The organism is Rhodopseudomonas sp. BAL398, from assembly GCF_033001325.1.
GTDB lineage: Bacteria > Pseudomonadota > Alphaproteobacteria > Rhizobiales > Xanthobacteraceae > JARJEH01.
Map to the genome: position 1 here is coordinate 2,438,003 of NZ_CP133111.1, position 56,805 is coordinate 2,494,807.

General features: G+C 64.7%; 56 protein-coding genes (1 of these 56 running past the window's edge). 29 read left to right on the plus strand and 27 right to left on the minus strand.

Going from position 1 to position 56,805, the window contains the following annotated elements; translation table 11 throughout:
• Positions 1–97 precede the first annotated feature (97 nt).
• The 5 genes from RBJ75_RS11635 (at position 98) to RBJ75_RS11655 (ending at position 5,924) form a co-directional block, all read left to right on the plus strand.
• Entirely contained in the window at positions 98–1,696 is a 1,599-nt protein-coding gene (locus tag RBJ75_RS11635; protein WP_044415745.1) for an ABC transporter substrate-binding protein, read from the plus strand.
• Between the two features lie 228 nt (positions 1,697–1,924).
• The gene (locus RBJ75_RS11640) at positions 1,925–2,905 is read left to right on the plus strand and encodes an ABC transporter permease (RefSeq protein WP_044415743.1); all 981 of its coding nucleotides are present in this window, start codon (positions 1,925–1,927) and stop codon (positions 2,903–2,905) included.
• A 13-nt stretch (positions 2,906–2,918) separates the two neighbouring features.
• Entirely contained in the window at positions 2,919–3,890 is a 972-nt protein-coding gene (locus tag RBJ75_RS11645) for an ABC transporter permease (RefSeq protein ID WP_044415741.1), read from the plus strand.
• Between the two features lie 25 nt (positions 3,891–3,915).
• Entirely contained in the window at positions 3,916–4,902 is a 987-nt protein-coding gene (locus RBJ75_RS11650; protein ID WP_044415739.1) for an ABC transporter ATP-binding protein, read from the plus strand.
• A 35-nt stretch (positions 4,903–4,937) separates the two neighbouring features.
• The gene (locus RBJ75_RS11655) at positions 4,938–5,924 is read left to right on the plus strand and encodes an ABC transporter ATP-binding protein (protein ID WP_411194522.1); all 987 of its coding nucleotides are present in this window, start codon (positions 4,938–4,940) and stop codon (positions 5,922–5,924) included.
• Between the two features lie 274 nt (positions 5,925–6,198).
• Here RBJ75_RS11655 and RBJ75_RS11660 read toward each other — a convergent pair whose 3' ends face one another.
• From RBJ75_RS11660 to RBJ75_RS11670, 3 genes are all read right to left on the minus strand, one after another.
• Positions 6,199–9,303, minus strand: coding sequence for a MexW/MexI family multidrug efflux RND transporter permease subunit (locus RBJ75_RS11660; protein ID WP_044418058.1), 3,105 nt, complete (start codon positions 9,301–9,303; stop codon positions 6,199–6,201).
• A 160-nt stretch (positions 9,304–9,463) separates the two neighbouring features.
• Positions 9,464–10,657, minus strand: a complete 1,194-nt coding sequence (locus RBJ75_RS11665) for an efflux RND transporter periplasmic adaptor subunit (RefSeq protein ID WP_044418060.1) — start codon at positions 10,655–10,657, stop codon at positions 9,464–9,466.
• Between the two features lies 1 nt (position 10,658).
• Positions 10,659–11,360 (minus strand): TetR/AcrR family transcriptional regulator, encoded by a 702-nt coding sequence (locus RBJ75_RS11670; protein WP_276156342.1) that lies wholly within the window; start codon positions 11,358–11,360, stop codon positions 10,659–10,661.
• Positions 11,361–11,436: 76 nt separating this feature from the next.
• On the opposite strand from RBJ75_RS11670, the gene RBJ75_RS11675 reads away from it, so the two are divergent.
• Complete coding sequence (locus RBJ75_RS11675; protein ID WP_411194504.1) at positions 11,437–12,846, plus strand: cytochrome P450; 1,410 nt, start codon at positions 11,437–11,439, stop codon at positions 12,844–12,846.
• 33 nt (positions 12,847–12,879) lie between these two features.
• On the opposite strand, the gene RBJ75_RS11680 is transcribed toward RBJ75_RS11675, so the two are convergent.
• The 3 genes from RBJ75_RS11680 to RBJ75_RS11690 all read right to left on the minus strand — a co-directional run bounded on the left by RBJ75_RS11680 (position 12,880) and on the right by RBJ75_RS11690 (position 16,333).
• On the minus strand, positions 12,880–13,611 hold the full coding sequence (locus tag RBJ75_RS11680; protein WP_080901129.1) for a DUF3800 domain-containing protein: 732 nt from the start codon (positions 13,609–13,611) through the stop codon (positions 12,880–12,882).
• Between the two features lie 272 nt (positions 13,612–13,883).
• Positions 13,884–14,729, minus strand: coding sequence for a VOC family protein (locus tag RBJ75_RS11685; protein ID WP_044414526.1), 846 nt, complete (start codon positions 14,727–14,729; stop codon positions 13,884–13,886).
• Positions 14,730–15,073: 344 nt separating this feature from the next.
• Positions 15,074–16,333: a Glu/Leu/Phe/Val family dehydrogenase gene (locus RBJ75_RS11690; RefSeq protein WP_044407018.1), complete on the minus strand. Its 1,260-nt coding sequence runs from the start codon at positions 16,331–16,333 to the stop codon at positions 15,074–15,076.
• A gap of 179 nt (positions 16,334–16,512) precedes the next feature.
• Between RBJ75_RS11690 and RBJ75_RS11695 the strand changes: the two genes are divergently transcribed.
• Complete coding sequence (locus RBJ75_RS11695) at positions 16,513–17,406, plus strand: sugar kinase (protein WP_044407015.1); 894 nt, start codon at positions 16,513–16,515, stop codon at positions 17,404–17,406.
• A 38-nt stretch (positions 17,407–17,444) separates the two neighbouring features.
• On the opposite strand, the gene RBJ75_RS11700 is transcribed toward RBJ75_RS11695, so the two are convergent.
• The 3 genes from RBJ75_RS11700 to RBJ75_RS11710 form a co-directional block, all read right to left on the minus strand.
• Positions 17,445–18,665, minus strand: coding sequence for an NAD(P)/FAD-dependent oxidoreductase (locus RBJ75_RS11700; protein ID WP_080900906.1), 1,221 nt, complete (start codon positions 18,663–18,665; stop codon positions 17,445–17,447).
• A 137-nt stretch (positions 18,666–18,802) separates the two neighbouring features.
• Positions 18,803–20,299, minus strand: a complete 1,497-nt coding sequence (locus RBJ75_RS11705) for a glycosyltransferase family 39 protein (protein ID WP_044407009.1) — start codon at positions 20,297–20,299, stop codon at positions 18,803–18,805.
• 5 nt (positions 20,300–20,304) lie between these two features.
• Positions 20,305–21,438 carry a glycosyltransferase gene (locus RBJ75_RS11710; RefSeq protein ID WP_044407006.1) on the minus strand — a complete coding sequence of 378 codons (1,134 nt, stop codon included), beginning with the start codon at positions 21,436–21,438 and terminating at the stop codon, positions 20,305–20,307.
• Between the two features lie 256 nt (positions 21,439–21,694).
• On the opposite strand from RBJ75_RS11710, the gene RBJ75_RS11715 reads away from it, so the two are divergent.
• The 3 genes from RBJ75_RS11715 (at position 21,695) to bcsS (ending at position 23,700) form a co-directional block, all read left to right on the plus strand.
• Entirely contained in the window at positions 21,695–22,498 is an 804-nt protein-coding gene (locus tag RBJ75_RS11715; protein WP_044407003.1) for a DUF72 domain-containing protein, read from the plus strand.
• Between the two features lie 94 nt (positions 22,499–22,592).
• Positions 22,593–22,850: a hypothetical protein gene (locus RBJ75_RS11720; RefSeq protein WP_044407000.1), complete on the plus strand. Its 258-nt coding sequence runs from the start codon at positions 22,593–22,595 to the stop codon at positions 22,848–22,850.
• Positions 22,851–22,977: 127 nt separating this feature from the next.
• Positions 22,978–23,700: a cellulose biosynthesis protein BcsS gene (gene bcsS / locus RBJ75_RS11725; RefSeq protein ID WP_044406997.1), complete on the plus strand. Its 723-nt coding sequence runs from the start codon at positions 22,978–22,980 to the stop codon at positions 23,698–23,700.
• 203 nt (positions 23,701–23,903) lie between these two features.
• Here bcsS and RBJ75_RS11730 read toward each other — a convergent pair whose 3' ends face one another.
• The 6 genes from RBJ75_RS11730 to RBJ75_RS11755 form a co-directional block, all read right to left on the minus strand.
• On the minus strand, positions 23,904–25,076 hold the full coding sequence (locus RBJ75_RS11730; RefSeq protein WP_044408225.1) for an ABC transporter permease: 1,173 nt from the start codon (positions 25,074–25,076) through the stop codon (positions 23,904–23,906).
• Positions 25,073–26,005 (minus strand): ABC transporter ATP-binding protein, encoded by a 933-nt coding sequence (locus RBJ75_RS11735; RefSeq protein WP_044408228.1) that lies wholly within the window; start codon positions 26,003–26,005, stop codon positions 25,073–25,075. The genes RBJ75_RS11730 and RBJ75_RS11735 overlap by 4 nt, the downstream gene beginning before the upstream one ends.
• Positions 26,002–26,787, minus strand: coding sequence for an HlyD family secretion protein (locus RBJ75_RS11740; RefSeq protein ID WP_044408231.1), 786 nt, complete (start codon positions 26,785–26,787; stop codon positions 26,002–26,004). Before RBJ75_RS11740 ends, RBJ75_RS11735 begins: the two co-directional genes overlap by 4 nt.
• Positions 26,784–27,491 carry a TetR/AcrR family transcriptional regulator gene (locus tag RBJ75_RS11745; RefSeq protein ID WP_080900943.1) on the minus strand — a complete coding sequence of 236 codons (708 nt, stop codon included), beginning with the start codon at positions 27,489–27,491 and terminating at the stop codon, positions 26,784–26,786. The genes RBJ75_RS11740 and RBJ75_RS11745 overlap by 4 nt, the downstream gene beginning before the upstream one ends.
• A 51-nt stretch (positions 27,492–27,542) precedes the next feature.
• The gene (locus RBJ75_RS11750; protein WP_276156344.1) at positions 27,543–28,703 is read right to left on the minus strand and encodes a sensor domain-containing diguanylate cyclase; all 1,161 of its coding nucleotides are present in this window, start codon (positions 28,701–28,703) and stop codon (positions 27,543–27,545) included.
• Between the two features lie 354 nt (positions 28,704–29,057).
• Positions 29,058–29,396, minus strand: coding sequence for a DUF4189 domain-containing protein (locus tag RBJ75_RS11755; protein WP_044416000.1), 339 nt, complete (start codon positions 29,394–29,396; stop codon positions 29,058–29,060).
• A gap of 219 nt (positions 29,397–29,615) precedes the next feature.
• Between RBJ75_RS11755 and RBJ75_RS11760 the strand changes: the two genes are divergently transcribed.
• Positions 29,616–30,116, plus strand: coding sequence for an avidin/streptavidin family protein (locus tag RBJ75_RS11760; protein WP_152647833.1), 501 nt, complete (start codon positions 29,616–29,618; stop codon positions 30,114–30,116).
• A 41-nt stretch (positions 30,117–30,157) separates the two neighbouring features.
• Here RBJ75_RS11760 and RBJ75_RS11765 read toward each other — a convergent pair whose 3' ends face one another.
• The 9 genes from RBJ75_RS11765 to RBJ75_RS11805 all read right to left on the minus strand — a co-directional run bounded on the left by RBJ75_RS11765 (position 30,158) and on the right by RBJ75_RS11805 (position 37,804).
• The gene (locus RBJ75_RS11765) at positions 30,158–31,759 is read right to left on the minus strand and encodes a molybdopterin-binding/glycosyltransferase family 2 protein (protein ID WP_317529012.1); all 1,602 of its coding nucleotides are present in this window, start codon (positions 31,757–31,759) and stop codon (positions 30,158–30,160) included.
• Positions 31,756–32,448, minus strand: a complete 693-nt coding sequence (locus RBJ75_RS11770) for an XdhC family protein (protein ID WP_044419229.1) — start codon at positions 32,446–32,448, stop codon at positions 31,756–31,758. The genes RBJ75_RS11765 and RBJ75_RS11770 overlap by 4 nt, the downstream gene beginning before the upstream one ends.
• Entirely contained in the window at positions 32,445–32,771 is a 327-nt protein-coding gene (locus RBJ75_RS11775; RefSeq protein WP_276156346.1) for an XdhC family protein, read from the minus strand. Before RBJ75_RS11775 ends, RBJ75_RS11770 begins: the two co-directional genes overlap by 4 nt.
• 36 nt (positions 32,772–32,807) lie before the next feature.
• On the minus strand, positions 32,808–34,010 hold the full coding sequence (locus tag RBJ75_RS11780) for a vWA domain-containing protein (protein ID WP_044418641.1): 1,203 nt from the start codon (positions 34,008–34,010) through the stop codon (positions 32,808–32,810).
• A 203-nt stretch (positions 34,011–34,213) separates the two neighbouring features.
• A complete protein-coding gene (locus RBJ75_RS11785) occupies positions 34,214–35,116 on the minus strand; it encodes an AAA family ATPase (RefSeq protein WP_044418130.1) in 903 nt (300 codons plus the stop codon).
• Positions 35,117–35,135: 19 nt separating this feature from the next.
• Positions 35,136–35,942: an FAD binding domain-containing protein gene (locus RBJ75_RS11790; protein WP_044418128.1), complete on the minus strand. Its 807-nt coding sequence runs from the start codon at positions 35,940–35,942 to the stop codon at positions 35,136–35,138.
• Positions 35,943–35,989: 47 nt separating this feature from the next.
• Complete coding sequence (locus RBJ75_RS11795; RefSeq protein WP_276156833.1) at positions 35,990–36,475, minus strand: (2Fe-2S)-binding protein; 486 nt, start codon at positions 36,473–36,475, stop codon at positions 35,990–35,992.
• Between the two features lie 144 nt (positions 36,476–36,619).
• Positions 36,620–37,093, minus strand: coding sequence for an SRPBCC family protein (locus RBJ75_RS11800; RefSeq protein ID WP_044405443.1), 474 nt, complete (start codon positions 37,091–37,093; stop codon positions 36,620–36,622).
• A 156-nt stretch (positions 37,094–37,249) separates the two neighbouring features.
• Positions 37,250–37,804, minus strand: a complete 555-nt coding sequence (locus RBJ75_RS11805; protein ID WP_044405445.1) for a hypothetical protein — start codon at positions 37,802–37,804, stop codon at positions 37,250–37,252.
• Between the two features lie 133 nt (positions 37,805–37,937).
• Between RBJ75_RS11805 and RBJ75_RS11810 the strand changes: the two genes are divergently transcribed.
• The 6 genes from RBJ75_RS11810 to RBJ75_RS11835 all read left to right on the plus strand — a co-directional run bounded on the left by RBJ75_RS11810 (position 37,938) and on the right by RBJ75_RS11835 (position 43,555).
• Positions 37,938–38,252 (plus strand): hypothetical protein, encoded by a 315-nt coding sequence (locus tag RBJ75_RS11810; RefSeq protein WP_152647577.1) that lies wholly within the window; start codon positions 37,938–37,940, stop codon positions 38,250–38,252.
• Between the two features lie 36 nt (positions 38,253–38,288).
• On the plus strand, positions 38,289–39,206 hold the full coding sequence (locus tag RBJ75_RS11815) for an ABC transporter permease subunit (RefSeq protein WP_044405447.1): 918 nt from the start codon (positions 38,289–38,291) through the stop codon (positions 39,204–39,206).
• A 6-nt stretch (positions 39,207–39,212) separates the two neighbouring features.
• Positions 39,213–40,547, plus strand: a complete 1,335-nt coding sequence (gene livM, locus RBJ75_RS11820; protein WP_044405450.1) for a high-affinity branched-chain amino acid ABC transporter permease LivM — start codon at positions 39,213–39,215, stop codon at positions 40,545–40,547.
• Positions 40,544–41,380, plus strand: a complete 837-nt coding sequence (locus RBJ75_RS11825; protein WP_044405453.1) for an ABC transporter ATP-binding protein — start codon at positions 40,544–40,546, stop codon at positions 41,378–41,380. Before livM ends, RBJ75_RS11825 begins: the two co-directional genes overlap by 4 nt.
• Complete coding sequence (locus tag RBJ75_RS11830) at positions 41,377–42,111, plus strand: ABC transporter ATP-binding protein (RefSeq protein WP_044405456.1); 735 nt, start codon at positions 41,377–41,379, stop codon at positions 42,109–42,111. Before RBJ75_RS11825 ends, RBJ75_RS11830 begins: the two co-directional genes overlap by 4 nt.
• A 337-nt stretch (positions 42,112–42,448) precedes the next feature.
• Positions 42,449–43,555, plus strand: coding sequence for a branched-chain amino acid ABC transporter substrate-binding protein (locus RBJ75_RS11835; RefSeq protein WP_044405459.1), 1,107 nt, complete (start codon positions 42,449–42,451; stop codon positions 43,553–43,555).
• 316 nt (positions 43,556–43,871) lie between these two features.
• On the opposite strand, the gene RBJ75_RS11840 is transcribed toward RBJ75_RS11835, so the two are convergent.
• On the minus strand, positions 43,872–44,606 hold the full coding sequence (locus RBJ75_RS11840; RefSeq protein WP_044405462.1) for a cytochrome c biogenesis CcdA family protein: 735 nt from the start codon (positions 44,604–44,606) through the stop codon (positions 43,872–43,874).
• 130 nt (positions 44,607–44,736) lie between these two features.
• Between RBJ75_RS11840 and RBJ75_RS11845 the strand changes: the two genes are divergently transcribed.
• Entirely contained in the window at positions 44,737–45,723 is a 987-nt protein-coding gene (locus tag RBJ75_RS11845) for a P1 family peptidase (protein WP_044405465.1), read from the plus strand.
• A gap of 147 nt (positions 45,724–45,870) precedes the next feature.
• On the opposite strand, the gene RBJ75_RS11850 is transcribed toward RBJ75_RS11845, so the two are convergent.
• Positions 45,871–46,629: an EF-hand domain-containing protein gene (locus RBJ75_RS11850; RefSeq protein ID WP_044405468.1), complete on the minus strand. Its 759-nt coding sequence runs from the start codon at positions 46,627–46,629 to the stop codon at positions 45,871–45,873.
• Between the two features lie 253 nt (positions 46,630–46,882).
• Between RBJ75_RS11850 and rpe the strand changes: the two genes are divergently transcribed.
• The 3 genes from rpe to RBJ75_RS11865 all read left to right on the plus strand — a co-directional run bounded on the left by rpe (position 46,883) and on the right by RBJ75_RS11865 (position 50,863).
• Complete coding sequence (rpe, locus tag RBJ75_RS11855; protein ID WP_276156834.1) at positions 46,883–47,581, plus strand: ribulose-phosphate 3-epimerase; 699 nt, start codon at positions 46,883–46,885, stop codon at positions 47,579–47,581.
• Between the two features lie 110 nt (positions 47,582–47,691).
• Positions 47,692–48,903, plus strand: coding sequence for an HNH endonuclease (locus RBJ75_RS11860; RefSeq protein ID WP_160297933.1), 1,212 nt, complete (start codon positions 47,692–47,694; stop codon positions 48,901–48,903).
• Between the two features lie 1,009 nt (positions 48,904–49,912).
• The gene (locus RBJ75_RS11865; protein WP_317528511.1) at positions 49,913–50,863 is read left to right on the plus strand and encodes an IS110 family transposase; all 951 of its coding nucleotides are present in this window, start codon (positions 49,913–49,915) and stop codon (positions 50,861–50,863) included.
• Between the two features lie 55 nt (positions 50,864–50,918).
• On the opposite strand, the gene RBJ75_RS11870 is transcribed toward RBJ75_RS11865, so the two are convergent.
• Positions 50,919–51,107: a hypothetical protein gene (locus RBJ75_RS11870; RefSeq protein ID WP_044406106.1), complete on the minus strand. Its 189-nt coding sequence runs from the start codon at positions 51,105–51,107 to the stop codon at positions 50,919–50,921.
• Between the two features lie 258 nt (positions 51,108–51,365).
• On the opposite strand from RBJ75_RS11870, the gene RBJ75_RS11875 reads away from it, so the two are divergent.
• From RBJ75_RS11875 to RBJ75_RS11910, 8 genes are all read left to right on the plus strand, one after another.
• Positions 51,366–51,863: a hypothetical protein gene (locus RBJ75_RS11875; RefSeq protein WP_052628820.1), complete on the plus strand. Its 498-nt coding sequence runs from the start codon at positions 51,366–51,368 to the stop codon at positions 51,861–51,863.
• A gap of 87 nt (positions 51,864–51,950) precedes the next feature.
• Positions 51,951–53,258: an adenylosuccinate lyase gene (gene purB / locus RBJ75_RS11880; protein ID WP_044406112.1), complete on the plus strand. Its 1,308-nt coding sequence runs from the start codon at positions 51,951–51,953 to the stop codon at positions 53,256–53,258.
• 239 nt (positions 53,259–53,497) lie between these two features.
• Positions 53,498–53,839, plus strand: coding sequence for a DUF1778 domain-containing protein (locus RBJ75_RS11885; RefSeq protein ID WP_044410392.1), 342 nt, complete (start codon positions 53,498–53,500; stop codon positions 53,837–53,839).
• A complete protein-coding gene (locus tag RBJ75_RS11890; protein ID WP_044410390.1) occupies positions 53,824–54,363 on the plus strand; it encodes a GNAT family N-acetyltransferase in 540 nt (179 codons plus the stop codon). The genes RBJ75_RS11885 and RBJ75_RS11890 overlap by 16 nt, the downstream gene beginning before the upstream one ends.
• Entirely contained in the window at positions 54,360–54,911 is a 552-nt protein-coding gene (locus RBJ75_RS11895; RefSeq protein WP_411194505.1) for an MOSC domain-containing protein, read from the plus strand. The genes RBJ75_RS11890 and RBJ75_RS11895 overlap by 4 nt, the downstream gene beginning before the upstream one ends.
• Positions 54,912–55,169: 258 nt before the next feature.
• Entirely contained in the window at positions 55,170–55,955 is a 786-nt protein-coding gene (murI, locus tag RBJ75_RS11900) for a glutamate racemase (RefSeq protein WP_411194506.1), read from the plus strand.
• Positions 55,956–56,098: 143 nt separating this feature from the next.
• Entirely contained in the window at positions 56,099–56,548 is a 450-nt protein-coding gene (locus tag RBJ75_RS11905; protein ID WP_317529016.1) for a YybH family protein, read from the plus strand.
• A gap of 162 nt (positions 56,549–56,710) precedes the next feature.
• Positions 56,711–56,805, plus strand: partial view of an acyltransferase gene (locus RBJ75_RS11910; protein WP_044410381.1) — the start only. The gene runs 682 nt beyond the window's last position; only the first 95 of its 777 coding nucleotides appear in the window; the start codon lies at positions 56,711–56,713; the stop codon falls past the right edge of the window.

Consider the following 56,805-nt stretch of genomic DNA (forward strand, 5'->3'; position numbering starts at 1 on the left):
TGCAGCCTGCGCAAATTTCCTTGCGTGACCGTCAAACTGCGTCAACAATACCGACAGGTTACGAGCTCGACATTTGTCCAACGGAGAGTGAGACCCGATGATGATCCGCGCGCCTTTCCTTGCTGCCGCCGCCGCCTGCCTCATCGGCCTCTGCACCATCCCGGCTTCGGCGCAGACCCTGCGCTATGCCAACCAGGGCAACCTGACCTCGCTCGATCCCTATACGCTGAAGGAAACCACCACGATCGCGCATCACGCCCACCTCTATGAGGGGCTGGTCACCCGCGACAAGGATCTGAAGACGGTGCCGGCGCTGGCGGAAAGCTGGGAGACGCTCGATCCCACGCATTGGCGCTTCCATCTGCGCAAGAACGTCAAGTTCCACAATGGTGATCCCTTCACCGCCGACGACGTGATCTTTTCCGCCGAGCGGGTCCGCAGCAAGGGTTCGAATTTCCTGTCCAATGTTCCGGCCGGCGCGAAATTCGTCAAGGTCGACGACCACACCGTCGATGTGATGCTCGACAAGCCCAATCCCATTCTGATCTCGCAATGGGATAGCTGGTACATCATGGACAAGAAGTGGTGCGAGGAACACGACGCCGTGGCGCCCACGCCGGCGGCGGCGACCTCGCCGAGCTACGCCTCGCTGCACGAGAACGGCACCGGACCATTCATCGTCGAAAGCCATCAGCCCGGCGTCAAGACGGTCTACAAGGCGTTTCCCGGCTGGTGGCGCAAGCCCGAGCACAATCTGAAAGAGATCATCTTCACCCCGATCAGTTCCGACTCGACGCGCGTCGCGGCGCTGCTGTCGGGTGAGGTCGACGTCGTCGAGCCGGTGCCGATCCAGGATATCCAGCGCGTCAACGCCAGCGGCTCGGCCACGGTGATGACCGGACCGGAATTGCGCACCATCTTCCTCGGCATGGATCAGAGCCGCGACGAATTGCTGTATTCCAACGTCAAGGGCAAGAACCCGTTCAAGGACATCCGCGTCCGCGAGGCCTTCTACAAGGCAATCGACGTCGACTTGATCAAGAACCGCGTGATGCGCGGGCTGTCGACGCCGTCGGCGCTGATGATCGCCCCGCAACTATTCGCGCTGTCGAAGGACTTCACCCGCCCCAAGGCCGACCCGACTGCCGCCAAGAAGCTGCTCACCGAGGCCGGCTATCCGGACGGATTTGAACTGACGATGGATTGCCCGAACGACCGCTACGTCAACGACGCGGCGATCTGCCAGGCGGTGGTCGGCATGCTGGCGCGGATCGGCGTCAAGGTCGATCTGTTGGCGCAGCCCAAGGCGCTGTATTTCGGCAAGGTGCTCAAGCCCGGCGGCTACAAGACCTCGTTCTATCTGCTGGGCTGGACCCCGTCGTCGCTGGACTCCCACAACGTGCTGCACGACATCATGGGCTGCCGCGACGACGCCAATGATCCGACCCGCGGCGAGGCCAATCTGGGCGGCTACTGCAACAAGGAACTCGACGCGCTGACCGACAAGATCCTGGTCGAGTCCGACACCGCCAAGCGCGATCAGATGATCAAGCAGGCCTTCGAGATCGGCATCAAGGACTACAGCTATATCCCGTTGCACCAGCAGGCGCTGGCCTGGGGCGTGTCCAAGAAGGTGAAGCTGACCCAGCGTCCCGACAATCAGGTGCTGCTGTATTGGGCCACCAAGCAGGAATGAGGGAACGGTCAATGCGGGACATGCCGTGGTCGGCACAGTCCCCGAGAGTTTGAGCGTCATTCCGGGGCGCGAGCCCGTGGGTGAGCGAACGCGGAATCTCGCCGCAAGGCCAAGCGTGGAGCAAGATTCCGGGTTCGCGCGAGCTGGCGCTTGCGCGCCCCGGAATGACGGACCGATATGTCAGGCGCTACGATAGCCGGTGCCTTCGCCAACCACTGAAAGGATCTCATGCTGGCTTTCATTCTGCGCCGGGCGCTGCAGGCCGTAGGCGTGATGATCGCGGTCGGCATCATCTCCTTTGCGATGTTCCGCTTCGCCGGCGATCCGGTCAACCAGATCGTCTCGCTGGATACCTCGGCGGCCGAGCGCGCCGAGATCCGCAAATCGCTCGGCCTCGACGATCCGGTGGTGGTGCAGTTCGCGCGCTATTTCACCAATGCGGCACAGTTCAAATTCGGCGTCTCCTATCAATTCCGCCAGCCGGTGGCGCAATTGCTCAAAGAGCGGATGCCGGCGACGCTGGAATTGGCAACTGTCGCCACCGTGCTGGCGATGGCGTTCGGAATCATGATCGGGGTCTATACGGCACTGCGCCGCGATTCCTGGCTGGCAAGCGTGTTGCAGGCGATCTCGCTGATCGGGATTTCGCTGCCGACCTTCCTGATCGGGATCTTGCTGATCTATCTGTTCGCGGTGGTGCTGGGCTGGCTGCCCTCCTTCGGTCGCGGCGAGGTGGTGCGGATCGGCTGGTGGAGCACCGGGCTGCTCACCGTTTCCGGGCTGAAGGCGCTGATCATGCCGGCGATCACGCTGGGCCTGTTCCAGATGACGTTGATCATGCGGCTGGTGCGCGCCGAAATGCTCGAAGTGCTGCGCACCGACTATATCCGCTTCGCCCGCGCCCGCGGCCTCACCACCCGCGCCATCCATTTCGGCCACGCGCTGAAAAACACGCTTGTTCCAGTGATCACCGTCGCCGGCCTGCAATTTGGCTCGGTGATTGCATTCGCCATCATCACCGAGACGGTGTTTCAATGGCCGGGAATGGGATTGCTATTCGTGCAGGCGGTGCAGAATGTCGACATCCCGATCATGGCGGCCTACCTTCTGGTGGTGTCGCTGATCTTCGTCACCATCAACCTGCTGGTGGATATTCTCTACACCCTGGTCGATCCGCGGCTGCGCAGCAGCATGGGACGAGCCGCATGAGGGCGGGGCCGCGATGACCGAAACCTTGGTGCCGGAATCCGCCGAACAGGCGCTGCTGGAGCCCACGCCGCGCGGCGGCCTGATCGCCCGGATCGGCGACAGCGACGTGCTGCACGCCTTCCTGCGCTCGAAGCTGGCGATGGCTGCAGCCCTCGTCACCCTCATCTTCTTCCTCGCCGCGATCTTCGCGCCGCTGCTGGCAGTGCAGGATCCGTTCGATCCGGCGCAGCTCGAACTGCTGAATTCGCGGATCGCGCCGCTGTGGAGCGCCGCCGGCCAGAGCCCGTTCCTGCTCGGCACCGACGAACAGGGCCGCGACGTGCTGTCGGCGATCCTCTACGGGCTGCGGGTCTCGCTGCTGGTCGGCATTCTCGGCGTCGGCCTCGCCGCCTCGATCGGCATCGTGCTCGGGCTGATCGCCGGCTATGTCGGCGGCTGGATCGACAGCCTGATCATGCGTATCGCCGATGTGCAGCTGACCTTCCCGGCGATCCTGATTGCACTGTTGATCGACGGCGTGGTGAAGTCGGCGCTCGGCAACAAGCTCGACGAGCGCACCATGCTGGCGGTGCTGGTATTCGCGATCGGGCTGAGCTTCTGGGTGCAATATGCCCGCACCGTGCGCAGCTCGGTGATGGTCGAGAAGACCAAGGACTATGTCGCCGCAGCCCAACTGATCGGGCTGCCGGCCACCAAGATCATGTGGCGCCACGTGCTGCCCAACGCGATGGGTCCGGTGCTGGTGATCGCCACCATCAACCTCGCGCTCGCCATCATCACCGAGGCGACGCTGTCCTTTCTCGGCTCCGGCATGCCCGACACCATGCCGTCGCTCGGCACCTTGATCCGGATCGGCAACAATTATCTGTTCTCCGGCGAATGGTGGGTGGTGGCGTTTCCGGGCTTCGCGCTGGCGGCGCTGATCCTGTCGATCAATCTGCTCGGCGACTGGCTGCGCGATGCGCTCAATCCGAGGCTGCTATGACGCGCTTTCTGCGAGGCCCGACGCCATGACCGAACCCGTGCTCTCGGTGCGCAATCTGCGGGTCGAATTCCCCACCCGCCGCGGCGTGCTGCGCGCCATCGACGGCGTGTCGTTCGACATCGCCCGCGGCGAGGTGCTGGGCGTGGTCGGCGAATCCGGCGCCGGCAAATCCGTCACTGGCCTTGCGGTGATCGGGCTCATCGATTCGCCCGGCCGCATCAGCGGCGGCGAGATCTGGCTGTCGGGGCTGCGGATCGACAATCTGCCGCCGGAAGAATTGCGCAAGATCCGCGGCAAGCGCATCGGCATGATCTTCCAGGACCCGCTGACCAGCCTCAACCCGCTGTACCGGATCGGCGATCAATTGGTCGAGACCATCCGCACCCATCTCGACCTGTCGCCGGCGGCGGCGCGCCAGCGCGCCATTGATCTGCTGGCCGAGGTCGGGATTCCCGGCCCGGAGAAACGCATCGACGCCTATCCGCACGAATTCTCCGGCGGAATGCGGCAGCGCGTGGTGATCGCGCTGGCGATCTGCGCCGAACCGGAGCTGATCATCGCCGACGAGCCGACCACCGCGCTCGACGTCTCGGTGCAGGCGCAGATCATCACGCTGATCAAGCGGCTCGGCCGCGACCACGGCACCGCGGTGATGCTGGTGACCCACGATATGGGCGTGATCGCCGAAACCTCCGACCGCGTCGCGGTGATGTATTCCGGCCGCGTCGCCGAGATCGGCCCGGTGCGCGACGTGGTGCAGCAGCCGCTGCACCCTTACGCCAAGGGCCTGATGGGCGCGATCCCGACCTTGGCCGGCGAGGCGACTCGGCTGGTGCAGATTCCGGGCTCGATGCCGCGGCTGTCGGCGATCCCGCCGGGCTGCGCCTTCCATCCGCGCTGCGACTTCGCCTTCGAGCGCTGCCGCGTCGATCGTCCGGAGCCACTCCCGCAAGGCAGCCAGCAGGTCGCCTGCCATCTGTATGACGGCGCATCGAAGGAGCACGCCGCGTGAGCCCGGCCCTGATCGAGGTTACGGCTCTGCATCGCGTGTTCGACGTTTCCAAGCCATGGCTGAACCGCGTCATCGAAGGCGGCGACAAGGAGTTTCTCAAGGCCGTCAACGGCATCTCCTTCACCATCGCGCGCGGCGAGACCTTCGCGCTGGTCGGCGAATCCGGCTCCGGCAAGACCACGGTGGCGCGGATGGTGGTCGGGCTGCTGCCGCCCTCCTCCGGCGCCGTCACCATCGACGGCGTCTCGATGAGCGATCCGGCGCAGGCGCAGGCGCGCCGACAATTGCGCCGGCGGATCCAGATGATCTTCCAGGATCCCTATGCCAGCCTCAATCCACGAATGCGGGTCGACGCCATCGTGGCCGAGCCGATCCGCGCCTTCGATCTGATCCAGGGCAATGCGGCGATCCGCGCCCGGGTCGGCGAATTGCTCAGTCTGGTCGGTTTGCACCCCGATGATGGCCGAAAATTTCCGCATCAATTCTCCGGCGGCCAACGGCAACGCATCGCCATCGCCCGTGCGCTGGCCTCGGAGGCGGAGTTCATCGTCTGCGACGAGCCGACCTCGGCGCTCGACGTGTCGGTGCAGGCCCAGATCCTCAATCTGATGCGCGACCTGCAGGACAAATTGGGCCTGACCTATCTGTTCATCAGCCACAATCTGGCGGTGGTGCGCCACATGGCGAGCCGGGTCGGCGTGATGTATCTCGGCCGCATCGTCGAAATCGCCGACGGCCGCGATCTGTTCGCCAATCCGCGGATGCCCTATACGCGAATGCTGCTCGGCGCGGTGCCGGATCTGGCGATGAGCGGCCGGGCGCGGATTCCGGTGCAGGGCGAAATCCCCAACCCGATCGATCCGCCGAGCGGCTGCGCCTTCCATCCGCGCTGCCCCGAAGCCTTCGACCGCTGCCGCGTCGAGCGCCCCGAACTGATCGGCGGCGTGGCCTGCCACGCGGTGAATGGCGCGGCGGCGGATGCAGGCGAGCCCATGATGCAGGACACGCCGTCGCGGCAGTAGTCGCAATCGCCCTGCCTATCAGTTCTGCGTGCCCCGGACGCAGTCGCAACGCGCCGCGCAGCGGCGTGGTGCGCTGCAGAGCCGGGGCCCCGGTTCAAACGACGCCCGAAAGCGGGGTCCCGGTTCTGCGAAGCGGCATGAAGAATGCCGCATCGCGCCCGGGACACGGATACATTTTTCAAACGGGATGGATCGCGGCCGGCTGATTGATATGAAAATGGCGGGCCGATATCTCGGTCCGCCATCACATCGTCAAGCCGTTATGAAGCCAGGCTCAGGTCGGCTTCAGCGACGGCGAAGCGTGTTCTTCCAGGTCGAAATCGCCGATCTCCCTGGCGCGCTCGGAATCGGCCTGGGCGCGATGGTCGGTGGCGATCGCCACATAGACCGCCGGCAGCACGAACAGCGTGAACAGCGTGCCGATCGACATGCCCGACACCACCACGAGGCCGATCGAGAACCGGCTGGCGGCGCCGGCGCCGGAGGCGGTGAGCAGCGGCAGCAGGCCGGTCACCATCGCGGCGGTGGTCATCAGGATCGGCCGCAACCGGACCCGCGCCGACATCTCGATCGCCGAGCGCTTGTCCAGCCCCTCATTGAGCTGCAGCTCCTTGGCGAACTCCACCATCAGGATGCCGTGCTTGCTGATCAGGCCGATCAGCGTCAACAGCCCGACCTGGGTGTAGATGTTGATGGTGGCGACGCCGAAGAACAGCGGGATCAACGCGCCCGAGATCGCCATCGGCACGCTGATCAGGATCACCAACGGATCGCGAAGGCTTTCGAACTGAGCCGCGAGCACCAGGAAGATGATGATCAACGCGAAGCCCATAGTGATGGCGAGCTGGTTGCCTTCCTGGACGTACTGCCGGGCGTCGGCCAGATAATCATGACCGAAGCCGGACGGCAGGTTCTTGGCCTGCGCCTCCAGGAAGTCGACCGCCTGGCCGACCGTGACGCCGGGCATCGGCACCGCCTGGAAGGTCGCCGAATTCAGCTGGTTGAAGTGGGTCAGCGCGTTGGGATCGGTCGCGGTCTCGATCGACACCAGCGTCGACAGCGGCACCTGCTGGCCGGTCGCGCTCGGCACATAGTATTTGCCCAGCGCCTCCGGCGACAGCCGCAGGTCACGCGGCACCTGCGGGATCACCTGATAGGAGCGGCCCTCGAGGTTGAAGCGGTTGGTGTAGTTGCCGCCGAGAAGATTCGACAGCGTGCCGCCGATCTGCGCCATGGTGATGCCGAGATCATTGGCCTTGGAGCGATCGATCTTGACCCGCACCACCGGCTGGTTGAAGTCGAGATCGCTGTCGGAGACGATGAACAGCCCGCTCTTGCGCGCCGCGTCCTTCAACTTGATCATCTGTTCATAGACGGCGCGGAAGCTGCTGGTCGAGTTGATCACCATCTGCACCGGCAAACCGCCGGGACCGCCGGGCAGCGGCGGCAGGTTGAAGGCGAAGGCGCTGACGCCCTCGATCTTGCTGAGCTTGGCCTGCACCAGCGGCTTCAATTGGATCGACGAGCGCTCGCGCTCGTCCCACGGCTTGAGCAGCATGCCGGCGATGCCGTTGCTGGGGCCGTTGGTGCCGTCGATCGCGAAGCGCAGGTCGGTTTCCGGGAAGCTGGCGAAGACCTTGTCCATCTTCGAGCTGTAGAACTGGGTATAGTCGATATTGGCGTATTTCGGCCCCTTCAGCACCGCGAACACGATGCCCTGATCCTCTTCGGGCGCCAGTTCCTTCGACGTGTGCGTATACAGGAATCCGACCAGGCCGAGGATCACCACCGCGAACAACGCGGTGACCGGGCGATAGTCGAGCGAGCGGTCGAGTCGGCGGCCATACCAGCGGGTCAGGGCGCCGAACACGCCGTCGACCTTCTTGCCGAACCAGCCCTGGTCGTGCGGTTTCAAAAGCACCGAACACATCATCGGCGACAGCGTCAGCGCGATCACCCCGGAGACGATCACCGAGCCAGCCAGCGTGAAGGCGAATTCGCGGAACAACGACCCGGTGAGGCCGCCGAGGAATCCGATCGGCGCGTACACCGCCGCCAGCGTGATCGTCATCGAGATCACCGGCGTCACGATCTCGCGCGCGCCCTGCAGCGACGCCTGGACCGGACTCTTGCCCTCCTCCAGATGTCGATGGATGTTCTCCACCACCACGATGGCGTCGTCGACCACCAGACCGATCGCCAGCACCATCGCCAGCAGCGTCAGCAGATTGATACTGAATCCCATCACCAGCATCAGGCTGCAGACGCCGATCAGCGACAGCGGAATCGTCACCACCGGGATGATGACCGAGCGGAACGAGGCCAGGAACAGAAAGATCACCACGATCACGATGCCGACCGCTTCGATCAGCGTCTTTTCCACCTCGTCGATCGACGAGCGGATGAATTTGGTGGAATCGTAGGCGACTTTCATTTTCATCGACGGCGGCAGATTGCGCTCGATGTCGGGAAACAGCGCGCGCACGCCGCTCACGATGTTGAGCGGATTGCCCTGCGGCGTCGCTTGCACGCCGATGAAGATCGCGCGCTCGCCGCTGAACGCGACGCTGGAATCGGTGCTCTGCGCCCCCAGTTCGACGGTGGCGACGTCCTCCATCCGCACGAAGCCGCCGTCCTTGGCCTTGATGGTCATGCGCTTGAACTGTTCGACGTTCTGCAGGTCGGTGTTCGCCGTCACGTTGGAGACGATGAAATAGCCCTTGGTCTGTCCGGCGGCGGCCTGGAAATTGTTGGCCCGGATCGCGGCGGCGACATCGTCGGGCGACACCCCGCGACCGGCCATCCGCGCCGGATCGAGCCAGATCCGCATCGCGAAGGTCTGCCCGCCGAGAATGTCGGCCGAAGCGACGCCGTCCACGGTGGACAGCACCGGCTGCACCACGCGCGTCAGATAGTCGGAGATCGCCGAGCCGGACAGTTCGGTGCTGGAGAAGCCGATATACATCACCGCGGTGGTCTGCCCGGTCGACTTCAGGATGACCGGATCGTTGGCTTCTTTCGGGATCAGATATTTGACCGAATTGACCTTCGACAGCACCTCGGTCAGCGCCTGGTTGGGGTCGACATTGAGCTTGATGAACACCGAGATCAGGCTCTGCCCCTGGGTCGAGGCCGAGGTCATGTAGTCGACGCCTTCGGCGGCGGCGACCGCCTGTTCGATCGGCGTGGTGATGAAGCCCTGCATCAGGTTCGGCGACGCGCCCGGATAGGTCGTGGTGATGGTGACCACGGTGTTCGAGAGCTTCGGATATTGCCGGATCGGCAAAGAGGTCGCGGCCTTGAAGCCGATCAGCAGGATCAGCAGGCTGACCACCAGCGCCAGCACCGGCCGCTTGATGAAGATATCGGTGATGGCCATTGCGGGCGCTCCGTAACGGCATCGTCACGTGCGACCATGATCGGCGCGCGCAAGGATGCGATAAAGTCTTCGATCATCGGATGGCGACGTATCGCGCTCCGATTCACTCTCAACGCGACAGTCGTCCGGAGCGGCGCGCGGCGCCGCTCCGGAGCGTGGCTCAGTTCAGCGGCGGGTTCGCCGGTATCGGCGGCGGCGGATCGGTCGAAATCTCGACCGCCGCGCCGGATTGCAGCTTGAGCTGACCGACCGCGACGACGCGGTCGCCCGCCTTCAATCCAGAGGTGATCACCACCCGGCCATGCGCCCGGTCGCCGGTCCGCACGAAGGTGCGCACGGCGGTCAGATTGGTCTTGCCGTCGTCGGCCTTGTTTTCGGTGATCAGATAGACCGAGTCGCCATACAGCGTGTATTCGACCGCGGTTTCCGGCACGGTGATCACCGCTGGCTTGTCGGGCAACACCACCGTCGTGGTGGCGAACATGCCGGGCTTGAGGATCTGATCGGGATTGTCGATCGTCGCCTGCACCCGGATGTTGCGGGTCTCGGTGCTGATCTGCGGCTCGATGGCGGTGAGCTTGCCTTCGAACACCTTGCCCGGATAGGCGTCGACCGCGACGCGGACGATCTGGCCGACTTTCAGGGTGCCGCTGTCCTTTTCGGTCACGGTGAAATTCGCATAGACGCGCGACAGATCGGTCAGCGACACGATCTGGGTGCCGGCCGTCAGATATTGGCCGACTTCGGCGTGACGAACGCCGAGCACGCCGTCGAACGGCGCGCGCACCAGCTTCTGCGAAATCACCGCCTGGGTCTTGGCGATCCCCGCCTTGGCCTGGTCATAGGCCGCCTGCGCGTTGTCGACGGTGGCCTGCGGCCCGAACTGCCGCGCGGCCAGCTGCTTGGCGCGGTCCAGCGCCAGCTCGGCCGCCTTGGCCTGGGCGGTGAAATTGGCAAGATCACCCTGATCGGGACCATCGAACAGCTGCACCAGCGGCGTGCCGGCCGTCACCTTGCTGCCTGCGGTGAACATGATGTCGGTGACGCGGCCATTGACGTCGGAAGTGACGTTGACCTGGTGCACGGCCGCCAGATCGCCGACCGCGGTCAGCAGATTGGGGATCACCTCGGATTTCGCCGTCGCCACCGTCACGCTGACCGGCGGCGGCTTGTTGTCGGCGAAGAACTTCGCGATCATGTGGCTGCGAAAGGCGTTGAAGCCGACCAGACCAACCACCAGCAAGGCCAGCAACAGCCCGACGATGATGAACCAGCGGACCATCCGCACCGGACGCGGGCGTGGCTCCGGGGCGGTGGCGCGCGCCGTCGCCGGAGATTCTGTCGCAATCGTCATATCATACACTTTCTCTGGCTACCGCTCGCATCTGATCCGGCGACAACTCGCGATCCAGATGCTCGGCAATTGCGGCTTCGTTCAGTCCAATTCCACGCAGAATAAATTCACAGGTCTGTCGTTCGAGATCGGCGGCGTTGCCATAGGTCAGACAGGGCACAGCCGGCAATCGCGACAGCGCGGCCATGAAGACAGTGTGGTGCGCAAACCAGAACAGGTTCAGGGATTCGCGGCCGACCCGTGACGCATCTCCGGCCGCGACCGCGCGATCCAGTGATGCTGTAAACACAGGTCCAATCAAACTCCCTATTTTTTCGTAAAGAAACCGGGCGAATTCTCCGTCATCGATCTGGCTGGTCATCATCAGCCGCAACCGTTGGGCCTCCTCCTGCTCCGGAGCCTCGGAGGCCTGCCGAAAATGGCCCACCATGCCGCGCACCAGCACCACCAGGGTCTCGGTCGAGGGCTCCAGCGCCAGCAGGCCTTTAAGACCCGGGTCCGCATCGCACTCGTCGGCCAGAATTTCCGCGTAGAGCGCCGATTTGGTGGGGAAATGCTTGAACAGCAGCCCCTCCGAAATCGACGCGGCCGCCGCCACGCTCTTGGTCGTGGTGCCAGCGAAGCCGTGGCGGGCAAAACACCGCTTCGCCGCGTTCAGGATCAATTCCCGACGCAAATCGCTGGTCATCCGCATTGAGCTCATTGTCGTGAGTAAGCACTCACCTTGGTCAAAGTCAATCGCGATTGCTGCAGCGCACTAAAATGTGAAATGCGCCGGATTGGGCATCATCGCCGCGAAGCTGCCGAGCGGCGGCCTGGCCGGAACATCCGGGCAGCGCGGCGACACTCCGACGGCGCGGTCGACGATGCCGGTCGGATTGACCTATATTCTGCAAAAAGCAGAAGAGATGGAAATGCCCCCAGGTGACTCGGTTTCGAACTTGGCGTCGACCTTGGCTTCGAACGCGGCCCCGGTTTCGGCTGAAGATCTGGCGGCGACGTTCGATCTCGCCCGGCTGACGCCGGACTTTTACGCCGACCCCTACCCGACCTATCACGCCCTGCGCCGGCACGCGCCGGTCAAGCGGCTCGGCACCGGCGGTTACTTCCTGACCCGCTATGACGATCTGGTCACCGCCTACAAGGCCACCGCTTCGTTCTCGTCCGACAAGAAGCGCGAATTCGCGCCGAAATACGGCGACTCGCTGCTGTTCGAGCATCACACCACCAGCCTCGTGTTCAACGATCCGCCGGCCCACAGCCGGGTCCGCCGGTTGATCACCGGCGCGCTGTCGCCGCGCGCGATCGCCGAGATGGAGCCCGATCTGGTGGCCCTGGTGGAGCGGCTGCTCGACCGCCTGGCGGCCAAGGGCCGGGTCGACCTGATCGAGGATTTCGCCGCGGCAATTCCGATCGAAGTGATCGGCAATCTGCTCGGCATCCCAAAGGACGAGCGCGCACCGCTGCGCGACTGGTCGCTGTCGATCCTCGGCGCGCTGGAGCCGGTGATCAGCGCCGAGGTGTTTACGCGCGGCAATGACTCGGTTCGCGATTTCCTCGCCTATCTGGAGTCCCTGGTGGCGCGGCGACGGGCCAAGCCCGGCAATCCCGACCGCGACGTGCTGACCAGGCTGATCCAGGGCGAGAGCGGCGGCGAACAGCTGAGCGCCAAAGAACTGCTGCACAATTGCATCTTCCTTCTCAATGCCGGGCACGAGACCACCACCAATCTGATCGGCAACGGGCTGGTGGCGCTGGCCGCCCACCCCGAGCAAAAGCAGCGGCTGATCGACAATCCGGCGCTGATCAAGACCGCGGTCGAGGAGATCCTGCGCTATGAGAGCTCGAACCAGCTCGGCAACCGCATTGCCACGACCGAGGTCGAAATCGGCGGCGTCACGATGCCGGCCAATACGTCAGTGACGCTGTGCATCGGCGCCGCCAACCGCGACCCGGCGCAATTTCCAGATCCCGACCGCTTCGATATCGCCCGCGCGCCGAACCGGCATCTGGCGTTCGGCACCGGGGCGCATCAATGCGCCGGCATGGCGCTGGCGCGGCTCGAAGGCGCCATCGCCATCAGCCGCTTTCTCGCGCGGTTTCCGAACTACCAGCTCGACGGCGCGCCGCTGCGCGGCGGCCGGGTCCGATTCCGCGGCTATCTCAGCGTGCCGTGCGTGGTGACATAGTCAGTCCACGACGGATAATGCCTCAGTTTGAAACTAGGGCCGATGGCGGCAGGACAAGCAATTGCACTGCTCCCCCGCCGGAGGCTTGTGAACAAGGCCATGCATGACGCCTCCGACCGCATCGAATCTGTGCGAGAAGAGGTCAAAAAACGTGGCATCGCCGTATTCATAGTAGCGCCGCACCGCATGCGCGATCAGGTCGGCATACTGGATCAACCGAGTGGCTTTGGAATTCACAAACATCGGCACATCCGCCATGTTGTAAATTTGGCCCCATCGATGGCCCAAGGTTTTAAAGTTGCGGGCCAAACCCTGGAGAGACGTTTCATAAGAGGACTCGTCCAGAATAATAAGCCCACGCTGAGTATTTGATGCCTTGTGGAGCCGTCCTAAAAACCGGTCGAACCGGTTTATGATATGCTCAAAGGCGAATTCCATAGGGTCGTCGGGAGAAACAGCCGCTTTATGGATGGCAGCCCCGAACAGCGTCACTTGATTGGATGTTCCGACGATCCGAAGTACTTCCTTGTAGGCGCGCACGCGGTCATCATAGCCGACCCCTCGCCAGTGCTTCTTGCCGGTAAGCATGTCGGTGCCGCGAAATTCGAGATTAGGCGAAGCTGGCCAAATGCGAGCCGCGATCTCGTCCATCCGCTGACCGAACCAGTGGGGTTGTCGTTCAAAAACGGAAATCCCCGCCAAAACTATGTGGCGGTCAGCTGCGTTCCCGACGGAACCGGAATCATCCAAATATAAAAGATGCATGATACAAAAGGCGGCCGAGTGGGATAACTCAATCCCATCGGTCCACAATGCAGACCTCTCGACCACTTGGTCAAAATAAAGTATCGGCTCGACCTTAACAAGAGGCCAGTTATTGGAATTCCGGGTCGGTGCCTCCTACTCGGTGGCTTGCCGGGGGCCGCCCTTCAGGATCGACATTCGCAGCGCGCCCGGAAAGGCCAAGCAGCGGTGGATGTCTTGCTCCCGTTCCGCACCTTGGCGCTTCGGTATCGAAATCAGACCAATACACCGTATCACCCCACCGGTGGCGCCGGCTGCACCAGCAGAGTCGGGATTCCGCATGTCGAGCTGCGCACCGTGACCACCCGGGTCCCGGGCTTGCGGCCGGCGCGCGGCTCCGACACCAGGATGCCGGCGGCGAGAAGCCGCGCCCTGGTGGCGTCGAGATCGTCGCAGCGCCAACTCAGGCCCCACAATTTATCATGGTCGGCGTCAGAGCCGGCCACCGGACGCCGCACGACCTCGACGATCAGATCGCCGCAACGGAAGAACATCAGCTGGCCCCAATCCTGATGCGAGCGGTCGAGCAGCAAATCGAGCCCGAGCCGCGCGCCGTACAATGCGGCGGCGCGCTCGGGGTCGGCGGTCGAGACCACAATGTGATCGAGCCCGGTGATCGGCGCCACGCCGCTGATCGGCGAATCCGGCCGCTCCGATGCGAGCTCGAGAAAGAACAGCCGGACGCCGCGCGTCACGACGGTTGCCGCACGCGTCCGCTTCCAGGACAGTGTGGCGCCGGACGCGGTGTCGCGGCTCTCGACCTCGGCGATGGCATCGGGCTTCAGCGCCACACGCTCCAGCCGACGATGCATTGTCGCGATGTCGCCGACGCGAAAGCACAGGCTGGCCAAACCCTCGCCCTGTAATTTGATGACCTGTCGAATCCGTTCGGCGATCGCACCGTCGCCGGACGGCGCCATCAGTTCCAGCGTCATATTGCTCAGCGTGAACAGCACGGTCTGCGAACCATCGGCGCTGCTGCGCCAGGCCGGCGCGCGCCCCAACAGCAATTCATAGGCGGCGGTTGCCGCCGCGAGATCGGCGACCAGAACGACGACGTGATCAATCGCGGTGATCATTGGCTGCTCCCTCGGACATTGTTCTTGGACGGACGCTTTGTCAGTCAACGCCAGCTAGACAGCGCAATCGTGTGTATTTGCAAGACTGGACTTCCAAGACTCGATTTGCAGACCCGATCGCTCCGCCGCAGGCGCTCTCCTAATGACGAATTCTAAGCCGTCGCTGGTTTACTTTTTCTGCACCGAAGTCGTCATTGCGAGCCGAGGTCGGCGCGACGCGTCGACCGACAGCGAAGCAATCCAGGGAAGCCGCGCACAGACTGGATTGCTTCGTCGCAACAGCTCCTCGCAATGACTTCTTGGCGTCACCGAACCTCGTTGAACTACCTGGTCCGTCCTCAAGCCTACGGAAACAGCCCCCTGGTGTTCTTGGCCGAGCGCACCTTCTCCACCCCGATCGCCATCGCGGCGGTGCGGTGCGGGATATTGTCGGCCTTGGCGCGGGCGATCATGTGTTCGAAGGCACGATCCAGGATCTGGTATTCGCGCCGCATCACCTCGGCCTCTTCCCAGAACAGCTGCTGCAGATCCTGCACCCATTCGAAATAGCTGACGATGACGCCGCCGGAATTGCACAGGATGTCGGGGATCAGGAACACCTCGTCGCGGCGCTGCTCCAGCACCAGATCGGCGTCCGGCGTGGTCGGGCCGTTGGCGCCCTCGGCCAGCACCCGGCATTGCAGCTTCGCGGCAGTGGCGGCGTCGATCACCCGCTCCATCGCCGCCGGCACCAGCACGTCGCAGGCCAGCGTCAGGATCTGCGCCGGATCGAATTGCAACTGGGTCGAATAGCCGGCGATGCTGCCATATTCGGCGCAGTGCCGCATCAAGGCCGGAATATCGAGACCTTGGGCGTCGAACAGCGCGCCGGTGTGGTCGCTGACCGCGATCACCTTGAGCCCGAAACTGTGCAATTGCAGCGCCGCGTAGGAGCCGACATTGCCGAAGCCCTGGATCACCGCGGTCGCGTTGTTGAGGTCGATCGACAATTCGTCCATCACCCGCTTGGCCAGATGGGCGACGCCGCGCCCGGTGGCCTCGCGCCGGCCCAGCGTGCCGCCCGACGCCACCGGCTTGCCGGTGACGATCTCGGTGACGGTGCGGCCCTGATACATCGAATAGGTGTCCATGAACCACGCCATCACCTGTTCGTTGGTGCCCATGTCGGGCGCCATGACGTCGGTGTGCGGGCCGACGAAGGGAATCATCTCCTGCATGTAGCGGCGCGACAGCGTTTCCAACTCGCGCTTCGAGATCGTCGACAGGTCGACCCTGATGCCACCCTTGGCGCCGCCATAGGGCAGCCCGACCAGCGCGCATTTCCAGCTCATCCAGATCGCCAGGGCGGCGACCTCGCCGATATCGACGCTGGGGGCGAAGCGGGTGCCGCCCTTGGTGGGGCCGAGGGTGAGATGATGCTGGACCCGATAGCCCTCGAACACCGCCACCGAGCCGTCGTCACGGTGGATCGGGCACGACACCGTGATTGCCCGTTTGGGCAGCAGCAACCGGTCGCGCTCGTCCATCGGGATCGCCAGATGGTTGGCGATCACCGTGAACTGATTCGCCGCCATATCGAACACGTCGCCAGAATAGATGGACATTGCGCGTCCTCCCCTGCGGTGTTGTGGGAGCCTCGAAACCGCGGTCAAACGCCGCGGCCACCAGCCCACCCCATGGCTACCCCAACATCCGCCCGGTTGCGAATAATTTCGGCGAATGCAGCGCGATAAGCGATGTTAAGCTATAAGGGCCGGGTCGGACTCGTTTCAGTGGATCATTCATGCACGCCCTCTTCATCGGACAGACCTATATCGACGTCACCTTCATCACCGACCACATGCCAACCGGCGACGAGAAGCACGTCGCGTCCGACTACGCTGTGTCGTTCGGCGGCAACGCCGTCACCGCGGCGTTCTGCTGCGCCAAGCTCGGGATCGTGCCCGACCTGATCGCCACCGTCGCCAATGACTGGCTGGGGCGGATGTTTCAGGACATGGGCGCGAAATACGGAATCGAGATCCATCCGCGCAAGGTCAATTCCTCGTCGCTGTCCTTCATCATGCCGAAGGACGGCAAGCGCGCGATCGTGCGCTGCCGCGACGACGAACATATCCATCCGTTTCCGGTGCTCAACCTCGGCAAATGCCGAGCCCTGCATGTCGACGGCCATCAGCCCGATGCCGCCATTCACTACGCCAAATTGTGCCGCGACGCCGGCATCCTGACCTCGCTGGATGGCGGCGGCCTGCGCACCAACACCCATGAGCTGCTGGAATTCATCGACATCGCCATCGTCGCCGAACGTCTATGCGAGCAGATGGACATGACCACGGACAGAATGCTGGACTATCTCAAGAGCCGCGGCTGCCGGGTCGGCGGCGTGACCCAGGGCGAGCGCGGGTTGTTGTGGTACGACGAAACCGGCAACGTCCGGACCCTGCCGGCCTTGTCGATCCCGCGCGAGCGCGTGCTCGACACCAACGGCGCCGGCGACGTGTTCCACGGCGCCTATGTGTTTTCCTATCTCAACAGTCCGGAAAAAAGCTGGGCCGAGCATTTCGAATTCGCCCGCGCCGCCTCGACCTACAAGATCCAGCGGCTCGGCAACGAGGCCGGGCTGCCGACGCTGACCGATATCGAGGCGGTGAAGCGCGAATTCGCGGCGGCGGTTTAGCTAAGCCCGGCCATGCCGGCCGTGGACGATGGCGAGCGTTACGCCGCCATCGCCTTTTTCAGATCGAAGGCCAGATCCGACGCCTGCTCCGGGGCAATCGAACGCCCGGTCGGGAGCATCTTGCGGCCGAACACGTGGTCGGCGGCGCGGTTGACGGATTCGATCCCGATCAACTTGCCGGCCTTGTAGCAGAACGCCGAGAACGAACGTTCGGCGACGCTGCCGCGCACCACCACTTGATCGAAACCGGCGGTGAGCCCGGCGATCTGCAGCTTGTCGTCGCCCTGGTCGCTCCAGAACCACGGATAGCCGTCATAGTTTTTGGCCTCGCCGGTCAGCCGCGCGGCGACGCAGCGCGCCTGGTCGGTGGCGTTCTGCACCGATTCCAGCCGCATCGCTTCGCCGAACCGCTCGCTGGCGAACAGCGCGCAATCGCCGATCGCCGAAATCGCCGGATCGGCGGTCAGCAGGTGCTCGTCGACGATGACGCCGGACGCCACCGGCAGATCCGCCGCGGCCGCCAATTCGACATTGGGAATGACGCCGACGCCGACCACGATCAGATCCGCGGGCAACACCCGGCCGTCGCTGAGGCTGAGGCCGGTGACGCGGCCGTTCTCGGCTTCGATCTCGGTGGCGCGCACGCCGTAATGGATCCGGATTCCCGCCGCGGTGTGGCGATCGTGAAAATAGCTGGAGATTTCCGGAGTCACCGCGCGCGACATCACCCGCGGCGCCAGCTCGACGACGTCGACCTCGAGGCCATTGGCGCGCGCCGTGGCGGCGAATTCCAGGCCGATGAATCCGGCGCCGACCACCACCACGTGCTTGCGCTGCGCCATCCGCTGTCGCACCAGCTCGCTCTCGTCCAGCGTGCGCAGATACAACACGTCGTCGAGCGTCGCATTCGGCACGTCGAGCAGGCGGTTGCGCGCGCCGGTCGCCAGCACCAGATGGCCGTAATCGAGCGACGCGCCGGACTGCAGCAAAACCTTATGCGCCTTGCGGTCGATCGCGGCGGCGCGGTCGGAAATCAACTCGATATTCTGATCGGTGAAGAAGCTCTCCGGCCGGAACATCAGCGAATTAGCCGCGCCCTCGCCCTTCAGATAGGCCTTGGACAATGGCGGCCTTTGATAAGGCAGATGCTTTTCGTCGTTGATCAGGCAGATGCGCCCGGCGAACTTGGCCTGGCGCAACGATACGGCGACTTGAAAGCCGGCATGTCCGGCCCCCACGATCAGAACCGTTTCGGTCATCATCACACTCATGTTGTTGGCATGTCGGGACACGCGCGGGTGGCGCGCAGGAAGCGGCCTGCCCTAGCATAAAGCCGACGGGATTTGTCAGCTTTTCGCCGGTTAGACTAAAGTGATGCCGCCGGGCGCGCCACCCCTCAGCGCGCCGGTGGCGAGCGATCGAGCACGGCGCCTGTGGCGCCTTCCAGCGTATCGAGTTCGACGCGGTCGACGACCAGCGGCCCGCGCTGGCGGGTGACCACGCCGACCTTGTCGATCCGCGCGAAATGCGGCGCCACCTCCGGCTGCGTGGCGGCATTGTCGACGCCGACCAGCAGCAGCTTGCCGGCGAGTCGCGCCGGATCGGGCTCCGGCGTGTTGGTCCAGCGATAGCGCTCGTTGCGCTGCGCCACGCAGGTCCCCTTCGGCAGATAGAAGGCAAGCCAGGAGGTGGTGCCGTAATCGTCGGCGACCACGCAGGACGCGCCGACGCGCTGGCGCACCGCCTCGATCTCGCCGACCATGCGGGGAACGCCGACGCCGATCGCCCGCACGCTGGCGTCGCGCTTGTAGCCGGTCAGCAGCCCGGTATTGACCTGCAGGATGATCAGCACGAACAGCGCCGCGCTGCCCGGCACCGCCCAGCGCCGGCAGAAATCGACCAGGCGCTGTTGCTGCGGCGGCCATTGCACCATCGTCGCCGCCACCGCAGCGGCGACCGCGAAGGCCGGATAGATCGGGCTCAACCAATTGCCCTCGACCCGGCTATGGGTCGCATGCCAGACGAAATAGCCGAAGATGGTCCACACCGTCGCATTGATCAGGCCGCGCGCCGCCGCCGTTCCGGTGTCGCGGCGGAGCAAGGCATAGAGCCCCATCGTGCCGAGGATGAACACCAGCGGCGTCGCCAGCATGAATTGCGTCGGAAACAGTTCGGCGATGAAGCCGGGATGGAAGCCGTCGACCCGGGCCCGGCCGAATTGCTTGGTGAAGGACATCCATTGGTGATCCGCGTTCCACAGGATCACCGGGGCGAACATCCCAAGCGCGATCAGCCCGCCGAGATAGGGCCAGGGCGAGCGCAGCCAGCACCGCAGATCCGGCACCGCGACCAGCCAGATCAGGATCGCCGGCCCGAAGAACAGCGCGGTGTATTTCGACAGCAGTGCCGCGCCCACCGCGGTGCCGACGCCGAGCCACCACAGCCCGCGGCCGGTCGCCACCACCTGCGCCAAGGCGTACAGAACGAAGCTCGACGCCACCAGCAGCGGCGCGTCCGGCGTGACGATGGCGGTGCCGGCGGCGGCCATCATGGTGGCGTTGAGCAGGATGGCGGCGCTGGCTGCCACGCGGCGGTCGCCGAACAACAATTCGGCCGCGCGCCAGGTCGCCCAGCTCATCGGCAGCGCCAGCAGCACCGACACCAGCCGGACGCCGAACGCGGTGTCGCCGGCGATCATGGTGCCGAGACGGATCACCCAGGCGACCATCGGCGGATGATCGTAATAGCTGGCGGCGAGGTGCTTCGACCAGGTCCAGTAATAGGCCTCGTCGAAGCTCAGCGGCGTCAGCGCCGCGGCGGCAAGCCGCAATGCCACCAACATGGCGACGATCAAGATCGTGGCGCGAACCAGCCGCCGCTGCGTGATGTCCATCGCGGTTATCGCTTGCGCCAGACGAACAGGCCGGACATCGCGTAGTTCCAGACCACGCCCATCAGCGCTCCCGCCGCGCCCGCCAGCCACCAGATCGGCTCCTGATTATAGACCGAGAAGGCGACGCCGACATTGGCCAGCAGCCCGACGCTGCACACTAAATAAAACAGCAACAGCCCGCGCAGAATGCCGAGCCCGCGCAGCCGCAGGTCGCGATAGGTCAGGAAATTGTTGAGCACGAAATTGCTGGTCATGGCCAGGATCGCGCCGCAAGCCTGCGCCTGCGGAAACGGCAGTCCGACCAGCCGCAGCGCGGCGAACAGACCGAGGAAATGCACCACCACGCCGATCGATCCGACGCCGGCGAACAGCAAAAAGCGCAGCGATACGATGTCATTGGTGTATTTCGCCAGCAGCAGGCCGAGAAAATCCAGCACCACCATGGAATCGAGCTTGCTCTCGCCGTGCAGCCGCGTGCCGAAGGTGAAGGGAACCTCGACGATCCGCAGATTGCCGCGCGCGGTCGCCACGACGTCGAGCAGGATCTTGAAGCCCTGGGTGGACAGCTGCGGCGCCAATTGCTCGAACCGGTCGCGGCGGATCATGAAGAACCCGCTCATCGGATCGGCGATCTCGACCCGCAGCACCCGCCTGGCCAATGCGGTCGCCAGCGCGCTGACGTCGGCGCGCCGTTTGTTGAAGCTGTCGGCGCTGCCGCCGGCGACGTAACGGCTGCCGACCACCAATTCGGCGGCGCCGCTTTGCAACAGTCCCAGCATCTTGCCGAGCTGGGACTCGTCATGCTGCAGATCGGCGTCCATCACCGCCACATAGGGCGCGCTGGAGGCGAGAATCCCCTCGATGCAGGCGCCGGACAGGCCGCGCCGTCCAATCCGCCGCAAGCAGCGCGCGCGGCCATCGCGCTGGCCAAGGTCGCGCACCAGATCGGCGGTGCCGTCGGGCGAATTGTCATCGACGAAAATCACCTCCCAGGCCACCCCGGCCAGCGCCGCGTCCAGCTTGTGGAACAGCGCCAGCACATTGTCGCGCTCGTTGAAGGTGGGGACGATGATCGACAGCTGCAGCGGAGCGCTTGTCTGCGATTGCGGTCCGGTGCCCAGTCTGATGGCTTGGTTCATGGCGCCAGCCTATATCGGTGGCATCGGGCGCTGCCAAGGTGAGCGCGGGCCTAAACCAGTCACGAACTCTGGAATATTTGAAAAACGGGTGGAAATGCACCCCAGAAATGCCAACGACCACGAACAACAGGAGCGCGTACATCCGGCGCAGCCAAGCTATTCAGTGGTCGTTCCAGCGCCGGTGCTATGAAGCATCAACGTCGCCGTTGAGTGATAGATAGGGATGATGGCATCATCGCGCAAGGGGAAGCCTCAAATGAAAAACAAATCCGGCATGATCCGCGTCGGCATCGGCGGCTGGACCTTCGCACCGTGGCGCGGGGTGTTCTATCCTGACAAGTTGCCGCAACGGCAGGAGCTGGAATATGCCGCCTCCAAGCTGACTTCGATCGAGATCAACGGCACGTTTTACGGTTCGCAAAAGCCGGAAAGCTTCCGCAAATGGAAAAGCGAGGTGCCGGACGGCTTCGTATTCGCGTTGAAAGGGCCGCGCTTTGCAACCAACCGCCGGGTGCTGGCGGAGGCCGGGGACAGCATCGCCCGGTTCTACGATTCCGGCGTGCTCGAGCTCGGCGACCGGCTCGGCCCGGTGCTGTGGCAATTCGCGCCGACCAAGAAATTTGACGAGGCCGATTTCGGCGCCTTTCTTGAACTGCTGCCCCGCAAGCTCGATGGCCGCCCGCTGCGCCATGTCGTCGAGGTCCGCCATGACAGTTTCTGTATCCCGGCCTTCGTGACATTGCTGCGCCGTTTCAAGACCCCGGTGGTGTTCTCCGAACACGCCAGCTACCCGGCGATCGCCGATATCACCGGCGACTTCGTCTATGCCCGGCTGCAGAAGGGCAAGGACACGGTCAAGACCGGCTATCCGCCGAAGGCGCTCGACGCCTGGGTCGAGCGGCTGCGGGACTGGGCTGGCGGCGGCGAGCCCACGGATCTGCCGAGGATCACCGCCACCAAGCCGAAACAGCAAAAGCGCGACGTGTTCGCCTACGTCATCCATGAAGGCAAGGTGCGCGCGCCGGCCGCGGCGATGGAATTGATCAAGCGGCTGACATAGGCGCGCGATCAGCGGTCTCGCGCCCTTGCGCCGGATCAATTCGGCTCCGTCGGAGCGGCTGCTAATGTGGCGTTCGGCAACAAGGGAACAGACGATGGACAAAATCGATTTCATGAACGGCCAGATCAAGGGATTGATGAACTTCGCGGCCGCCTTGATCAGGTCGCATCCCTCGCCAGAGACCCTGCGGCATCATTTCGAAAAAGTGGCGCGCGCCGACCCCGCCTCGCCCGAAGGCCTGTCGCTGTCCGAGGCCTATGTCGATGGGCTCGCCGATACCGATCGCCAGCTCGCCGTCGCGCTCGAACAGGCCATCGCGCGGGCGCGCCGCCATCCGGCCAATCCCGATTAGTTCGAACCTGGCGTGACGCTGGACAGGCACCGACCCAGCGGCTTTAATACGACGCTGATCGAGACAAACACCTCGAGCGTAAGGGTTTGTTGCGGTGCGTTGCGTTGGGCTGGCGCGGGTGGCGTGCATGGCCGCGGCCATCATGGCCCACGGCGAAGATGCGCTCGCCCAGACAGCACCGACCGCGCCACCGCCTGTCGACCATCTCAGCGGCGGCGCGCGGCCCGAACGTTTGCTGCTGTTCGGCGGGTTCGATCTGTGGCGCAACAGCCTGGCCGGCTATGGCGGGCTGCAATGGTCGGCGAGCGATCTCGACAGCGACGGCTTCATTGTGCGGATGTTCGCCTCCGACGGCATCGAGCACTACCGCACCCCGACCGTCGATTACGCCACCAATATTGTCCGCGCTTCGCTGTTGCCGGGCTGGCGGTTCAAGCGCGGCGCATTCGAGCTCAAGCTGTTCGCCGGACTCGATCTGGAACATCATCATCTGACACCGGACGTCATCGACGCCCCGCTACGCGGCACGACGATCGGCGCGCGCCTCGCCGCCGAGATCTGGGCGCAGCCGATCCCGGAGCTGATGCTGGCGTCATCATTTTACGTCACCACGATCGGCCACGGCTATGGCGCGCGTGTCGCCGCCGGCTGGCGGCTCTATGACAGATTCTGGGTCGGCCCGGAGCTTTGTGGCGCGGCCGATGAGCTCAGCCGGCAAACCAAAATCGGCGTGCATCTCACCGGACTGCGGATCGGCCAATCGGAATGGTCTGCCGCCGCCGGCTATGTCGACGACAGCTATCATCGCAGCGGCCCCTATCTGCGCATCGGCGTACTGACGCGGCAATAAATGCGACCGGAGAAGCACGCCGTGTTCGTCATTCCGGGGCGCGAGCAGCTTTGCTGCGAGCGAACCCGGAATCTCGCTCAGCATTCAGCGCTCATTTCGCTGCGCTCTGCCCTGCCGCAAGATTCCGGGTTCGGTCGCCCTGCGGGCTCGCACCCCGGAATGACCGCAAGCCTGATCAGGTGGGCACATCATCTCAGCAGGCGCTAATCCAGCGTGCGCCGGAATCGCGTCACCGCGATGGTCATCGCCACCAGCATCAGGGCGGCCAGCGCCAGCGTGTCGTAGCGCAGGTTTTCCAGGGTCGAGCCCTTCAGCATGATGGCGCGCACGATCCGCAGGTAATGCGTCAGCGGCAGGCATTCGCCGACATATTGCGCCCACTGCGGCATCCCGGCGAACGGGAACATGAAGCCGGACAGCAGCATGCTCGGCAGAAAGAACATCATCGACGCCTGCATCGCCTGCAGCTGATTCTGCACCAGCGTCGAGAAGGTGTAGCCGATCGCCAGATTTGTGGTGATGAACAGCGTCGACAGCAGCGCCAGCATCAAAAGGCTGCCGAGGAGCGGCACCCCGAACAGCAACACGCCGATGCCGAGGATCAGCGTGGCCTGGATGAAGCCGACCATCACATAGGGCAGGATCTTGCCGAGCATCACTTCGACCGGGGTGATCGGCATCGACAACAGATTCTCCATGGTGCCGCGCTCGATCTCGCGGGTCACCGACAGCGCGGTGAAGATCAGCATGGTCATGGTCAGGATGGTGCCGACCAGGCCGGGGACGATATTGAGCCGCGACGATCCGGCCGGATTGTAGCGGGCATGGGCGCGGATCTCGAACGGCGGCTGCGCCGGCTCGCCGGCGACACGGTCGTGCAGCAGCGCGGTCTGCACGATCTGGCCCAGCGCCGAAAGGGCCGAGCCCGCGGCGACCGGATCGGTGGCGTCGGCTGCGACCAGCAGCGCCGGCCTGTCACCCCGGCGCACCGCGCGCTCGAAGCCTTGCGGAATCTCGACGCCGAACAGCACCTTGCCGGACAGTAACAGCGCGTCGAATTCGGCGGCGCTGTGCACCTCCTGGGTGAATTTGAAGTAAGCGGTATTCTCCAGCGCCTTCAGGATCGAGCGGCCGAGGTCGCTGTCCTCCTGCAGCAGCACCGCGGTCGGCAGATGCCGCGGCGTGGTGTTGATGGCGTAGCCGAACAGTAGCAATTGCATCACCGGGATCACGATGATCATCGCGAAGGTGAGCCGATCGCGCCGCAGCTGGATCAGTTCCTTGACCAGCATCGCATAGGTGCGGCGCAGGAAGCCGAACCGCATCTTCGGTGGCGGCGGCTGACGCCCGCTGGCCGTGGAATCTGCGGCGCTCATTGGAAATTATCCGTCGAGCGGCTCATCAGATCGATGAACACGTCCTCGAGCGACGGCGCGCCGGGCTGCCAGTGCTGCCCCTGATGATCGCGATAGCTTGCCGCCACCGCCTCCAGCGCGGCGTGGTCGCGGCCGGAGACGTGGAGGCTGGAGCCGAACGGCGCCACCATGTCGACGCCCGGCCTGCCGGTCAGGTCGCTCGCCAGCGTATTGAGCTGATCGCCGCTCACCACGTAAGTCGTCAGCGCGGATTTGGCGATCACCTCGTCGACGGTGCCGTGGATCAGCAGATGGCCATAGGCGATATACGCAATTTCATGGCAGCGCTCGGCCTCGTCCATATAGTGGGTCGAGACCAGCACGGTGAGGCCTTCGGCGGCCAGCCCGTGAATCTCGTTCCAGAAATCCCGCCGTGCCTTCGGGTCGACGCCGGCGGTCGGCTCGTCTAGCAGCAGCAATTGCGGGTTCGGCAGGGTGCAGGCGCCAAGCGCCAGCCGCTGCTTCCAGCCGCCGGAGAGTTCGCCGGCAAGCTGCTCCTCGCGGCCGGACAGGCCGAGCCGCTTGATCATCTCGCGCGCGGCATTGCGCGCGTCGGGCACGCCATAGAGCCTGGCGACGAATTCCAGATTTTCGCGCACCGACAGGTCCTGATACAGGCTGAAGCGCTGCGTCATATAGCCGACCAGCCGCTTGATTTTGTCGGCGTCGCGGGTGATGTCGTAGCCCAGGCAGGTGCCCTGCCCGCTATCCGGCGTCAGCAATCCGCACAGCATCCGGATCGTGGTGGTCTTGCCGGAGCCATTGGGGCCGAGGAAGCCGTAAATGGCGCCGCGCTTCACCTGCATCGACAGATCGTGCACCACCTCGCGGCCGTTGAAGGATTTCGACAGGCCGGAGACGTCGATGGCGATGTCGGCGGCTTCGCTCATCGCTTCGCCATCGGGGTGCTGGCGGCACCGAGCCGCACCGTGACCGGCTGGCCGACGCGCAGGCTGGCGGGTTTGCTGGGGCGGGCCTGGATCAGATACACCAGCTTGCTGCGCTCCTCGAGACTGTAGATCACCGGCGGGGTGTATTCGGCCGTGGTCGCGATGAAATAGATCGTCGCGGTGAGATCGGCGGCGCAATTGTCACAACTGACGCGAACCTCGTCGCCGACTTTGAGCTTCGGCAGGTCCGGCTCGGCGACGAAGAACCTCACCTTCATGTTGCCGGGCGGCAGGATCGACAGCACCGGCTTTTGCGCCGGCACCATCTCGCCGACGCGGAAATAGATCTGCTGGATGTTGCCGCCGACCGGCGCGAAGGCGTTGCGCCGCCGCAGCCGGGTCTGCGAGGTTTCCACGCGCGCCTCGGCGACGCGCAGCGCCGACACCGCGGAGTCGAGGCTGGCCTGGGTTCCGGAGCCGGTCCTGCGCAGCGCCTCGGCGCGCTCATAAGTCTGCCGGGCATTGGCCAGCGTCGCCTGGTTCTGGTTAAGGTCGGCCTGCTGCAAATCATCATCGACCGCATAGAGCGGCTCGCCAGGCTTGACCTCGTCGCCCTCGCGGACGTCGAGCCGGGTGACGCGGCCGGCCTCGTCGGGACTGACGAAAATCATGTCGGCCTCGACCCAGCCCTGATAGGCGCCGTCATCCGGCTTGCCGCAGCCGGCCAGCAGCGCCAGCGTCGCAACGCCGATGACGGCGTGGAGGATGGGTTGCAGCGTCATGGCGTACTCCGTTCGCCGAACAGCAGCGCGATATGAACCCGCAGCATCGCCAGCGCGTCGAGCGGCGCGTGGCGGGCGAACAGGCCCTGCCAGACCACCGCCAGCAGCGCCGGCGCGACCACGAGCTGGGGAAACTCCGCCAGCGCCTGATGGCGGATTTCGCCGCGCGCCACGCCGCATTCGATCAGCTTGCGCATTCCGGCGAGGCCGCGCTCGACCACCTCGCGATAGTGGAATTCGGCAAGGGACGGGAAACGCGGCCCCTCCGCCATGATCAGGCGCAAAAGGTCGCCGCGATCGGTCTGCACCACCTCGCGCACGAAGGATTCGGCGAAGTGCTCCAGCGTGGCGCGCACCGTCGCGCCGGGCGGCGGCAGCAGGGTGAGCCGGTTGACCACCGGCACCAAGGCGGTGCGGATCAATTCCTGGAACAGGGCTTCCTTGTCGGTGAAGTGCAGATAGATCGTCCCCTTGGCGACACCGGCGCGCTTGGCCACGTCCTCGAGCCGGGTCGCCGCATAGCCCCGCGCGGTGAATTCCGCGAGCCCCGCGTCGATGATCGCGGCGCGGCGCTCGGCCGCGCGCGTGGCGCGTGATGACGGCGACGCGGCGGCCGCCTCGCGTCCGGGCTGGGGGTTGACTCCGGCCCGGCCGATGGCCGACCGGGTCGGCGATCTGCCTCGCTTGTTCGCTGGAATTTTCATTTTTTCGTTATGACTGACCGGTCAGTCATAATCAAGCCGGAATCTCGTCCGTCAGGTGGTCACCTGATTTCGCCCACCCTGCTTGGCGCGGTAGAGCAATTGATCGGCGCGTTCCAGCGCCTCGGCGAGGCTTTCGTCGGGCGCCGCAACCGAGGCGCCGATGCTGATGGTGACGATGCCGCGCTCGCCGAGCCCGGGATGCGGGATCTTCAAATCGCTGACCACGCGGCATAGACGCTCGGCGGCGTGGCGCAGCTCGGCTTCGTCCATGCCGGGCAGGATGACGGCGAATTCCTCGCCGCCATAGCGCACGACGATGTCGCAGGACGGCCGCACATTGTCGCGGATTGTGGCGACAATCTGCTGCAGACAGCGGTCGCCCGCGGCATGGCCGCTGTGATCGTTGAACAGCTTGAAGTGATCGACATCGACCATCAGCACGCCCTGACCGAGCGACGGCACGACCGAGTTGGCGCCATGCGCGATCAATTCGTCGAGGTAGCGCCGATTGAACGCGCCGGTCAGCGAATCCGTGGTGGACAGCCGACCCAGGGATTCACTGGCTTCGCGGAGCTGTTTCTTCAACTGCGCGTCATTGCTGCGGATCAGCTCCAGTTCGGCAATCTGCTCGTCCTTCCGTTTCCTGACCCGCAGCGCCATCGCGCCCATCACAATGCCGAAACCGACAAGGTCAAGGTTCGCCCATTTCGGCGGCCATTGCAGCCCGGTGGCGACGATCAGCGCATAGGCACCGGTCGCCGCGACGGTCATGATCTGGGTATGGCGCCACGGCAGCCCCGATAACAGCGCCGACGTGAAGATGAAGAACTGCGCGGCCATCATGTAGCGGCCGGCGAACGGCTCCGGCGAGACCTCGCCGATCGCCGCAACCGAGGCGATGCAGACCACCACCGCGACGGCATTGACGGTCGCTTGCAGCGACGTGTTTGCCGACCAGCAATTGAGAGCAAGCCCAAGCAGGACGATCGGGAACACCAGCATCAGACGCAATGCGACCGCGATCGCCAGATGCTCGTCAAGGACGCCGACATCGATGCCGATCGCGGCGAAATTCAGCACCAGGATCGCTACCAGCGCCCGCCGCTGCTGCGTTCTGGTCTGCGCCGCCGCAGCGATAGATCGCGGGTCTCCGGTGCGGCGCCGGTCGCGATCCGCGGGCTGCGTGGCGATATGGTCAAGCGGTTGCTGCAATGTCTCATCCGGATTGAATGTTCAGATGAGAGGCATCAAGTTGAATTTACCTTTATGCATCGACCTGCGGCGGCTTCCTGCCTTGCGATGCCTAACAGTGCGATAACAGGCGCGGCACAGGCCGTTGGCTCCGAGAACAAATGGGCCGCGGCGTCAGCGCAGACTTGGCCCGCTGACGATCCGCACCGGCGCGCGGAGGGAATGTCGCCCAGAATCGGCGCTGATTGATGGGGTCATGCGCAACCGGACACGCACGCAGTGCGCGCGCCTCACCGATCAGACCACCGGGACGCGATGCCGCGAGGAAGACCAACCGCAGACCAAGGCGTCGCCGGGATCGAAGACGTAGCGAGATCAGCCCTTGGCGTCGCAGGCCCAGGCGCGGATCACGCATTCCTTGCCGCCGAATTCGTAGCACTTCTTGGTCGCGGCATTGAGCGAACTGGAGATCTTCGGCCTCACCGCATAGCCATGGGCGCCGCAGGGATTGGTCATGTCGATGGCCAAGGCCGCGCAGGCGCGCTTCATGGTGAGCATCGCGCAATCGCCCCTGCACTGCTTTTGCGCCTCGGAGATCGCGGCGGCCTCGACCTGGTAGTCGAACGCCTGGCCATAGGCGCCGCATTTGCCGATCGCGAAGGCGCCAGCGGCATGCAACGGCGTCGCTATCAATGTGGTGATCGACAAGGCCATGATCGTGGCAACGACAAACGCCGCGCAACGGCGCGAAGCCAGCAAAATCGTCAAAATCCCCTCCCCCCGAGGCTATCCCTGCCCCAGCCTAACCGACAGGGAGTTTCAACTTGGTGAATGTTCCCTGATCGTCGGTATCCGCCTACGCATCCTATGGTTGTATTTTTGGCGCGACTAATTTATAAGTAGTTTCCATCCAACCGTCGAATGGAGTTGGCAATGCGACCGATCATCAGGACATTTTTGGGAATTCTGGCGTCGGCATGTATCTGGCTGACGCTCTCCGTCGCGGCTCAGGCGCAGGCGATCTGGACCTGGACCAATCAATATGGCTCGACTCTCGCCGTCACCAGCTTCAACCAGAACACCGGCGCCATCGCCGGCACCTACACCAACAACGCAGCCAACAGCTGCGACTCAGGCACGGCCCAGCCGATGACAGGCTGGCTCGCATTGGGCAGCACCGGCACGGCGATCAGCTTTTCGGTCAATTTTGCCGGTTGCAGCTCGACCACGGTCTGGACCGGCCAATTGAAGAACGACGCCGGATTCCAGGGGCTGTGGCTGCTGTCGCTGGCCGAGCCGGTGGCCTGGAACGGGATCAGCGCCGGGGCCGACACCTTCACCTATGGCAGCGGCGACAAAACCAAGCTGATGGCGAAGGACGCCGCGCCGACCGCGCCCAGCGAGAAGCTGTCGAACACCACAGACCGCAAGTAGTTCGACCGTCGCGACAGCGCGACGCCAACGCGCCGACAGGCTCAGCCGCGCTGAGCCTGTTCCAGCGCCTGCGGGGTGTCGATGTCGAGAAAGGCGCCGCGTCCCTCGACCGGCACCTCGGCGACCGCCTCGCTGTGCTTGGCGATCAGATGCCGCGCGCCGATGTCGCCGTCGAGCGTCATCAGTTCGGCGAAGAACCGCCGCGACCACAACACCGGATTGCCGCGGCGGCCGTCGCTGACCGGCACCGCGATCAGGCTGCCGCGATCCGGCGCGAAGGCCGCGATCAGCCGGTCGAGCAGTTCGCTATCGATCAGCGGCATGTCGCCCAGGCACACCACCGCGCCATCGGCGCTCGCCGGCACCGCGGCGATCCCGGCCTTCACCGAGCTCGCCAGGCCCTCGGCAAAATCCGGATTGTGCACGACCCGCACTTTCAACCCGTGCAGCGCCGCTTCGACTTTGTCGGCTTGATGCCCGGTGACGACGATGACGCTGGAGGCCTTCGACGCCAGCACCCGCTCGGCGACGATCCGCACCAGTGCCTTGCCGTTGAGTTCAGCCAGCAGCTTGTTCGGCCCGCCCATCCGGGTCGAGCGACCGGCGGCCAGAATGATCGCCGCGACGTCGCGGTTGCCGTCCGCGACCGGCAGGCGCGGCTGCGGCCGCGTGACGATTTCCATCAACAACCCACCGACCCCCAAGCCGGTGATATCCTGGCGCGTCACCTCGAGGCCGGCGAGCAGCCGCATCAACACCCAGTCGAAGCCGTTTTCCACCGGCGAGCGGGCGCAGCCCGGCGCGCCCAGCACCGGCACGCCGGACGCGCTGCCGATCAGCAGCAAATTTCCGGGATCGACCGGCATGCCGAAATGCGCGATGGCGCCGCCGATGCCCTCGATCGCCGCCGGAATCACGTCGCGGCGGTCGGCGATCGCCGAGGCGCCGAACACGATGACGAGCTCGGCGCCGAGCCCGATCAACTCCTCGATCGCCGCCGCCAGCGCGGCCTGGTCATGCGCCACGCGGCGCTCGGCGATGATCGCCGCACCCGCCGGCGCCAGCCGCTCCGCGGTCACTCGCAGCGTCTTCTCGATCACCTTCGGCGCCAGCCCGGGCAGTTGCGTCGACACCACGCCGACGCGGCTGATCACGAATGGCGCGATGCGCAGCGCGCCGCCGGCGGCCGCCGCGACGGCAGCGTCACGCAGCGTGCCGGCAACGCCGAACGGAATGATCTTTACGGTGGCGATCATCTCGCCCGCGACCACCGGCTTGAACGCCGGCAGCGTCGCAAAGGTAATGGATTCGTCGACGCCATTGATGCGGTCGACAATCGCGCGCTCGATCACCAGCACGCCGGCCTGCGCGGCGAACAGATTGGCGCGGCCAGTGAAAGCGCGCTCGACATCGACGCCGTCGCCCGCGACCGCGCCGGCGACGTCCGCCGCCGCAACGTCCTCGGAGACATCGCCGGTTTCGAGCTGCACCACCACAATCTGGTCGACGCCGGCGGCCGCCAGCGCGTCGACTTCGGCGGGCCCAATCGTGGTGCCCTTCTTCAGCAGCAGCGATCCCTGCCGCAGCGTATGCACGGTGACGCCGCCGATCGCATCCGCCGGAGCCACCGGGCCGAACTTCACGCCGCGCTCGCTTTCGGCAGCCGCAGCGTCGCGGTGATCTCCGCCATGATCGACACCGCGATCTCGGACGGCGACACCGCGCCGATCGCGAGCCCGATCGGCGCGTGGATCCTGGCGATATCGACGTCGCTGGCGCCCTGCGCCTTCAGACGCTCGCCGCGCTTGGCGTGGGTCTTCCGCGAGCCCAGCGCACCGATATAGAAACAGTCGCGCGCGAAGGCGTGCAGCAGCGCCGGATCGTCGATTTTCGGATCATGGGTCAGCGCCACGAAGGCGGTGTAGGGATCGATGGCGAGCGGCGGCAGCGCGACGTCGGGCCATTCGGCGATCAGCGGCACGTCGGGAAAGCGCTCCGGACTGGCAAAGGCGGTGCGCGGATCGACCACGGTGACGTCGTAATCCAGCGATCGCGCCAAGGGGGCCAGCGCCTGGCTGATATGCACCGCGCCGACGATGACCAGCCGCGCGGTTGGCGCGTGGACGTTGAGAAACAGCTTGTTGCCGTCAACCTCGATGCTGGCGCTCTTGCCCATCCGCAATTGCTTGCTCAATTCGGCGGACAGCGGATCGGCGGCGATCTCGGAAGCCTTGACCAGCCGCTGCTCGCCGGTGGCGGTGTCGGTGACGACGATCGCCGGGCGGCGCGCGGCGCGCTCGGCATTGAGCTCGGTGAGCGTTGCGAGGTTCACGCGCCCACCTTCTCGACGAACACCCGGATGGTGCCGCCGCAAGACAGCCCGACCTGCCACGCCGCCTCGTCGGCGACGCCGAATTCCAGCAGCTTCGGCTGGCCGCTGGCGATCACGTCGAGCGCTTCGGTGACGACCGCGCCCTCGACGCAGCCGCCAGAGACCGAACCAAGGAAGGTGCCGTCATCATTGATGACCAGGCTGGAGCCGGCCGGGCGCGGCGCCGAGCCCCAGGTCTCGACCACGGTGGCGAGAGCAACGCCATGGCCGGCCTTATGCCAGTCCTCGGCCGCCTGCAGAATGTCCTGATCGCGATTGAGCATCGGAGCCTCTTTCCAAAATTCACGCGTTGAAAAAATTCACGCGGCGGGTCGGATCGCGCTGAAATGATGCGGCGGCGGCACCGACGACAGCGCCGCGATCAGCGCCGCCATCGATGTCAAATTATGTACCGGGCGGAATTCGTCAACGTGCGGCAGCATCATTTTGATGCCCTGGGCGCGGGCCTCGAAGCCGCCGAACCGCAACAGCGGATTGAGCCAGATCAGCCGGCGGCAGGAGCGATGCAGCCGGTCCATCTCGAAGGCCAGCTTGCCGTCGGCCTCGCGCTCCAGCCCGTCGGAGATCAAGAGCACGATGGCGCCCTGGCCGAGCACGCGGCGCGCCCATTGCTTGTTGAAGGCGTGCAGCGACGCCGAAATCCTTGTGCCTCCGGCCCAATCCTCGACCGCCGAGGTGCAGCTCGCCAGCGCCTCGTCGGGATCGCGCGCCCGCAACGCGCGGGTGACATTGGTGAGCCTGGTGCCGAACAGGAACACCGAGACGCGCTTCCTGGCGTCGGTGATGGCGTGCAGGAAATGCAGGAACAGCCTGGTGTATTCGCTCATCGAGCCGGAGATATCGAGCAGCGCCACGATCGGCGCCGGCTTGTCGATCAGGCCGAGCCGGCGGATATCGACGATGTCGCCGCCGGTGCGCAGACTGCCGCGCAGCGTGCGGCGCAGATCGAGCTTCAGGCCGCGCGGATCGGGCTGAAACCGCCGCGTGCGCAATTCCGCCTGCGGCAATCGCATGTTGGCGATGGCGCGGGTGACCTGCGCGATCTCCGCGGCGCTCATCTGCGCAAAGTCCTTCTTCTGCAGGATCTCCTTGTCGGACACCGACAGCCGCAATTCCTGCTCCTGCGCCGCCGGCACGTCCTGCACCGCGGGTTGCGACAGCGCCTCCTGGACCCGGCGCGACGCCGGCTTCGGCTTCTTCTTGGCGTGGTCGGGCAGCGGGATCGAATCCAGCATGTGCTTCCAGTCCTCCGCGGCGCGGAAGAACAGGTCGAAGGCCTGGGCGAAGATCAATGCATGTTCATGGCGTTTGACGAACACCGCCTGCAGCGTGGCGAACAGATCGGCGCGGTTGCCGATCTCGATCAGCTGGATCGCATTGAGCGCATCGATCACCGCCCCCGGCCCGACCGGCAGCCCCGCCGCCCGCAACGCCCGGGCAAAGCCGATCACATTGTCGGCCATCTGCCCGGTCGGCGGATTGAGGTGATCGATGTCGGTCATGGGGCGGACTGCTCGTGTTAGAATCGATCACATCACCAGCGACGGACTGCTCCCTCCCCCGCTTGCGGGGGAGGGCTGGGGTGGGGGAAGCCGGGAGGAAGGCGCCCGTTTCGCCCCCTCCCCAACCCTCCCCCGCAAGCGGGAGAGGGGGCGCGCTTCCGGTGCCGCGAAGCAGCGGCAAAATTCCGACCGAAGCTGCCCAACTAATCGCTGGTGGCTTCCTTCAGCACCTTGTCCAGCGCCGGGCCCTGCATCTTGGCGATGTCGTCCTGGTATTTCAACAGCGCGCCGAGCGTGTCGCCGACCACCTGGGCGGTCAGCGCGCGGGCGTCGAGTTCGGTCAATGCGGTGGCCCAGTCGAGCGTTTCGGCGACGCCGGGCGATTTGTAGAAATCCTGTTCGCGCAACGCCTGCACGAAGGCCACCACCTGTTGCGACAGTTTCGCCGAGATCCCCGGCACGCGGGATTTGACGATCGCCAATTCGCGCGCGGCGTCGGGATAATCGACCCAGTGATACAGGCAACGGCGCTTCAGCGCGTCGTGGATCTCGCGGGTGCGGTTCGAGGTCACGATCACGATCGGCGGGCTTGGCGCCTTGATGGTGCCGAATTCCGGGATCGTCACCTGGAAGTCGGAGAGGATTTCCAAAAGATAGGCCTCGAAGGCCTCGTCGGCGCGGTCGAGCTCGTCGATCAGCAGCACCGGGGCGCCGCCCGTATCCGGCTCCAGCGCCTGCAGCAGCGGCCGCTTGATCAGATAGCGCTCGGCGAAGATGTCGCTGGACAGCTGCTCGCGATCGGTGTCGCCGGCGGCCTCGGCGAGCCTGATCGCGATCATCTGCGCGGCGCTATTCCATTCATAGACCGCGGAGGCGACGTCGAGGCCCTCATAGCATTGCAGCCGGATCAGCTTGCGGCCGAGCGAAGCCGACAGCACCTTGGCGATCTCGGTCTTGCCGACCCCGGCCTCGCCTTCGAGAAACAGCGGCCGGCCCATCCGCAGCGCCAGGAACAGCACGGTCGCGAGCGAACGTTCGGCGAGATAGCCGCGGCTGGTCAACATTTCCAGCGTGGCTTCGACCGAAGCGGGCGCCGAATGGGTCATGGCAGGACCGATCGCAAGGTCAGGCCTTGCCGTTGGCGGCGTCGACCGCGCGTTTCGCCAGCACCGAAATCAGATGCGCGCGATATTCGGCGCTGCCGTGCAGATCGCTGTTGAGGTCGTCATGCGAGACATGGATTCCGTCGAGCGACTTGGCATTGAAGCGCGCCTTGAGCGCCTCCTCGAAGGCGGTGACCCGGAACACGCCTTCGGCGCCGGCGCCGGTGACGGTGACGCGCACATCCGACGGCCGCCTGGCGACGAACACCCCGACCAGCGCGTAACGCGAGGCCTGGTTGCGGAATTTGATATAGGCGGCCTTTTTCGGGATCGGGAACTGAACCTTGACGATGATCTCGTCGGGCTCGAGCGCGGTGGTGAACAGGCCCTGGAAAAACTCTTCCGGCTTCAGCTTGCGCTTGTTGGTGACGATGGTGGCGCCGAGCGCCAGCACCGCGGCGGGATAATCGGCGGTCGGATCGTTATTGGCGAGCGAGCCGCCGATGGTGCCCTTGTGGCGCACCGCGGGGTCGCCGATCAGCGACGCCAGTTCGGCCAGCGCCGGGATCGCCTCGCCGACGATTGCCGAGGTCGCGACTTCGGCGTGCTTGGCGGTGGCGCCGATCACCAGCGAGCGGCCCTTGATCTCGATGCCGCCGAGCCCGTCGATATGCGACAGGTCGACCAGATGCGGCGGCGCCGCCAGCCGCTGCTTCATCACCGGCAGCAGCGTATGGCCGCCGGCGATCAGCTTGGCGTCTTCATTCTTGACCAGCAGGTTGGCGGCCTGCCGCACGGTCGCCGGACGATGATATTTGAAGTCGTACATGCAGGGTCCTTGGAAAGTCCGCGGGGATTCGCTTGGGCCAGGCGTGGCTATGCGGGATCGGAATTCGCCATCGCCTTTGCGCCGGCCGCGATCGACAGCACGATGTTCTGGTAGCCGGTGCAGCGGCACAGATTGCCCTCGAGCTCCTCACGGATGGTGTGGTCGGACAGCTCGTGGCCCTTGCGATGCACCAGGTCGACCGCCGTCATGATCATGCCGGGAGTGCAGAAGCCACATTGCAGCCCGTGATGTTCGCGAAACGCCTCCTGCATCGGATGCAGCGGCGCGCCATCGGCGGCCAGCCCCTCGATGGTGGTGACCTCATGGCCGTCGGCCATCACCGCCAGCGTGGTGCAGGATTTCACTGCCTTGCCGTCGAGATGCACGACGCAGGCGCCGCATTGCGAGGTGTCGCAACCGACATGGGTGCCGGTCAGCCGCAGATTCTCGCGCAGGAATTGGACCAGCAGTGTACGGGGATCGACATTCGCGGTCACCGGAGCGCCATTCACGATCAGGGAAATCTTGGCCATCGGCCCTCTCTTTATTCGTGCCGCCGCGTTGCACAGCGGAACGTCATTTTAAATCATTCCAAAATGCATATTATGGGTCATACCGGCAATGAGCAACCTCGCACGCCGCAACCCGGACGGGCGATCCGGCCGGCGCCAGCGCGATCAAGCAGTCTTGATCGCCTCGGCGTCGGGCTGCACGGCCTTGGAAAAATTGGCGAAGAATTCATCGGCGAGCTTCTTGGCCGATCCGTTGATCAGCCGCTGCCCGAGCTGCGCCAGCTTGCCGCCGATATGGGCCTCGACGTCATAGGACAACAGCGTGCCGCCATCCTTGTCGGTCAGGCCGACCACCGCGCCGCCCTTGGCGAAGCCGGCGACGCCGCCCTCGCCTTCCCCGGTGATCTTGTAGCCATTGGGCGGATCGAGATCGGTGAGCGTCACGCGACCCTTGAAGCGCGCCGACACCGGCCCGACCTTCAATTTGGCGACCGCGCGAAAGCCTTCGGTGTCTTCGGTCTTTTCCAGCTCCTCGCAGCCGGGGATGCAGGCCTTGAGAATTTCGGGATCGTTGAGCGCGGTCCAAACCGCCTCGCGCGGCGCGGTCAGCTGGACTTCGCCGCTCATCGTCATGGCCATGGAATTCCTCCCCGGTGTGGTGCCGCCTTGACCTGCGACCCGTTGGCGACAGTTAAGCACGCCGGCGGAAAAAGCAAAAGCATCGCTGCAATGCACAGGCCGCACGGTCCGACACCCACCGCGACCACGGGATCCACGCGGCGCATCGCTCAATCGTCAGGAGCTATGCCGGGCCGACGGATAGTCCGCGGACTGCGTTGCCGGCGGCTCTGCCGGCCAGGTCGCGGCGGCCTGCGGCTCGCCGGCCGATTCGGAATGGAACGGCGGCTCGACCAGCAGCAGGATCGCGGTGCCGAGCAGCAGCATCAATTCGGCGGCGTGCAGCCGAACCGCCGCGAGCTCGCCGACCTGCGATGCCATCAGCATGCTGGCGAAGCTGATGACGCTGCCGATGGTCAGCGCGAAAGCCAACGCCTCGTCGCAGCCGCCGGTCTTGCGGATCGACGCCCTTGTGGTCAGCACCACGAACACCGCGAAGAACGCCGCCACCGTGAGCTTGCCCAGCGCCAGCAGCCACGCCATCCGGATCGTGCCGGCCGCGGACAGATGCAGATAATCGCTGATGAACAGCGCCACCGCGATATTCGGCCGGTCGTAGAGGCCATGGAACGGCGAGATAATGATCTTGACGGCCACGATCACCCAGGTCGGGATGAAATAGGCCGCCAGCAGCGCGCCGTTGAATGTGCTGATTCGCCAGTCCGTCTTCATCAGGAAGTCTCGCACGCGCCGCGGCAACTCCATCGCGGCGCCGGCGGACCAAGCGAGCTAAACCCGCTCAACCATGAGCGGCAATCTAAACACTTTATTAACCTTAACGGCTCGAAACCATTGGAACTCGCCGATGTCGGCACAGGAATTGCTTACAATTTCCTCCATGGGACATCCTTCGCGCGGCGAATCTGCACTGAGTTACGACCTCGGCCACATCACCGTGCGCGGGCGTGGATCCACCCCGTTACCGCACGACGACGATCAGGCCTGGACCATTGCGATGTTGTCCACAGCGCAGCGCGCAACACAGAGGAAAGTAGCAGCGGTGCGCAGTTGCCGCTCTGGGTTCACACTGTTAGAGAACGATGAGTGGCGCGACGTTCCGACTGCCGGGGCCTGCGCCGCGCGGCACGCATTGCGCAACAGCGGCGGCCGCCTTGCATAAGAAAACGACCTCCCCGAACCTCTGACGTGGCAGCGCATGGACTATTTCGCCCAGCAACTCATCAACGGCCTCGTGCTCGGCTCGATCTACGGGCTGATCGCGATCGGTTACACGATGGTCTATGGCATCGTCGGCATGATCAATTTCGCTCATGGCGACATCTTCATGATCGGCGGCTTCATCGCGCTGATCAGCTTTCTGATCCTGGTTTCGCTCGGCCTCACCTTCGTGCCGGTAATCCTGCTGATCGTGCTCTTGGTGTCGATGGCGATCACCGCGCTGTATGGCTGGACCGTCGAGCGAATCGCCTATCGGCCGCTGCGGCATTCGTTCCGGCTGGCGCCGATGCTGTCGGCGATCGGGATGTCGTTCGTGCTGATGAATTATTCGCAGATCGCGCAGGGCGCCCGGGTCAAGCCGGTGCCGCCGATCATCACCGGCGGCTATACGCTGCACGAAAGCGTCGACGGCTTCGTGGTGCGGCTGTCCAACGTGCAGATCGTCGTCGTCATCACCACCATCGTGCTGTTGGCCGTGTTCACCTGGCTGGTGGCTCGGACCCGGCTCGGCCGCGACATGCGCGCCTGCGAGCAGGACCAGACCATGGCGGCACTGCTCGGCGTCGATGTCGACCGCACCATCTCGATGACCTTCGTGATCGGCGCGGCGCTCGCCGCGGTCGCCGGCATGATGTATCTGCTGTATTATGGCCTGGTCGACTTCTTCATGGGTTTCGTCGCCGGCATCAAGGCGTTCACCGCCGCGGTGCTGGGCGGCATCGGCTCGCTGCCCGGCGCGATGCTGGGCGGGCTGTTGATCGGCCTGATCGAGACCATGTGGTCGGCCTATTTCTCGGTCGAGTACAAGGACGTCGCGGCGTTTTCGATCCTGATCATCGTGCTGATCTTCATGCCGACCGGCCTGCTCGGCCGGCCCGAAGTCGAAAAAGTCTGATCGCGCATGGCACCGCTCGCTCCTGCCGCCGCCACCGCCGTCGCCGCCAAGCGCGGTCTCGGCGCCGCGTTCATTTTCCAAAAAGCCCTGATCAGCGCCCTGGTGGCGCTGGTTTTGTTTTCGCTGATGATCGGCGTTCGCACCGAGGCCGGCCCCGAAGGCCAGCTGATCTACTGGACCCGGTTCGGCGATCTCGCCGCGATGGTCGGCACCGTGTTCGTGGGCAGCATCGTGATCGAATTGCTGCGGCACTGGTGGGGCCCGGTCGAAACCATTCGGGTGGTGCCGGCGCGGGTGACCAGCGGCTTGGCGCTGGCGCGGCGCGCGATCGCCCCGGTGCTGCTGATCGGCACCTTCCTGGTGCCGGTGATCTTCTACGACCAGCGCTACATCCTCGATCTCGGCATCCTGGTACTGACCTATGTGATGCTGGGCTGGGGCTTGAACGTCGTGGTCGGCCTCGCCGGCCTGCTCGACCTCGGCTATGTGGCGTTCTACGCCGTCGGCGCCTATTCCTACGCGCTGCTGGCGACCAATTTCGACCTGTCGTTCTGGGTCTGCCTGCCGCTGGCCGGGATCCTGGCGGCGTTCTGGGGCGTGATGCTGGGCTTTCCGGTGCTGCGGCTGCGCGGCGATTATCTCGCCATCGTCACTTTGGCGTTCGGCGAGATCATCCGCCTGGTCATCATCAATTGGCAGGATCTCACCGGCGGCCCCAATGGCGTCAGCGGGATTCCGCGGCCGACGCTGTTCGGGATTCCGCTCGACAATTCCGATGATGGGCTCGCCGCCCTGCTCGGCATCGCCTATTCGCCGACCCATCGCATCGTGTTCCTGTTCTATCTGATCCTGGCGCTGGCGCTGCTGACCAATTGGGCGACGATCCGGCTGCGGCGGCTGCCGATCGGCCGCGCCTGGGAAGCGCTGCGCGAGGACGAGGTGGCCTGCCGCGCGCTCGGCATCAACACCACCACGACCAAGCTCTCCGCTTTCGCCACCGGCGCGATGTTCGGCGGCTTCGCCGGCGCCTTCTTCGCCACCCGGCAGGGCTTCATCTCGCCGGAATCCTTCACCTTCCAGGAATCGGCGCTGGTGTTGGCGATCGTGGTGCTGGGCGGCATGGGCTCGCAGCTCGGCGTCGCCCTGGCGGCGCTGGCGATGATCGGCGGCTTCGAACTGTTCCGCGGCCTCGAGCAATACCGCATGCTGGTGTTCGGCCTGGCGATGGTGCTGCTGATGATCTGGCGGCCGCGCGGCCTGATCGGCCATCGTGCTCCGACCGTGTTCCTCGAACATAATCAGGCGATCTCATCCGACGTGGTCAAGGAAGGTCGCGGATGAGCAGCGATCACATTCTCAAGGTTGAAAACCTGTCGATGCGGTTCGGCGGCATCGTCGCCGTCAACGACGCGTCGTTCGCCGCGCAGCGCGGCAAGATCACCGCGCTGATTGGCCCCAACGGCGCCGGCAAGACCACGGTGTTCAACTGCATCACCGGCTTCTACAAGCCGACCTCCGGAACGATCCGGCTGACCCATGACGACGGCAAAACCTATCAGTTGCAGCGGCTCAACGATTTTAGGATCTCGAAGATCGCCAAGGTCGCGCGCACCTTCCAGAACATCAGGCTGTTCCCCGGCATGACCGCGCTGGAAAACCTGATGGTGGCGCAGCACAACGTGCTGATGCGCGCCTCGGGGCTGACCTTTCTCGGCCTGTTCGGCGTGCCGTCCTGGCGCAAGGCCGAAGCCGACGCGATCGAAAAGGCGCGGTTCTGGCTCAAGCAGATCGGCCTGCTCGATCGCGCCGACGACGCCGCCGGCAACCTGCCCTATGGCGATCAGCGCCGGCTCGAGATCGCCCGCGCAATGTGTACCGATCCGGCCCTGCTCTGCCTCGACGAGCCGGCCGCCGGCCTCAACGCCCGCGAAAGTGCGAGCTTGAGCGAATTGCTGCTGTCGATCCGCGCCGATCGCGGCACCTCGATCCTGCTGATCGAACACGACATGAGCGTGGTGATGGAGATTTCCGACCATATCGTCGTGCTTGATTACGGCGTCAAGATCGCCGACGCGGCGCCGCAGGCGATCCGCGACGATCCGAAGGTGATCGCCGCCTATCTGGGCGTCGACGACGACGAAGTCGACGCCGTCGAGAAGGAGCTTGGGCTATGAGCGCCCCCCTGCTCGCCATCAAGGGCCTGTACGCGTCCTACGGCAAGATCGAAGCGCTGAAGGGTGTCGATCTCGACATCAAGCCCGGCGAGATCGTCGCTTTGATCGGCGCCAACGGCGCCGGCAAATCGACGCTGATGATGACCATCTTCGGCAAGCCACGCGCCCGTGCCGGCCGCATCGAATATGACGGCACCGACATTACCGAGGTGCCGACGCACCAGATCGCGCGGTTGCGGATCGCGCAATCGCCCGAAGGCCGCCGGATCTTCCCGCGCATGAGCGTGGCGGAAAATCTGCAGATGGGGGCCGACGCCACCGAAAGCTCCGAGGCCGAGCACGCCGCCAGTCTCGAGCGGGTGTTGACCCTGTTCCCGCGCCTCAAGGAACGTTTCGATCAGCGCGGCGGCACGCTATCGGGCGGCGAGCAACAGATGCTGGCGATCGGCCGCGCGCTGATGAGCCGGCCGCGGCTGCTGCTGCTCGACGAACCCTCGCTCGGCCTCGCGCCGCTGATCGCGCGGCAGATCTTCGAGGCGATTCGCATTCTCAACAAGCAGGACGGCCTCACCGTGCTGATCGTCGAGCAGAATGCCAATCACGCGCTGCGGCTGGCGCATCGCGGCTACGTCATGGTCAATGGCCTGATCACTCTGAGCGGCAGCGGTAGTGAGTTACTGAAACGACCGGAAATCCGCGCCGCCTATCTTGAAGGCGGCCGCAGCGTCTGAGCCGATCGTCATCATTCCGGGGCCGCGCCGTGAGAGCGGCGAGCCAACCCGGATTCTTGCCCGCGCTGCAGCGCCTCACTTACTGCGAGATACCGGGTTCGCTCGGCCTGCGGCTGCGCGCCCCGGAAGCACGACCGCAGTGGCGGACCCGCCGATGGCACGCCCCATCGCCGGTAATCTCGCGCCCCGCCCGGCAAGATGCTGCAATCGGATCACAAGTTGCGTAAAAAATGGCGATGACTTGGGCGGAAAATCAGCCGACAATAGTATCGAGCTTCGCGGCCGGAGCGCTCCGGCGCGAACTGACGTCAGACAAATTCATCGCAAGGAATGTTTCATGAAACCACTCAAGCTCCTCGGACTGGCAATTGGTGCCTCGCTGGCGCTCTCGGCGCCGACGTTCGCGCAAGACATCAACGTCGCCGTCGCCGGTCCGATGACCGGCAGCGAATCCGCGTTCGGACGGCAGATGCAGAACGGCGCCGACCAGGCGGTGGCCGATATCAACGCCGCCGGCGGCGTGCTCGGCAAGAAGCTGGCGCTGCAGACCGGCGACGATGCCTGCGATCCGAAGCAGGCGCGCTCGGTCGCCGAAAAGATCGCCAGCAGCAACGTGCCGTTCGTCGCCGGCCATTTCTGTTCGTCGTCCTCGATCCCGGCCTCGGAAGCCTATGCGGACGGCAACGTGCTGCAGATCACCCCGGCCTCGACCAACCCGCTGTTCACCGAGCGCAAGCTGTGGAACGTGCTGCGGGTCTGCGGCCGCGACGATCAGCAGGGCCTGGTTGCGGCCGACTACATCGTCAAGAACTTCAAGGGCAAGAATGTCGCGATCCTCAACGACAAGACCACCTACGGCAAGGGTCTGGCCGATGAGACCAAGAAGGCGCTGAACAAGGCGGGCTTCAAGGAGGCAATGTTCGAGTCCTACAACAAGGGTGACAAGGACTTCAATTCAATCGTGTCGCGACTCAAGCGCGACAATATCGACCTGGTATTCGTCGGTGGCTATCACCAGGAAGCAGGCCTGATCCTGCGCCAGATGCGCGAACAGGGCCTCAAGACCGTGCTGATGGCCGGCGACGCCATGAACGACAAGGAGTTCGCCTCGATCACCGGCCCGCTCGCCGAGGGCACGCTGTTCACCTTCGGTCCCGACCCGCGCCTGAAGCCGACCGCCAAGGCGATCGTCGAGAAGTTCAAGGCCAAGAACATCGATCCGGAAGGCTACACGCTCTACACCTACGCCGCGTTCCAGGTCTGGTCGCAGGCCGCCGCCAAGGCCAAGACCACCGATCCGAAGAAGGTGATGAAGGAGATCAAGGCCGGCACCTGGGATACCGTGCTCGGCAAGCTGTCGTTCGACGCCAAGGGCGACATCAAGGTGATCGACTACGTCGTCTACAAATGGGACGCCAAGGGCAACTACGCCCAGATCAACTAGGGCCAAATCAGACAACGCCATTTGAGGCCGCTGGCTGAGACTAAGGCATCCATCATGAGTGACAGACGCCCCGGTTCGCCGGGGCGTCTTTTTGCTGGGACGTGGGACGACAGGCACGCGCCCGACGATACAGACCTGCTGTCATCGCCCGCGAAAGCGGGCGACCCAGTACGCCGAAGCGTGGGGAATGATCACGGGCGCTCTGCAATACTGGGTCCTCCGCTTTCGCCGAGGATGACGTCAGAGGCTGGTGGAGCGTTGCGGTCAAACAGCTGAGCGAGGTGGACCGTGGTCCCCCGCCTAAGCGCAGACCGCGCTATCCAAAATTCGCCAGCGACGGAAACGTCTCCAGCAGCCAGATCGAGACATTGCTCACCGCGCCGGTCAAAAATCCGATGCCGGTCAGGATCATCAGGGCGCCCATCACCCGCTCGACATTGGCCAGATGCTTCTTCATCCGGGCAAACACGCTGGAGAATTGCTCGACCATCAAGGCGGCGAGCAAAAACGGAATCCCAAGACCGGCGGAATAGACCGCGAGCAGCCCCGCCCCCTTGGTCACGGTGGCTTCGGCGGCGGCGACCGACAGGATCGCCGCCAGGATCGGACCGATGCACGGCGTCCAGCCGAACGCAAAAGCCAGCCCCATCACATAAGCGCCCCATAGCCCGACCGGCTTGGGGATCGGCAGCCGGCCTTCGCGCATCAGAAAGCCGATCCGGGTCAGACCGAGGAAATGCAGCCCCATCAGGATAATGACGATGCCGGCGACGATCGACAGCTGTGCCGACCAGGCCCGGATCAAGCCGCCGACCAGGCTGGCGCTGGCGCCCAGCGCCACGAATACGGTCGAGAAGCCGAGCACGAACATCAGCGCCGAGATCATCACCGCGCGTCTGGAGGTCTGATCGCGCTCGCCGCTGGCGACATGCTCGATGGTCGCGCCGGTCAGATAGATCAGGTATGGCGGCACCAGCGGCAGCACGCAGGGCGACAGGAAGCTGACCAGGCCGGCGATCAGCGCCGCGGGGATCGAGACATCGTGAATCATGGCGCTAGATGCACCGCACCCGCCCTGCGACGCAAGACCCGGCGCGCCGCTGCTCCGCACGTTGTGATGGCGCGTGACGCTTGACCGGGTTCCGGCGCTGCGCTCATCTGCGCCGCAACGGGGCTGAAACATGAAAAACCTGCTCACCGATATCGCCGGCGTCCGGGTCGGGCATGCCGACGACGCAACGCTAGCCTCCGGCGTCACTGCGATCCTGTTCGACCAGCCGGCGGTGGCCTCAATCGACATTCGCGGCGGCGGACCGGCGGTGCGCGACGCCAGCCTGCTGGAGCCGGTCAATACCGTGGAGCAGATCGACGGCCTGACGCTGTCGGGCGGCTCGGCCTTCGGGCTCGATGCCGGCGGCGGCGCCCAGGCCTATCTGGCTGAGCAGGGCCGCGGCTTTGCGATCGGCAACGTGACGATCCCAATCGTGCCTGGCGCCGCGGTGTTCGACATGATCAATGGCGGCGACAAGCAATGGGGCCGGTTCTCGCCCTATCGCGACCTCGGCTATGCGGCCGCCAAGGCCGCGGGCCGCGATTTCGCGCTCGGCAGCGTCGGCGCCGGCTTTGGCGCCAGCACGGCGAATTTCAAGGGCGGGCTCGGCTCGGCCTCGGCGCAGACGCCCGGCGGCGTGCGGGTCGCAGCAATTGCGGTGGTCAATGCGGTCGGCAGCGTCACCGTCGGCGATGGGCCGTGGTTCTGGGCCGCGCCGTTCGAGCAGGATGGCGAATTCGGCGGCCATGGCCTGCCGCCCTCCTTCACGCCGCCGATGCTGGCGATGCGGCTGAAGGGCGTGGCCACCGCGCAGGAGAGCACCACGCTGGTCGCCGTGGTCACCGATGCGCAGCTGACCAAGCCGCAGGCCAAGCGGCTGGCGATGATCGCCCAGACCGGGATGGCGCGGGCGATCTATCCGGTGCATGCGCCGCTGGATGGCGACGTGGTGTTCGCCGCGGCGACCGGCGCCAAGCCGATCGACCCATTGGTCGGGCTCACCGAATTGGGGATGCTCGCAGCCAACACCGTGGCGCGGGCGATCGCGCGCGGCGTCTATGAGGCGACCGCGCTGCCCTTTGCCGGCGCGCAGCCGGCCTGGCGGGATCGCTACTGAGCTTGCAGGCGCCGTCTTGCCGCGGCGCGAGCCGCAGGCGAGCGAGCCCGGTCTCGGCGACGCGCACGGCCATACCGCAAGGTTCCGGGTTCGCTCACAGCTTCGCTGTTCGCGCCCCGGAATGACGAGGCTGGACTTAGTCGGACGCTACGCGCTGACCGAGACCGAGGAGCCGGACGCCTTCGCGGCCGCGTCGGCCTGGCGCTGGATCAGTTTCTCGATGAAATTATACGATGAACTGGCGCTGGACGACGCCGAATTGCTGGCGGCCGATGTCATCGAGACCTTGGAGCCGTCCGCATAGGTCAACGACGTGGTGGTGGTGCCGTCGCTGTTGGTCGTGGTCGAACTGGAGGAGCCGGCCAACGCTTGCAGCGGATCGGAACTGCCGGCCGTACCGGAATCATCCGCCTTGCGGTGATGCGCATGGCCCTTGACCACCGCCGCCAATTCCTTGGCGCTGACCGAGCCGTCGCCATCGGTGTCGAGCTTGCCGAACACCTTGTCGGCCGCGGCCGTATTGGTGCCGCCGGCGCCGAGCTTGTCCTCGAATTCCGCCTTGGTGATCTTGCCGTCGGAATTGGCGTCGAGTTCACCGAACAGGGCTTTGAGTGTTTCGGACAGGCTGGCCGTGCCGCCTGATTCTGTCGACGCCGTCGAGGTGGTGTTGGACTGGCCCTGCATCGCCAGCAGCGCGCTCATGGTTTCCGGCGACAGCCCGCCCGATGCCGTCGAGCTGCCGGTGCTCGTGGACGAGGTGGAATCGCCGGACGAGATCAGCTCGGCCGGGTTGAATTCCTTCTTCGCCCCGGCATTGACGCCGGTGGTCGCCTTGGATTTCGACGACGCGGTCAGCGCGTCGAGCATCGATGACATCGCGCTGATGGCAGGAAGCGCAGCTAGCATGGCGAAACTCCAAAGGCCGCCGATCGCGGCCGATATTCATCACCAGCTACTTAGCAATCGCCGTGCCATGCGAGGTGCGCTTGTAAACACTCGGCTTTTCCCGCAAGCGCCGGCCCGCCGACCGGGAAATTTCTGCCGCCACGGCAGATTTTGCCAGTTGCAGCGCGGCAAAATCCGGCCTTTGCCGGCGCGCATTGCCCCGGCGGGGGGCGCATGTTAGCGAGGATTTCCCCGCAATTCCGGAATCGTGCCCATGTCCCAGTTCGCGCCCCGCCCCCTCGTCATCGCGCCCTCGATCCTGGCGTCGGATTTCTCCAAGCTCGGCGAAGAAGTCCGCGCGGTCGATCAGGCCGGCTGCGACTGGATCCATCTCGACGTGATGGACGGCCATTTCGTGCCGAATATTTCCTACGGCCCCGACGTCATCAAGGCGATGCGGCCGCATACCAAGAAGATCTTCGACGCCCATCTGATGATCGCGCCGTGCGATCCCTATCTCGAAGCCTTCGCCAAGGCCGGCTGCGACCACATCACCGTCCACGCCGAGGCCGGCCCGCATCTGCATCGCTCATTGCAGGCGATCCGCGCGCTCGGCAAGAAGGCCGGCGTCTCGCTCAATCCCGGCACGCCCGCCAGCGCCATCGAATATGTCATCGACCTGATCGATCTGGTGCTGGTGATGTCGGTCAATCCCGGCTTCGGCGGCCAGGCCTTCATCCCCTCGGCCATCGGCAAGATCCAGGACATCCGCGCCATGACCGCCGGCCGCCCGATCGACATCGAAGTCGACGGCGGCGTCACCGACAAGGTCTCCGGCCAATTGGCCGCCGCCGGCGCCAACGCCTTCGTCGCCGGCTCCGCGGTGTTCAAGGGCGGCACGATGGAAAGCTACAAGGCAAATATCGACGGCATCAGAAATGCGGCGCTGCTGGCACGGGGCGAGGCGATTTAGGCGGAAGACCAAACACTCGAACTTTTTCTCAAGGACAGATCATTAGAGCCCGCAATAGCGGGTTGCGGAAATTGAGCGGCCAATACTAAGAAGGGGAGCACATTCGTTCTGTGAAAGAGAACCCGCTGAACCATGGCCGCATTTGCATCTACTGTTTGCAGCGCAAGGCTTCAGCAGACTTTTCACTTGAGCACATTATTCCCCGCTTTATGGGCGGTAACGGTACATGCGCAGACGCCACCACCCGTGAGGTTTGCCGCAAATGCAATTCCCTGATGGGCCGTTTCGTTGACGCCCCAGTTGCAAAGGGATTTTTTCAAAACTCGATTGAAAATCGCGCTTGGCAGCATTGCCTGGACTTCGATGAAGCATCAGGCAACGTATTTCCTTTGACCTACTTTGGAAAATCGAAGGAAATCACATTTGGGCCGGACGAAGAAGTGGAAGTCTGGCTTTGCCCAGACGGCGGAACAGTTTGGCACATACATACAAAACAACCCGAAGATTACGACGCAATGGCCGGCGGAGATCCTTTCCTCAGCAGGAAAGATGCGGCGAGTCGAGTTTATGCCTTCAACGCATCTCCGCATCCCTATTGGCTTTTCTCCAATTTTAAATCGGTTACAGCTCATTTCTCAGACGAGCCAATTTTCCTCGGTGCAGACTCCGACATTGAAGATCAGCTGTTAAATTCACGAACCGGAGGGAAACTGTGCAAGAAAGATGCGATTGCACTACGTGAAAGGGATTTCATCAGAGCTCTACTAGATAAAGGCGGACGACTAGGACATGAATTGAAGTTGGACCTTCTTTTTGATATTCGATTTCTGGCTAAACTTGCATTGGCGTTTGGATATCGATTACTCGGCGAGAGATTTGGACGACTTCAATACACGAACCGATTACGCAACTTACTCTGGACGCGCCGATCTGACATTCCGTCAACTAGTCACGACATTCGCATGATGTCTTATTTTCAGGGACTAGGCGAGAAATCGCCTATGAAATCGCTCTCGATTCCATTGGGATTTGTCTTCCTTCTATCATCTTTTAAGGAGGGGATAGTTTTGAGCATTGTGTTTCCGAGCGGGCACAGCACACAAGTTTCGATTACCGATCCAACCATTGACCCGGAGGCGATCTCGTTTGGGAGAACCTTTCAAGATCGCGTCCTCGTTTCGATACCTCAGTTAACGAAAATAATTGGGCCGTTTCGACCTATGGACTATATTGCGTGGGTGGGCGGCCAGCACAAAATACCTGAACTTGATCAACTTATGAACTCAATTACCATTCGAAGTTTGCTGCCTTCTTTGCGGTGATTTGCGTAGCCTGCATGCCGCAGTACTTGTCTGGTCGTCGCCACCACCACACATTTAGTAGCGAGAGACATTTAGTAGCGAGAGACATTTTGGGAGGTCTCAGCGAATGACCGAACAATTGCTCGTTGCCGTCGGAATGCCGTTGCTGATGCTGGCCATCGCCGTCGGCGTCGGCGCTTGGGCTCGAAGTTCAGCGCGACGAGCGCAACGACGCGAAGCGCTGCAGCCAATCAGCTCCGGTCCCAATCCACCCCGCAATTCGTAGCAAGCGTAGTAGCAAGCGTAGGGTGAGCAAAGGCGCCGTTGCGCCGTGCCCACGCGAAGCTCAGCAAGATCGGCTCGCTGCTGTGGGCGCGCTTCGCTTTGCCCACCTACGTACTACGTACTGCGTGCCCCGGACGCAGCGCAACGCGCCGCGCAGCGGCGTGGTGCGCTGCAGAGCCGGGGCCCCGCTGTTTGGGACGCCTGAAGCGGGGTCCCGGTTCTGCGGGGCAGCGCTGCGCGCTGCACCGCGCCCGGGACACGGGGGAAGTGGATTCGTTTCACATCACACGAACGACGTCGTTGCCGGGCTTGGCCCGGCAACCCATCCTCTTCGCGACAACAACTCTGATCCGGCGGCGCGCTCCGCGCGCGATGGATACGCGGGTCAAGCCCGCATATGACGTCTCGTTGTGCGACGTCAACCTGCGAGCGTTTGGTGAGCAAGCGTAGGGTGGGCAAGGCGCGCAGCGCCGTGCCCACAGATCGTTCGGACTACGTTGCCGCCGCGAGCGTGGGCACGCTGCGCTTTGCCCACCCTTGTATCAGCAATGACTGTTACGATCGGCCCGTTCCGTGAGGAATGGTCCGGCCCGGGCGGCCACCCGGACCGGACCGCCGGTCGTCGGATCGAAGCCCACCGCAGCCTTGAGGGCTGAAGTGTGTAGCAGGATCGCGATCGGCTCTTCATCTGACCCGGATGGTTGAAGGAACCATGGGTTCGGAAAACAAGGGAGGGTCGACGAAGATGTCCAAGACTAGCATGGCCAGCGCAGGAATCGATACCGGCAAACGCAAGCTCGATGTGGCGATCGACGACCGTCCGGAGCAGTTGCAGATCGAGAACTCCGCCGAGGGCCATCGTCGGCTGTCCTCTTGGCTGCGCCGACAAAAGATCGGCCGGGTCGGAATCGAAGCCAGCGGCGGCTATGAGCAGCCGGTGGTCGAGCAGCTCCGCGCCGACGGCTTCGTGGTGATCGTGTTCCAGCCGGCGCAGGTTCGCGCCTACGCCAAATTCCACGGCAAGCGGGCCAAGAACGACTGCATCGACGCGGCGTTGATCGCAGCCTGCGCCACCGAGACCCGCGTTGTGCACGCCCCGCCGGACCCGCGTTTGGCGGCCTTTGCGATGCACCTGACCGTGATCGAGCAGATCACCCAGGACATCGTCTGCTTCAAGACCCGATGCGAGACCTGCCGTGATCCGCGGCTGCGCCAGATCTGGCAAGACCGCATCCTGCAGTTCAAAGCCGTGCTCAAGGCCGAGTTCGCCATTCTGGTGCAGGCGATCCGGCAGCACGCCGATCTCGCTCGCCGTCTCGACCTGATCGAAAGCGTCAACGGCGTTGGCCTGCGCACTGCCGTCGCCATTCTGGTGCGGATGCCGGAGATCGGACGGGTCTCGCGTGAGCACATCGCGTCGCTGGCCGGCCTCGCCCCGTTCGACGACGACAGCGCCGAGCGCGTCGGCGCGCGCCACATCAGGGACGGCCGCGCCCGCGTGCGCAGCAGCCTATTCGCCGCAGCGCTCGCCGCATCGTTCCGCTGGAACGCCAGGCTGATCGCCCTCTACCGGCGGCTCACCGCGGCAGGCAAACCCCACAAAGTCGCACTCGTCGCCTGCGCCAGGAAGATGCTGATCTTCGTCAACACCGTCGTCCAGCGAGGAACGCCCTGGGTCGAACAGCAGCCCGCTTAATGGTTGCTACGTCTTGCCCACCCTACGAATGCGATGATTCTGGAATCGCGCCTGCTTACTCCGGCTTCGGCCGGCGATTGCTCGGCGTGTCCTTGTATTCGTCGACTTCGACGCCCCTGCCGTCGAGGCCCTGGCCGGGCGGGCGCATCGCCTTGTCGCGGTTGCTGAGGATGTCATTCTTGCGCACCTTCTCGTCTTCAAGTTCGGTCATCGCCCCGGTGCCGCTGGTCTGTCCTGCCGACATGTTGAGGTCCTTTCCTTGGCTCCGCACGGATTGTGGGTGCTGAACCCGATTCAACGCGCCAGGGCGAGAAACGATCCCGAAAGATCACCTGCGCCGCGCGACGCGGCGGAAGCGATCGATTTGGACGCGGCGGCGCGCGGTCCGACCCGTTGCTGGATCGATTTCATTGAACCAAATGTCCGCCTCGCGCGTCCTTACCTGATGGCTTCTGAAACTCTCACATTGAACCCACCGCGCAGTCGGCTATTCGGCGCGCCCTTGGGCCGCCTGCTCGCGGCGCAATTGCAGCCCGGCGAACGCGTGATCTGGCAGGCGCGGCCCGACGCCGTCGCCGGGATGGCGGTGCTGCGGGTGCTGTGGTGGATCGGCGTGCCGTGGCTGGCGCTGACGCTGCTGGCGCTGCAGCCGGGGACCGGCCTATGGATCGGCCTGCTGCTGGTCGGCGCGATACTGGTGCTGGCGCCGCTTGCCACGCTGCTGCACCATCTGCGCACGCATTATGTCATCACCGATCGCCGCGCCTTGGTTCTGCGCGCCGGTCTGGGGGCCGCCAGCGCCGTCGCCACCGATTTCGCCGCGATGAAGAACCCGCAGCTGCTCGACGTCCGCGACGGCACCGGCCATCTCAGCCTTGCCTCCGGCGCCTCGCTCGCCTCGCCCGACACCGACGCCACCGGCCGCTACGGCTTTCGCTTCGTGCCCGAGGTCGCCACCGCCCAGGCCATTCTGGATCAGGCGCGGACGCCCGCGGCCTGATCCGGCCGACCCGGCGCGGCAATTCGGTTCCCTCGCCCGGCCCTTTCTGCTAAAGCGCGGCGTAACCCCCAACAGCATGAGTGTGTGATGATCCCGCGCTATACCCGTCCGGAAATGGCTGCCATTTGGGAGCCGCTGACCCGTTTCAAGATCTGGTTCGAGATCGAGGCCCACGCCGCCACCGCGCAAGCGCAATTGGGGGTGATCCCGAAATCGGCCGCCGAGACGATCTGGGCCAAGGGCAAGGACGCCGCCTTCGACGTGGCGCGGATCGACGAGATCGAGCGCGAGGTCAAGCACGATGTCATCGCCTTCCTGACCCATCTGGCCGAATTCGTCGGCCCGGATTCACGCTTCGTGCATCAGGGCATGACCTCGTCGGACGTGCTCGACACCTGCTTCAACGTCCAGCTCACCCGCGCCGCCGACATTCTGATCGCCGACGTCGACCGCGTGCTGGCGGCGCTGAAGACCCGCGCCTTCGAACACAAGATGACGCCCTCGATCGGCCGCTCCCACGGCATCCACGCCGAGCCGGTGACCTTCGGCCTGAAGATGGCCTATGCTTACGCGGAATTTTCCCGCGCCCGCGAGCGGCTGGTGACGGCGCGCAAAGAGGTCGCGACCTGCGCGATCTCTGGCTCGGTCGGCACCTTCGCGCATATCGATCCGAGCGTTGAGGACTATGTCGCCAAGGCGATGGGCCTCGCCGTCGAGCCGGTCTCGACCCAGGTGATCCCGCGCGACCGCGCCGCGATGTATTTTGCAACCCTGGGCGTGATCGCCTCGTCGGTGGAGCGGCTTGCCACCGAATTCCGGCATTTGCAGCGCACCGAAGTGCTGGAGGCCGAGGAGTTCTTCTCCGAGGGCCAGAAGGGCTCGTCCTCGATGCCGCATAAGCGCAATCCGGTGCTGACCGAAAACCTCACCGGCCTGTCGCGAATGGTGCGCGCCTATGTGACGCCGGCGATGGAAAACGTCGTGCTGTGGCACGAGCGCGACATCTCGCATTCCTCCGCCGAGCGGATGATGGCGCCCGACGCCACCGTGACGCTGGATTTCATCCTCAACCGGCTGGCCGGCGTGATCGAGAAGCTCGTCGTCTATCCCGACAACATGACCAAGAATCTCGACCGCCTCGGCGGGTTGATCCATTCGCAGCGGCTGTTGACGGCGCTGACCCAGAAGGGCTGCTCGCGTGAGGAGAGCTACAAACTGGTGCAGCGCAACGCGATGCCGGTGTGGCGCGGCGAAGGCGATTTCCAGACCCTGCTGACCAACGATCCCGACATGCGCAAATACATGTCGGCCGAAGAGATCGCCGAACAATTCGATCTCGGCTATCACCTCAAACATGTCGACACGATCTTCCAGCGGGTGTTCGGGAACAGCTGAGGCGGGCAACGACAGCTTCGGCGTGCCCCGGATGCCGCGCAACGCGCCGCCCTCGCGGCGTGGTGCGCTGCTGATCCGGGGCCCCGCTTTGTGCCGGCCAACCAACCGGGATCCCGGATCTGCGGAGCAGCACTTCGGACGATGCCGAGCATCGCCGGGCGTGCTGCACCGCATCCGGGAAACGGAACCTCGAACGTCTCTGTATTGACATTGTGGGTACAGGCACCGATATTTCGGCCATGGCAAAAGCTCGTCCACCCGCTTCGGAATATGCGGAATCCACGGCCATCGCGCTCGTGGAGCCGGCGGCGGCTGATTCCAAGGGCAGCATCAATCTGCGGATCGAGGCTCGCACCCGCCAGCTGATCGACGAAGCCGCCGCTATCCTCGGCAAGACCCGGACCGAGTTCATGATCGACAGCGCCCGGCGGCAGGCGATCGACGTGGTGCTGGATCAGCGGCTGTTCGTGCTCGATCCGCAGCGCTACGACGCCTTCCTGCACGCGCTCGACAATCCGCCGGCGCCGGGACCGAAACTGCGGTCGCTGCTCCGCCGAGTGCCGGCATGGCAGAAGACGTAGGTCGGCCGGAACGGCCCGGACTATCGGCCCCGGTGCCGCTGACCGCCGCGCATGATGTCGCGACCTTCGACTGCGGCGAGCCGGCGCTGAACGATTGGCTGCGACGCCGCGCGCTGAACAATGAAAGCCGGTTCTCCCGCACCTATGTCGTCTGCGAGGGCCAGCGCGTCGTGGGATATTTCTGCATCTCGGCCGGCGCGGTCGAACGCGCTGCGGCGCCCGGAAAGCTTCGGCGCAACGCCCCCGACACTATCCCGGTCTCGGTGATCGGCCGGCTCGCGGTCAGCCGCGACCACGCCGGCCGCGGCCTCGGTGCCGACCTGCTCGCCGATGCGCTGCGCCGGATCGCGGTCGCCTCGCAGAGCATCGGAATCGGAGCCGTCCTCGTCCACGCCAAGGATGAAGCAGCCAAGCGCTTCTATCTGCGATGCGCGGAGTTCATCGAATATCCGGCGGACAGCCGCATCCTGTTCCTGCCGATCGAGACCGTGATCGCGGCGCTTGGCGAGTCGGGAGCGAGATGATGGTGAGGTCCCCCTGCGTCGTCGCGGTCAGCCTGCGGCGCGGGCATCATTTCAGCAAGATTCCAAGCCTGAGCATCCGGCTGTTGACCGGGCTCGGCGTCGCCGGCGACGGCCATAGCGGCGCGACGGTGCAACACCGCTCCCGGGTTCGCCGCGACCCGAGTGCGCCCAATCTGCGCCAGGTCCATCTGATCCATGCCGAATTGTTCGACGAGCTGCACGCCAAAGGCTTTCTGGTGCAGCCTGGCGAGCTCGGCGAAAACGTCACCACCGTCGGCCTCGACCTGCTGGCGCTGCCGACCTGCACCAGGCTGCGTCTCGGCGACAGCGCTTTGGTCGAGCTCACCGGCCTGCGCAATCCCTGCATTCAGATCGACCGCTTTCAGCCCGGCCTGATGGCGGCGACGCTGGACAAGGACGCGACCGGCCATCTGATCCGCAAGGCCGGGGTGATGGCGATCGTGCTGGCCGATGGCGACGTCCGGCCGGGCGATCCGATCGCGATCGAGCGGCCGGCCGCCCCATATCGGCCGCTGTTGCCGGTGTAGAACGGGCCGCCTGGTGCCGCCGCACCATGCCGACAACTTGGTGGTAACCATGTCTGGTTAAGATGGTAGCACTCAACGTTAATCCAGGGCGTGCGGTGAAGCTGGCTCACCTCTCCCATCGGGAGAGGTCGGATTGCGAAGCAATCCGGGTGAGGGATTTTGACCTCACGAGAGGGCGAAACCCCTCCCCCACCCCTCTCCCAACGGGGAGTATCGATGCCGCGTCTGCGAATCGACTATCAAGTCTAGGATCTGCCCGTGCCCTCTCCGACCATTCTGGTGATCGATTCCGGCCTCGGCGGCCTCACCGTGCTGCGCGAGATCGTCACGGCGCGGCCCGACGCGCGCTATGTCTATGTCGCCGACGACCTGTTCTTCCCCTATGGCCAGCACAGCGAGGACGCCATCATCGCCCGGGTGGTGCCGCTGATCGGCGAATTGATCGCGGCCCACGCGCCCGATTTGGTGGTGATCGCCTGCAACACGATGTCGGTGTCGGTGCTGGCGCCGCTGCGCGCGGCCTATGCGGTGCCGTTCGTCGGCACGGTGCCGGCGATCAAGCCGGCCTGCGCGGCCTCGACCACCAAACGGGTCTCGGTGCTCGGCACCAAAGCAACCGTCAAACGCGAATATACCCGCGCGCTGATCCGCGATCACGCCAAGAGCTGCACCGTGACGCTGGTCGGTTCGGCCAATCTGGCGTCGCTGGCGGAGGCGTCGCTGGGCGGTGCCGCGATCGCCGACCCCGACATCCTCGCCGAGATCGCGCCCTGCTTCGTCGATGACGCCGGCCTGCGCACCGACGCGGTGGTGCTGGCCTGCACGCATTTCCCGCTGCTGCTGACGCGGCTGGTGGCGCTGGCGCCCTGGCAGGTGGCGTGGATCGATCCGGCGCCGGCGATCGCCCGCCGGGTCGCCGACCTGCTCGGCCGCGGCAATGGCGAGGCGGAGCCCGGCGGCGCCGAGATGATCTTCACCTCCGGCCGCGCGCATCTGCCGGCCGCGGTGCTGGAACCGTATTTCGGCGGCCGCGTGCTGGCCTGAGCGTCGCCGCACGATCCGACTTTCCCCTTCAGGCCCTGCCGAGCGTTGAGCGCAGCCGTAAACCGGATAGAATTGCGCTCACCGTCATGACGTCGCTGGCATGGCCTCGATGCCGTGCCAGTCAAAGAAAAAGGGAGGTTCCCATGGCCCGAATGACCACGTTCATCGTTGCTGTTGCCCTGCTGACAAACGCCGGGACCGCGATGGCGCAGCTCATCGACCAGCCCGCCGGCGGCGACGCTTTCGAAAAGGTCCAGCAGCAATTCGCCGTGGCCTACAACCGCAAGGACGTGGCGGCGATGGCGGCTTTCTTCAGCAAGGACGGCGTTCGCATCACACCGAGCGGCATCTTTCGCGGCCGCGACGCCATAGCCCGCGAGTTCCAGCGCGTCGTCGACCTTGGGCTGCGCGATTACAGTGTGCAGCGTCAGGTCTCGCGCCGCGAGGGCGACGTTGTCTTCAATGCCGGCGAGTGGCGGGCGAAGCTCGGCGAGCAGCCTTATCGCGGATACTATTCGGCGCTTCTCATCCGCAATGGCGACAGCGTCGAGATCATGGAAGAGACGGTTAACGTCGCGGTTGCGGCGCAGTAACCGACTTTTCGCCGGCCGCGTGCTGGCTTGAGCGCTTTCCCCATCCCCGCCACGCTGATAGGTTCGCGCACGGAGGGACCGCCATGATGAAGAAAATCCTACTCGGATTGACGTTGCGCGGCTTTGCCGGGCCGCTCACCACACTGGCGACATAGCCGAGCGATGCGCGGCACCTCCTGTAAACTATCGATTCCGCGCCGGCTGATCGTCGACCTGATGCGCGCCTCGCAGGGCGTGCCGTTGATCACGTTCCAGCG

Coding starts and splice junctions, on each gene's coding strand:
- RBJ75_RS11645 (WP_044415741.1), top strand. CDS start 2,919: ATGACCGAAACCTTGGTGCCGGAATCCGCCGAACAGGCGCTGCTGGAG.
- RBJ75_RS11825 (WP_044405453.1), top strand. CDS start 40,544: ATGAGCAGCGATCACATTCTCAAGGTTGAAAACCTGTCGATGCGGTTC.
- RBJ75_RS11905 (WP_317529016.1), top strand. CDS start 56,099: ATGGCCCGAATGACCACGTTCATCGTTGCTGTTGCCCTGCTGACAAAC.
- RBJ75_RS11790 (WP_044418128.1), bottom strand. CDS start 35,942: ATGTACGACTTCAAATATCATCGTCCGGCGACCGTGCGGCAGGCCGCC.
- RBJ75_RS11640 (WP_044415743.1), top strand. CDS start 1,925: ATGCTGGCTTTCATTCTGCGCCGGGCGCTGCAGGCCGTAGGCGTGATG.
- RBJ75_RS11845 (WP_044405465.1), top strand. CDS start 44,737: ATGAAAAACCTGCTCACCGATATCGCCGGCGTCCGGGTCGGGCATGCC.
- RBJ75_RS11740 (WP_044408231.1), bottom strand. CDS start 26,787: ATGACGCTGCAACCCATCCTCCACGCCGTCATCGGCGTTGCGACGCTG.
- RBJ75_RS11870 (WP_044406106.1), bottom strand. CDS start 51,107: ATGTCGGCAGGACAGACCAGCGGCACCGGGGCGATGACCGAACTTGAA.
- RBJ75_RS11720 (WP_044407000.1), top strand. CDS start 22,593: ATGGACAAAATCGATTTCATGAACGGCCAGATCAAGGGATTGATGAAC.
- RBJ75_RS11705 (WP_044407009.1), bottom strand. CDS start 20,299: ATGGACATCACGCAGCGGCGGCTGGTTCGCGCCACGATCTTGATCGTC.
- RBJ75_RS11690 (WP_044407018.1), bottom strand. CDS start 16,333: ATGTCCATCTATTCTGGCGACGTGTTCGATATGGCGGCGAATCAGTTC.
- rpe (WP_276156834.1), top strand. CDS start 46,883: ATGTCCCAGTTCGCGCCCCGCCCCCTCGTCATCGCGCCCTCGATCCTG.
- RBJ75_RS11830 (WP_044405456.1), top strand. CDS start 41,377: ATGAGCGCCCCCCTGCTCGCCATCAAGGGCCTGTACGCGTCCTACGGC.
- RBJ75_RS11635 (WP_044415745.1), top strand. CDS start 98: ATGATGATCCGCGCGCCTTTCCTTGCTGCCGCCGCCGCCTGCCTCATC.
- RBJ75_RS11735 (WP_044408228.1), bottom strand. CDS start 26,005: ATGAGCGAAGCCGCCGACATCGCCATCGACGTCTCCGGCCTGTCGAAA.
- RBJ75_RS11890 (WP_044410390.1), top strand. CDS start 53,824: ATGGCAGAAGACGTAGGTCGGCCGGAACGGCCCGGACTATCGGCCCCG.
- RBJ75_RS11700 (WP_080900906.1), bottom strand. CDS start 18,665: ATGACCGAAACGGTTCTGATCGTGGGGGCCGGACATGCCGGCTTTCAA.
- livM (WP_044405450.1), top strand. CDS start 39,213: ATGGCACCGCTCGCTCCTGCCGCCGCCACCGCCGTCGCCGCCAAGCGC.
- RBJ75_RS11775 (WP_276156346.1), bottom strand. CDS start 32,771: ATGCTCAATCGCGATCAGGACATTCTGCAGGCGGCCGAGGACTGGCAT.
- RBJ75_RS11680 (WP_080901129.1), bottom strand. CDS start 13,611: ATGCATCTTTTATATTTGGATGATTCCGGTTCCGTCGGGAACGCAGCT.
- RBJ75_RS11660 (WP_044418058.1), bottom strand. CDS start 9,303: ATGGCCATCACCGATATCTTCATCAAGCGGCCGGTGCTGGCGCTGGTG.
- RBJ75_RS11840 (WP_044405462.1), bottom strand. CDS start 44,606: ATGATTCACGATGTCTCGATCCCCGCGGCGCTGATCGCCGGCCTGGTC.
- RBJ75_RS11710 (WP_044407006.1), bottom strand. CDS start 21,438: ATGAACCAAGCCATCAGACTGGGCACCGGACCGCAATCGCAGACAAGC.
- RBJ75_RS11760 (WP_152647833.1), top strand. CDS start 29,616: ATGCGACCGATCATCAGGACATTTTTGGGAATTCTGGCGTCGGCATGT.
- RBJ75_RS11745 (WP_080900943.1), bottom strand. CDS start 27,491: ATGAAAATTCCAGCGAACAAGCGAGGCAGATCGCCGACCCGGTCGGCC.
- RBJ75_RS11795 (WP_276156833.1), bottom strand. CDS start 36,475: ATGGCCAAGATTTCCCTGATCGTGAATGGCGCTCCGGTGACCGCGAAT.
- purB (WP_044406112.1), top strand. CDS start 51,951: ATGATCCCGCGCTATACCCGTCCGGAAATGGCTGCCATTTGGGAGCCG.
- RBJ75_RS11895 (WP_411194505.1), top strand. CDS start 54,360: ATGATGGTGAGGTCCCCCTGCGTCGTCGCGGTCAGCCTGCGGCGCGGG.
- RBJ75_RS11850 (WP_044405468.1), bottom strand. CDS start 46,629: ATGCTAGCTGCGCTTCCTGCCATCAGCGCGATGTCATCGATGCTCGAC.
- RBJ75_RS11730 (WP_044408225.1), bottom strand. CDS start 25,076: ATGAGCGCCGCAGATTCCACGGCCAGCGGGCGTCAGCCGCCGCCACCG.
- RBJ75_RS11670 (WP_276156342.1), bottom strand. CDS start 11,360: ATGAGCTCAATGCGGATGACCAGCGATTTGCGTCGGGAATTGATCCTG.
- bcsS (WP_044406997.1), top strand. CDS start 22,978: ATGGCCGCGGCCATCATGGCCCACGGCGAAGATGCGCTCGCCCAGACA.
- RBJ75_RS11695 (WP_044407015.1), top strand. CDS start 16,513: ATGCACGCCCTCTTCATCGGACAGACCTATATCGACGTCACCTTCATC.
- RBJ75_RS11685 (WP_044414526.1), bottom strand. CDS start 14,729: ATGATCACCGCGATTGATCACGTCGTCGTTCTGGTCGCCGATCTCGCG.
- RBJ75_RS11785 (WP_044418130.1), bottom strand. CDS start 35,116: ATGACCCATTCGGCGCCCGCTTCGGTCGAAGCCACGCTGGAAATGTTG.
- RBJ75_RS11780 (WP_044418641.1), bottom strand. CDS start 34,010: ATGACCGACATCGATCACCTCAATCCGCCGACCGGGCAGATGGCCGAC.
- RBJ75_RS11800 (WP_044405443.1), bottom strand. CDS start 37,093: ATGGCCATGACGATGAGCGGCGAAGTCCAGCTGACCGCGCCGCGCGAG.
- RBJ75_RS11755 (WP_044416000.1), bottom strand. CDS start 29,396: ATGGCCTTGTCGATCACCACATTGATAGCGACGCCGTTGCATGCCGCT.
- RBJ75_RS11835 (WP_044405459.1), top strand. CDS start 42,449: ATGAAACCACTCAAGCTCCTCGGACTGGCAATTGGTGCCTCGCTGGCG.
- RBJ75_RS11665 (WP_044418060.1), bottom strand. CDS start 10,657: ATGACGATTGCGACAGAATCTCCGGCGACGGCGCGCGCCACCGCCCCG.
- RBJ75_RS11885 (WP_044410392.1), top strand. CDS start 53,498: ATGGCAAAAGCTCGTCCACCCGCTTCGGAATATGCGGAATCCACGGCC.
- RBJ75_RS11865 (WP_317528511.1), top strand. CDS start 49,913: ATGTCCAAGACTAGCATGGCCAGCGCAGGAATCGATACCGGCAAACGC.
- RBJ75_RS11805 (WP_044405445.1), bottom strand. CDS start 37,804: ATGAAGACGGACTGGCGAATCAGCACATTCAACGGCGCGCTGCTGGCG.
- RBJ75_RS11815 (WP_044405447.1), top strand. CDS start 38,289: ATGGACTATTTCGCCCAGCAACTCATCAACGGCCTCGTGCTCGGCTCG.
- RBJ75_RS11810 (WP_152647577.1), top strand. CDS start 37,938: ATGTCGGCACAGGAATTGCTTACAATTTCCTCCATGGGACATCCTTCG.
- RBJ75_RS11715 (WP_044407003.1), top strand. CDS start 21,695: ATGAAAAACAAATCCGGCATGATCCGCGTCGGCATCGGCGGCTGGACC.
- RBJ75_RS11650 (WP_044415739.1), top strand. CDS start 3,916: ATGACCGAACCCGTGCTCTCGGTGCGCAATCTGCGGGTCGAATTCCCC.